At 72.8% G+C, this 56,421-nt stretch carries 51 protein-coding genes (2 of these 51 running past the window's edge); 24 read left to right on the top strand and 27 right to left on the bottom strand.

From position 1 onward, the window contains the following. On the bottom strand, positions 1 to 420 hold the 5' portion of the coding sequence (locus ACZ6AQ_RS07845) for a nucleoside/nucleotide kinase family protein (RefSeq protein ID WP_468758300.1). 225 nt of this gene lie to the left of the window's left edge; the window shows 420 of its 645 coding nt (coding positions 1–420); it begins with the start codon at positions 418 to 420; its stop codon lies beyond the left edge, outside the window. A 66-nt stretch (positions 421 to 486) separates the two neighbouring features. Here ACZ6AQ_RS07845 and ACZ6AQ_RS07840 point away from each other — a divergent pair, with 66 nt between their 5' ends. After that, complete coding sequence (locus tag ACZ6AQ_RS07840; RefSeq protein ID WP_468758299.1) at positions 487 to 903, top strand: VOC family protein; 417 nt, start codon at positions 487 to 489, stop codon at positions 901 to 903. A gap of 50 nt (positions 904 to 953) precedes the next feature. Here the strand turns inward: ACZ6AQ_RS07840 and ACZ6AQ_RS07835 are convergent, their stop codons facing one another. Together ACZ6AQ_RS07835 and ACZ6AQ_RS07830 are read right to left on the bottom strand one after the other, a co-directional pair. After that, a complete protein-coding gene (locus ACZ6AQ_RS07835; RefSeq protein WP_468758297.1) occupies positions 954 to 1,286 on the bottom strand; it encodes a hypothetical protein in 333 nt (110 codons plus the stop codon). Beyond that, positions 1,283 to 1,780 carry a DUF6232 family protein gene (locus ACZ6AQ_RS07830; RefSeq protein WP_468758296.1) on the bottom strand — a complete coding sequence of 166 codons (498 nt, stop codon included), beginning with the start codon at positions 1,778 to 1,780 and terminating at the stop codon, positions 1,283 to 1,285. The genes ACZ6AQ_RS07835 and ACZ6AQ_RS07830 overlap by 4 nt, the downstream gene beginning before the upstream one ends. Before the next feature lie 752 nt (positions 1,781 to 2,532). Between ACZ6AQ_RS07830 and fusA the strand changes: the two genes are divergently transcribed. Continuing rightward, on the top strand, positions 2,533 to 4,554 hold the full coding sequence (gene fusA, locus ACZ6AQ_RS07825; RefSeq protein WP_468758295.1) for an elongation factor G: 2,022 nt from the start codon (positions 2,533 to 2,535) through the stop codon (positions 4,552 to 4,554). Positions 4,555 to 4,621: 67 nt separating this feature from the next. Here the strand turns inward: fusA and ACZ6AQ_RS07820 are convergent, their stop codons facing one another. After that, a complete protein-coding gene (locus ACZ6AQ_RS07820; RefSeq protein WP_468758293.1) occupies positions 4,622 to 5,074 on the bottom strand; it encodes a hypothetical protein in 453 nt (150 codons plus the stop codon). A gap of 36 nt (positions 5,075 to 5,110) precedes the next feature. Next, positions 5,111 to 5,653 carry an ATP-binding protein gene (locus ACZ6AQ_RS07815; protein ID WP_468758291.1) on the bottom strand — a complete coding sequence of 181 codons (543 nt, stop codon included), beginning with the start codon at positions 5,651 to 5,653 and terminating at the stop codon, positions 5,111 to 5,113. A gap of 150 nt (positions 5,654 to 5,803) precedes the next feature. On the opposite strand from ACZ6AQ_RS07815, the gene ACZ6AQ_RS07810 reads away from it, so the two are divergent. The 4 genes from ACZ6AQ_RS07810 to ACZ6AQ_RS07795 all read left to right on the top strand — a co-directional run bounded on the left by ACZ6AQ_RS07810 (position 5,804) and on the right by ACZ6AQ_RS07795 (position 8,243). Beyond that, positions 5,804 to 6,670: a helix-turn-helix domain-containing protein gene (locus ACZ6AQ_RS07810; protein ID WP_468758573.1), complete on the top strand. Its 867-nt coding sequence runs from the start codon at positions 5,804 to 5,806 to the stop codon at positions 6,668 to 6,670. After that, positions 6,667 to 6,906: a DUF397 domain-containing protein gene (locus tag ACZ6AQ_RS07805; RefSeq protein WP_468758290.1), complete on the top strand. Its 240-nt coding sequence runs from the start codon at positions 6,667 to 6,669 to the stop codon at positions 6,904 to 6,906. The genes ACZ6AQ_RS07810 and ACZ6AQ_RS07805 overlap by 4 nt, the downstream gene beginning before the upstream one ends. 29 nt (positions 6,907 to 6,935) lie before the next feature. Then, entirely contained in the window at positions 6,936 to 7,721 is a 786-nt protein-coding gene (locus tag ACZ6AQ_RS07800) for an SDR family NAD(P)-dependent oxidoreductase (RefSeq protein ID WP_468758289.1), read from the top strand. Positions 7,722 to 7,841: 120 nt separating this feature from the next. Then, positions 7,842 to 8,243 (top strand): FKBP-type peptidyl-prolyl cis-trans isomerase, encoded by a 402-nt coding sequence (locus ACZ6AQ_RS07795; protein ID WP_468758287.1) that lies wholly within the window; start codon positions 7,842 to 7,844, stop codon positions 8,241 to 8,243. A 9-nt stretch (positions 8,244 to 8,252) separates the two neighbouring features. On the opposite strand, the gene ACZ6AQ_RS07790 is transcribed toward ACZ6AQ_RS07795, so the two are convergent. From ACZ6AQ_RS07790 to ACZ6AQ_RS07770, 5 genes are all read right to left on the bottom strand, one after another. Further along, positions 8,253 to 8,924: a class I SAM-dependent methyltransferase gene (locus tag ACZ6AQ_RS07790; protein WP_468758286.1), complete on the bottom strand. Its 672-nt coding sequence runs from the start codon at positions 8,922 to 8,924 to the stop codon at positions 8,253 to 8,255. Positions 8,925 to 9,139: 215 nt separating this feature from the next. Next, positions 9,140 to 9,547, bottom strand: a complete 408-nt coding sequence (gene msrB, locus ACZ6AQ_RS07785) for a peptide-methionine (R)-S-oxide reductase MsrB (RefSeq protein ID WP_468758285.1) — start codon at positions 9,545 to 9,547, stop codon at positions 9,140 to 9,142. Positions 9,548 to 9,573: 26 nt separating this feature from the next. Continuing rightward, entirely contained in the window at positions 9,574 to 10,965 is a 1,392-nt protein-coding gene (gene murC / locus ACZ6AQ_RS07780) for a UDP-N-acetylmuramate--L-alanine ligase (RefSeq protein ID WP_468758283.1), read from the bottom strand. A 128-nt stretch (positions 10,966 to 11,093) separates the two neighbouring features. Then, the gene (locus tag ACZ6AQ_RS07775) at positions 11,094 to 11,564 is read right to left on the bottom strand and encodes an indole-3-glycerol phosphate synthase (RefSeq protein WP_468758282.1); all 471 of its coding nucleotides are present in this window, start codon (positions 11,562 to 11,564) and stop codon (positions 11,094 to 11,096) included. 105 nt (positions 11,565 to 11,669) lie between these two features. Then, positions 11,670 to 12,515: a pyrimidine reductase family protein gene (locus ACZ6AQ_RS07770; protein ID WP_468758281.1), complete on the bottom strand. Its 846-nt coding sequence runs from the start codon at positions 12,513 to 12,515 to the stop codon at positions 11,670 to 11,672. 37 nt (positions 12,516 to 12,552) lie between these two features. Between ACZ6AQ_RS07770 and zapE the strand changes: the two genes are divergently transcribed. From zapE to ACZ6AQ_RS07735, 7 genes are all read left to right on the top strand, one after another. Next, positions 12,553 to 13,638, top strand: coding sequence for a cell division protein ZapE (gene zapE, locus ACZ6AQ_RS07765; protein ID WP_468758279.1), 1,086 nt, complete (start codon positions 12,553 to 12,555; stop codon positions 13,636 to 13,638). 34 nt (positions 13,639 to 13,672) lie between these two features. Beyond that, positions 13,673 to 14,098 (top strand): OsmC family protein, encoded by a 426-nt coding sequence (locus tag ACZ6AQ_RS07760; protein ID WP_388696716.1) that lies wholly within the window; start codon positions 13,673 to 13,675, stop codon positions 14,096 to 14,098. Between the two features lie 170 nt (positions 14,099 to 14,268). After that, positions 14,269 to 15,669 (top strand): alkaline phosphatase PhoX, encoded by a 1,401-nt coding sequence (locus ACZ6AQ_RS07755; RefSeq protein ID WP_468758278.1) that lies wholly within the window; start codon positions 14,269 to 14,271, stop codon positions 15,667 to 15,669. A 160-nt stretch (positions 15,670 to 15,829) separates the two neighbouring features. Next, positions 15,830 to 16,771, top strand: coding sequence for a PPK2 family polyphosphate kinase (locus ACZ6AQ_RS07750; RefSeq protein ID WP_468758276.1), 942 nt, complete (start codon positions 15,830 to 15,832; stop codon positions 16,769 to 16,771). A gap of 100 nt (positions 16,772 to 16,871) precedes the next feature. Next, a complete protein-coding gene (locus ACZ6AQ_RS07745) occupies positions 16,872 to 17,786 on the top strand; it encodes a polysaccharide deacetylase family protein (RefSeq protein WP_468758571.1) in 915 nt (304 codons plus the stop codon). A gap of 106 nt (positions 17,787 to 17,892) precedes the next feature. Further along, entirely contained in the window at positions 17,893 to 19,101 is a 1,209-nt protein-coding gene (locus ACZ6AQ_RS07740; protein WP_468758274.1) for a serine hydrolase domain-containing protein, read from the top strand. A gap of 133 nt (positions 19,102 to 19,234) precedes the next feature. Beyond that, a complete protein-coding gene (locus ACZ6AQ_RS07735) occupies positions 19,235 to 19,939 on the top strand; it encodes a TetR/AcrR family transcriptional regulator (protein WP_468758273.1) in 705 nt (234 codons plus the stop codon). A gap of 98 nt (positions 19,940 to 20,037) precedes the next feature. On the opposite strand, the gene ACZ6AQ_RS07730 is transcribed toward ACZ6AQ_RS07735, so the two are convergent. Genes ACZ6AQ_RS07730 through ACZ6AQ_RS07720 form a run of 3 tightly spaced genes read right to left on the bottom strand, consistent with a single transcriptional unit; the run spans position 20,038 to position 22,213 of the window. Then, on the bottom strand, positions 20,038 to 20,688 hold the full coding sequence (locus ACZ6AQ_RS07730; RefSeq protein WP_468758271.1) for an ABC transporter: 651 nt from the start codon (positions 20,686 to 20,688) through the stop codon (positions 20,038 to 20,040). After that, complete coding sequence (locus ACZ6AQ_RS07725) at positions 20,685 to 21,539, bottom strand: ABC transporter ATP-binding protein (protein ID WP_468758269.1); 855 nt, start codon at positions 21,537 to 21,539, stop codon at positions 20,685 to 20,687. The genes ACZ6AQ_RS07730 and ACZ6AQ_RS07725 overlap by 4 nt, the downstream gene beginning before the upstream one ends. Next, positions 21,536 to 22,213 (bottom strand): AIM24 family protein, encoded by a 678-nt coding sequence (locus ACZ6AQ_RS07720; RefSeq protein ID WP_388696693.1) that lies wholly within the window; start codon positions 22,211 to 22,213, stop codon positions 21,536 to 21,538. Before ACZ6AQ_RS07720 ends, ACZ6AQ_RS07725 begins: the two co-directional genes overlap by 4 nt. Before the next feature lie 232 nt (positions 22,214 to 22,445). On the opposite strand from ACZ6AQ_RS07720, the gene ACZ6AQ_RS07715 reads away from it, so the two are divergent. The 3 genes from ACZ6AQ_RS07715 to ACZ6AQ_RS07705 all read left to right on the top strand — a co-directional run bounded on the left by ACZ6AQ_RS07715 (position 22,446) and on the right by ACZ6AQ_RS07705 (position 25,724). Then, positions 22,446 to 23,099: an aminoacyl-tRNA hydrolase gene (locus tag ACZ6AQ_RS07715; protein WP_468758570.1), complete on the top strand. Its 654-nt coding sequence runs from the start codon at positions 22,446 to 22,448 to the stop codon at positions 23,097 to 23,099. An 82-nt stretch (positions 23,100 to 23,181) separates the two neighbouring features. Then, the gene (locus ACZ6AQ_RS07710; protein WP_468758267.1) at positions 23,182 to 24,678 is read left to right on the top strand and encodes an MbnB/TglH/ChrH family RiPP precursor modification enzyme; all 1,497 of its coding nucleotides are present in this window, start codon (positions 23,182 to 23,184) and stop codon (positions 24,676 to 24,678) included. A 2-nt stretch (positions 24,679 to 24,680) separates the two neighbouring features. Next, a complete protein-coding gene (locus ACZ6AQ_RS07705; protein WP_468758266.1) occupies positions 24,681 to 25,724 on the top strand; it encodes a TIGR04222 domain-containing membrane protein in 1,044 nt (347 codons plus the stop codon). Positions 25,725 to 25,933: 209 nt separating this feature from the next. Here the strand turns inward: ACZ6AQ_RS07705 and hemQ are convergent, their stop codons facing one another. Further along, positions 25,934 to 26,647 (bottom strand): hydrogen peroxide-dependent heme synthase, encoded by a 714-nt coding sequence (gene hemQ, locus ACZ6AQ_RS07700; RefSeq protein ID WP_388696685.1) that lies wholly within the window; start codon positions 26,645 to 26,647, stop codon positions 25,934 to 25,936. Between the two features lie 17 nt (positions 26,648 to 26,664). After that, entirely contained in the window at positions 26,665 to 28,152 is a 1,488-nt protein-coding gene (gene hemG, locus ACZ6AQ_RS07695; protein ID WP_468758265.1) for a protoporphyrinogen oxidase, read from the bottom strand. A gap of 137 nt (positions 28,153 to 28,289) precedes the next feature. Between hemG and ACZ6AQ_RS07690 the strand changes: the two genes are divergently transcribed. Together ACZ6AQ_RS07690 and ACZ6AQ_RS07685 are read left to right on the top strand one after the other, a co-directional pair. Next, positions 28,290 to 29,306 carry a DUF4349 domain-containing protein gene (locus tag ACZ6AQ_RS07690; protein ID WP_468758263.1) on the top strand — a complete coding sequence of 339 codons (1,017 nt, stop codon included), beginning with the start codon at positions 28,290 to 28,292 and terminating at the stop codon, positions 29,304 to 29,306. A gap of 9 nt (positions 29,307 to 29,315) precedes the next feature. Further along, positions 29,316 to 30,689, top strand: coding sequence for an FAD-dependent oxidoreductase (locus tag ACZ6AQ_RS07685; protein WP_468758262.1), 1,374 nt, complete (start codon positions 29,316 to 29,318; stop codon positions 30,687 to 30,689). Between the two features lie 89 nt (positions 30,690 to 30,778). Here the strand turns inward: ACZ6AQ_RS07685 and hemE are convergent, their stop codons facing one another. Further along, entirely contained in the window at positions 30,779 to 31,855 is a 1,077-nt protein-coding gene (hemE, locus tag ACZ6AQ_RS07680) for a uroporphyrinogen decarboxylase (protein ID WP_468758260.1), read from the bottom strand. Positions 31,856 to 31,946: 91 nt separating this feature from the next. On the opposite strand from hemE, the gene ACZ6AQ_RS07675 reads away from it, so the two are divergent. From ACZ6AQ_RS07675 to ACZ6AQ_RS07655, 5 genes are all read left to right on the top strand, one after another. Continuing rightward, complete coding sequence (locus ACZ6AQ_RS07675; protein WP_468758259.1) at positions 31,947 to 32,639, top strand: DUF3000 domain-containing protein; 693 nt, start codon at positions 31,947 to 31,949, stop codon at positions 32,637 to 32,639. A gap of 281 nt (positions 32,640 to 32,920) precedes the next feature. Beyond that, a complete protein-coding gene (locus tag ACZ6AQ_RS07670) occupies positions 32,921 to 33,586 on the top strand; it encodes a response regulator transcription factor (protein WP_015037008.1) in 666 nt (221 codons plus the stop codon). Between the two features lie 81 nt (positions 33,587 to 33,667). Continuing rightward, positions 33,668 to 34,951, top strand: coding sequence for an HRDC domain-containing protein (locus ACZ6AQ_RS07665; RefSeq protein WP_468758258.1), 1,284 nt, complete (start codon positions 33,668 to 33,670; stop codon positions 34,949 to 34,951). A gap of 258 nt (positions 34,952 to 35,209) precedes the next feature. After that, the gene (locus ACZ6AQ_RS07660) at positions 35,210 to 36,424 is read left to right on the top strand and encodes a thiolase family protein (protein ID WP_468758257.1); all 1,215 of its coding nucleotides are present in this window, start codon (positions 35,210 to 35,212) and stop codon (positions 36,422 to 36,424) included. Continuing rightward, positions 36,421 to 38,559 (top strand): 3-hydroxyacyl-CoA dehydrogenase NAD-binding domain-containing protein, encoded by a 2,139-nt coding sequence (locus tag ACZ6AQ_RS07655; protein ID WP_468758256.1) that lies wholly within the window; start codon positions 36,421 to 36,423, stop codon positions 38,557 to 38,559. The genes ACZ6AQ_RS07660 and ACZ6AQ_RS07655 overlap by 4 nt, the downstream gene beginning before the upstream one ends. Before the next feature lie 81 nt (positions 38,560 to 38,640). Here the strand turns inward: ACZ6AQ_RS07655 and ACZ6AQ_RS07650 are convergent, their stop codons facing one another. From ACZ6AQ_RS07650 to ngcE, 10 genes are all read right to left on the bottom strand, one after another. Beyond that, a complete protein-coding gene (locus tag ACZ6AQ_RS07650) occupies positions 38,641 to 39,726 on the bottom strand; it encodes a PLL family lectin (RefSeq protein ID WP_468758255.1) in 1,086 nt (361 codons plus the stop codon). 99 nt (positions 39,727 to 39,825) lie between these two features. Then, positions 39,826 to 41,304, bottom strand: coding sequence for an amino acid permease (locus ACZ6AQ_RS07645; protein ID WP_468758253.1), 1,479 nt, complete (start codon positions 41,302 to 41,304; stop codon positions 39,826 to 39,828). 202 nt (positions 41,305 to 41,506) lie between these two features. Next, on the bottom strand, positions 41,507 to 43,426 hold the full coding sequence (gene dxs / locus ACZ6AQ_RS07640) for a 1-deoxy-D-xylulose-5-phosphate synthase (protein WP_468758251.1): 1,920 nt from the start codon (positions 43,424 to 43,426) through the stop codon (positions 41,507 to 41,509). A 237-nt stretch (positions 43,427 to 43,663) separates the two neighbouring features. Continuing rightward, positions 43,664 to 44,983 (bottom strand): sugar ABC transporter permease, encoded by a 1,320-nt coding sequence (locus ACZ6AQ_RS07635; protein WP_468758250.1) that lies wholly within the window; start codon positions 44,981 to 44,983, stop codon positions 43,664 to 43,666. Then, positions 44,980 to 45,759: an ATP-binding cassette domain-containing protein gene (locus tag ACZ6AQ_RS07630; protein WP_388696649.1), complete on the bottom strand. Its 780-nt coding sequence runs from the start codon at positions 45,757 to 45,759 to the stop codon at positions 44,980 to 44,982. The genes ACZ6AQ_RS07635 and ACZ6AQ_RS07630 overlap by 4 nt, the downstream gene beginning before the upstream one ends. A 296-nt stretch (positions 45,760 to 46,055) precedes the next feature. Continuing rightward, on the bottom strand, positions 46,056 to 47,120 hold the full coding sequence (locus ACZ6AQ_RS07625; RefSeq protein ID WP_388696647.1) for a sugar ABC transporter substrate-binding protein: 1,065 nt from the start codon (positions 47,118 to 47,120) through the stop codon (positions 46,056 to 46,058). Between the two features lie 122 nt (positions 47,121 to 47,242). Then, positions 47,243 to 48,454, bottom strand: coding sequence for an ROK family transcriptional regulator (locus tag ACZ6AQ_RS07620; protein ID WP_388696960.1), 1,212 nt, complete (start codon positions 48,452 to 48,454; stop codon positions 47,243 to 47,245). 208 nt (positions 48,455 to 48,662) lie between these two features. Beyond that, positions 48,663 to 49,604 carry a carbohydrate ABC transporter permease gene (locus ACZ6AQ_RS07615; protein WP_468758248.1) on the bottom strand — a complete coding sequence of 314 codons (942 nt, stop codon included), beginning with the start codon at positions 49,602 to 49,604 and terminating at the stop codon, positions 48,663 to 48,665. Then, positions 49,604 to 50,533 (bottom strand): carbohydrate ABC transporter permease, encoded by a 930-nt coding sequence (locus ACZ6AQ_RS07610; protein WP_468758247.1) that lies wholly within the window; start codon positions 50,531 to 50,533, stop codon positions 49,604 to 49,606. The genes ACZ6AQ_RS07615 and ACZ6AQ_RS07610 overlap by 1 nt, the downstream gene beginning before the upstream one ends. Positions 50,534 to 50,634: 101 nt before the next feature. Continuing rightward, positions 50,635 to 52,080, bottom strand: a complete 1,446-nt coding sequence (ngcE, locus tag ACZ6AQ_RS07605; RefSeq protein WP_468758246.1) for an N-acetylglucosamine/diacetylchitobiose ABC transporter substrate-binding protein — start codon at positions 52,078 to 52,080, stop codon at positions 50,635 to 50,637. Positions 52,081 to 52,638: 558 nt separating this feature from the next. On the opposite strand from ngcE, the gene ACZ6AQ_RS07600 reads away from it, so the two are divergent. Beyond that, positions 52,639 to 53,556: an FG-GAP repeat domain-containing protein gene (locus tag ACZ6AQ_RS07600; RefSeq protein WP_468758245.1), complete on the top strand. Its 918-nt coding sequence runs from the start codon at positions 52,639 to 52,641 to the stop codon at positions 53,554 to 53,556. A 115-nt stretch (positions 53,557 to 53,671) separates the two neighbouring features. Here ACZ6AQ_RS07600 and ACZ6AQ_RS07595 read toward each other — a convergent pair whose 3' ends face one another. Further along, a protein-coding gene (locus ACZ6AQ_RS07595; protein WP_468758244.1) for an aconitate hydratase crosses the window boundary here: on the bottom strand, positions 53,672 to 56,421 show its 3' portion. Its footprint extends 46 nt past the window's final position; 2,750 of the gene's 2,796 nt are visible here — the last part of the coding sequence; its start codon lies beyond the right edge, outside the window — the gene reads right to left on this strand; it ends in the stop codon at positions 53,672 to 53,674.

Raw genomic sequence — 56,421 nt, 5'->3', positions numbered from 1 at the left:
GTGCAGGAGGTAGTTGCCCTCGGTGACGACGAGCGGGACGGCGGGGCCGACCGGGACCGATCCGGCGACCGGTTCCTCCAGGGAGCGGTCGAAGGCGGGGGCGTAGACCGTGGTGCCCGGTTCGGGGGCGCGCAGCCGGGCGAGGAGCGCGGCGTACCCGGCGGCGTCGAAGGTGTCGGGGGCTCCCTTCCGGTCCGTCCGGCCGAGGCGTTCCAGTTCGGCCCGCGCCAGGTGGAAGCCGTCCATGGGGACGAGGGCGGCGAGCCCGTCGAGGCGGGCGACGAGCCGGGCGGCGAGCGTGGACTTCCCGGCGCCGGGCGGTCCCGCGATGCCCAGGACCCGGCGACTCGCCCCACCGTCCCCCGCCTCCGCGAGGGACCGCGCGCGGGCGACGAGGTCCTCGAATTGTTGCGTGTGCATGTCGGACATTCTTCCGGCGGGTGTGCCGGTTGACGCGGGTAGATTGATACGTATTACGTTTGGTCCATGCCGTCCATCGCACTCGTCACCCTCGTCGTCCGCGCCTACGACGAGGCCATCGCCTTCTACACCGACGCCCTCGGGTTCGACCTCGTCGAGGACACCGACCGGGGCGACGGCACCCGCTGGGTGGTCGTCCGTCCCCGGGGTGCGGCCGGGGTCGGCGGCCTCGGGAACGCGGGCCTGCTCCTCGCCCGCGCCAAGAACGAGGACGAGGAGGCCGCGATCGGCAACCAGACCGGCGGCCGGGTCGGTTTCTTCCTCCACACCGAGGACTTCGCCCGCGACCACGCCCGCATGACGGCGGCCGGCGTGAAGTTCCTGGAGGAGCCCCGCCACGAGCCGTACGGCTCGGTCGCCGTCTTCGAGGACCTGTACGGCAACCGGTGGGACCTGCTCCAGCCGGCGGACGCGGCCGCGTAGGCCCCGGGCGCCCCGGCCGCGCCCGGTGGGGCCCGGGATCGGACGGGGCCCTACCCCAGCAGCTGGAGGATCCGGGTCACCGCTTCCACGACGGGCTGGCCCAGCGCGCCCACGGCGGCGGCGATCTGGGTCGCGGCGGAGACCAGGACGAGGGCGCGCTCGCGCAGGGCGGCCCGGTCGGCGGTCGGTTCGGGCAGGGCCCTTTCGACCGCCCGCTCCTGGTCCGCGGTGAGGTGCGGGCGCAGCTCCCCCAGGAGCCGGACGAGGTCGGCGACGGCGGCGCGGAGCGCCGCGTCCTCGACGCCCTCGTAGTGGATCCCCGTGTTGTGGTGCCCGCCGTTCATGTTGACCACGTTGCCGTAGTTGTTCGTCGTGTCGCTCACAGGCTGATCCCCCTGTTGTTGCGGCCCCCGTTCATGTTGACCACCGGGCCGTAGTTGTTCGTGTTGCTGAACTGCTGCACGACCGCGGTGAACTCGGCCTCCGGGTGCTCGATCGCGTACACGATCCGTCCGGCGATCTCCCGCAGGTCGTCCATGCTCGGCAGGGTCACGACCGCCGTGGACCCGCCGGCCGACTCCACGGCCAGCGCCGGCTTCGCCTGCTCGAACAGCGCCTTGAGCAGGAAGAAGACCGGCACGATCAGGAGGACGGCGAGCAGAGGCCCGTTGACCGCCTCGTTCCCGGCGTTGATCAGGCCGTGCGCCACGAAGGCGGCGACGCCCCACCCCAGGAAGTGGAAGAAGGCCGAGGCCCGGTTGGGCTTGATCTTGTAGGGCTCGACCCGGGTGATGCTGGACAGCGGAATGGCCGCCGCACCCACCCACAGGATCCGGCGGCTGACCCTGAGGACCAGGTTCCCTTCCCTGGTCGGCACCGGAGGCAGCGTCAGGGGTGCGGGCCGGGAAGCCGGCGGGGGCGGAGGCGGGGGCGTCCGGGGTGCCGACTCGGACGGCGCCGATTCGGGCGGTGCCGACTCGGACGGTGTCGCCTCGGGCGGTGCCGATCCGGACGGTGTCGCCTCGGGCGGTGCCGACTCGGCCCGTACCGACTCGGACGGCGCCGGTTCGGACCGTACCGATGCGGGTGGTGTCGGCTCAGGCGGTGTCGGTTCGGTCGGCGGCTCCGCCGCGACTCCTGTGGAAACCATTCTTCCCCCGTGTTCTCGTCTCTCCCGCCCGCGCACCGCGGGAGCACCATTAAGCGCCCGGGAACACGGGCGAGGCAGTAAAGAAGCAGCCAACTCGCGCGAGTGGCTTGTTCGTTGCTCTTCCCTTCACGCGAGGCGGCCACGCCTCCGGGAGCGGAAAACCGCTGTCGCGCCGCGCGCCCGGCTCCCTACACTCACGTCCCGGCGCACCGCCCGACGCGGTGACCGCCCACCGCCGTCCGTCCGTCCATCCGAGGGGAGAAGACCGTGCGCAGCCATGCCGCCGCCATCGTCGTCGTCTTCTCTTCCTCCCGTGCCCGGTACGACGTGATCCTCGCCTCCCCGGCCGAGCGGTGGCGGCTGCGCGCCCGCCATCGCCGCCCGTGACGACCCCGTACGCCTCCCGCGCCCGGTAGGCGTCCGTCGTCCGGGAATCGCGCTGCCCGTTCCACCACCGCAGCAGCGAAAGGCACGAGACCGTGCGCACTCCCGAGATCACCGCCGTCCGCAACCTCGGCATCCTGGCCCACGTCGACGCGGGCAAGACCACCGTCACCGAGCGGGTCCTGTACCTGACCGGCACCGTCCACCGGCGGGGCGAGGTCCACGACGGCACCACCGTCACCGACTTCGACCCGCAGGAGCGGGACCGGGGCATCACCATTTTCGCGGCGGCCGTGAGCTGCGACTGGGCCGGCCACCGCCTCCATCTGATCGACACGCCCGGCCACGTCGACTTCTCCGACGAGGTCGAGCGTTCGCTGCGCGTCCTCGACGGCGCGGTGGCGGTCTTCGACGCCGTCGCGGGCGTGGAGCCGCAGAGCGAGACGGTGTGGCGGCAGGCGGACCGGCACGGCGTCCCGCGCCTCGCCTTCGTCAACAAGATGGACCGGGCGGGTGCGGACCTCGACGCCGTCGTGGAGTCGATCCGTACGCGCCTCGGCGCCGTACCTCTCCCCGTCCAGCTCCCGGTCGGGCGCGAGGACGGCTTCACGGGCGTCGTGGACCTGGTCCGGATGCGGGCGTACGTGTGGGCCGACGGCACCGACGGGTACGCCGAGCGGCCGGTCCCCGACGGCCTCCGGGAGGAGGTCCTGCGCCGCAGACGGCGCCTGGAGGAGGCGGTGGCGGAGCTGCATCCGGGCGCCCTGGAGGAGTTCTGCGCCCGCGGGGAACTCTCCGGGGGGACGCTGCGGGGCGCGCTCCGCGACCTCACCCTCGGCGGGGAGGCCGTGGTCGTGCTGTGCGGCTCGGCCTACCGCGACCGGGGCGTCGAACCCCTGCTCGACGCCGTCGTCGCGTACCTCCCGGCCCCCTCGGACGTGCCGCCCGTGCGCGGCGAGAGCCCGGCGGACCCGGCGGCGCCGTTCACCGCGCTCGCGTTCAAGGTGAGCGCCACGGCCACCGGCCGCATGACGTACGTCCGCGTCTACGCGGGCACGGTCCGGAAGGGGGACACCGTGCTCGACGCGACCGGCGGGCGCACCGAGCGGATCGGCCGCGTCCTGCGCGTGCGGGCGGACCGGACGACGGAGGTGGAGTCGGCGCGCGCCGGGGACATCGTGGCCCTCGTCGGCCCGAAGTCCGTCCGCGCCGGGGCGACGCTGTGCGACCCGGCCGCGCCGGTCGTCCTCGAACCGCCGGTGAGCGCCGACCCGGTGGTCTCGGTGGCCGTGGAGGCACGCCGGAGCACGGACACCGGCCGCCTGACGGAGGCCCTCGCCCGCCTGGCGGAGGAGGACCCGTCGCTCGTGGTGCGGTCCGACCCGGAGACGGGCCAGACCGTCCTGTCGGGCCTGGGCGAACTGCACCTGGAGGTCGCGGTGGAGAGGCTGCGGCGCGACCGGGGCCTGGAGGTCGCGGCCGGGCGCCCGCAGGTGGCGTACCGGGAGACGGTGGCGAAGGGCGTCACCGGCCTGCTGTACCGGCACGTCAAACAGGACGGCGGCGCGGGCCAGTTCGCCCATGTCGTCATCGACGTCGAACCGCTGGAAGGAGAGGAGGAGTTCGCGTTCCGTTCCACCGTCACGGGCGGTCGCGTGCCGCAGGAGTACGTCCGCGCGGTCGAGGCCGGCTGCCGGGACGCCCTCCTGGAGGGCCCCCTCGGCGGCCACCCGGTGACGGGCGTCCGGGTCACGCTCACGGACGGTGCCACGCATCCGAAGGACTCCTCGGAGATGGCGTTCCGCACGGCGGGCCGCTTCGCGCTCCGCGAGGCGCTGCGGGCGAGCGCGATGACGCTCCTGGAGCCGGTGGCCGACGTGACGGTCACCGTCCCCGCCGAGTCCGTCGGCGCCGTCCTCGGTGACCTCGCGGCCCGCCGGGGCCGGGTCACGGACCAGGCGGCCCGGGGCGGCACGGCGGTGGTGGAGGCGACGGTGCCGCTGGCCGAGCTGTTCGGCTACGCGTCCCGCCTGCGCGGCCGCACCCGGGGCCGGGGCACCTTCACGACCCGCCCGGCGGGGTACGCCCCGGCGCCGGGCCGCACGTCCGGCGGGTAACCGGGGAACGCCCGCGCACCGGCGCGGGCGGTGACGTCCGGGCCACGGTGACCCCGTGGCCCGGACGCTACTCCGCGGACCGCCTCCGCAGCAGGAACGCCGACCAGGCGGCGACGAACGCGAAGAACAGGGCCGCGGCACCCGACAACGCGGCGAGCACCATCGCCCCGCCGCCCCCGGTGTCCTGCGCGCGGGCGACCGTCAGGGGGTCGCCCGCCCGGTACCGGACGTCCACGCCGTCGCCGGCCCGGACCTTGCCGCTGCTCCCCACCGGCAGCTCCGCCACCACGCTCCGCCCCTCGGCCTCGAACCGGACCAGACAGCCGCCCGTCATGCACGGGCCGTTCGTCCGCATCGTCGCCCGGACGGTCGGGCCGTCGTCGAGGGAGCGGAGGTGCTGGGCCGCCGGATACAGCACCAGCCCCGACAGCGCCCCCAGGAGCAGGGCGAGGACCAGCCCGAGCCAGAACCCCGCACGCGGTTCCAGAGTCTTCCCGGCCTCGTTCGACACGGCTGTCATCCGTTCCGCCCCCTTCGGTGGTGTCCTGCCCGGTGATCACGGTAGGGCGCGCGGCCCGGCAGCTTCAGGGGCGGCGTCGGCACTCCGGTCGCGGTCCGGCTGCCGGTCGTCGGCAAGGAAGCTTCGGCGCTCGCAGCCGTGGGACCCGAGGTCCAGCTCGGCCCGTACGGTCTTCCCGACCGGTACGCGGTCGAGCACCGCCCAGCGCGACGCCAGCGCCTCCACCAGGAGCAGGCCGCGCCCGCCCTCCCCGTCCGGGCCCTCCGGGACGGCGAGGGCGGGCCGCCGTTCGCCCCGGGTGTCGGAGACGTCGATCCGGAGCAGCCGGCCGGGGGTGTACGCGAGCACCAGCTCGCAGTCGCGCCCCGGCACCCGGCCGTGCGTCACGGCGTTGGCGGCGAGTTCGGCGACGAGCAGCGCGGCGGTCTCGGAGGTCCCGGAGCCGTACGGGACGCCCCAGTGGTCGAGCTGGAGCACGGCGAGGCGGCGGGCGAGCCTGGCGCCGCGCGGGGTCGAACTGAAACGCTGCGCGAACACACGTACGGTGACGGGCAGTTCGCGGGTCACGGGGGAGGTCATGGGGCCAATGTGGCGTCGCGCGGGGAGGGTTGCCAGCTCAGAAACCCGTACGCTGCGACAGCGTACGGGTTCACCCTCTGGACTGTATTGGTGACTAGCCGTGAGCATGGAAGCGTTCAGTACGAGTGCACGGGTGCGGGAGGTGGCCGGGTGACGGGTGGGTTTCCGGATGACGCGACGGATGGCGTAATCAGGGCTCCGAGGGGGAGTGAACCGGAGGCGTCGGAGAGTCTGAAGGCGTTCGGGGAAGTCCTCAAGGTTCTGCGCAAACGGGCGGGCCTCACGCAGGAGCAGTTCGCGCCGATGGTGGGGTACTCGGTGCCGATGGCCGCCTCGATCGAACAGGGGCGGCGCCTGCCGTCGAAGACGTTCGTGGACCGCTCGGAGGAGGTGTTGGACGCGTTCGGGGTCGTCCGGGCGGCGGCCAAGCACCTGACGCGCAAGGCGGGACTGGCCCGGTGGTTCGAGAAGTGGGCGGAGCTGGAAGCCCTGGCCGTGACCCTGTACACCTTCGAGAGCCGGTTCGTTCCCGGCCTGCTCCAGACGCCTGCGTACGCCCGGACGCTCTTCGAAGAACAGATCCCGGCGATGGGTGACGACCAGATCGAGTCCCATCTGACGGCGCGCATGGAACGGACGAAGATCCTCACAGAGCGTCCCCACACGATCTACAGCTTCATCATCGAGGAGCACGCGCTGCGCCGCCGACTGTGTGCTCCGGAGGCCATGCGCGAGCAGGTCGACCACATCCTTGACCTGTGCGAGCGGCGCAACATCGACATCCAGGTCATGCCGCAATCACGGGGTTACCACGCAGGTCTCGGCGGCCCCCTGTGCCTCCTGGAAACCCCGGAGAACGCGTGGCACGCCTACTCCGAAGGTCAGGAGACCGGCCACATGATCTCGGACCCCAAAGTGGTCAGCACTCTCCAACAGCGATATGCCAGGATGCGGGCACAGGCTCTGTCCGTGGAGGACTCCGTGAGCCTGCTGCGGGAGATCCGAGGAGCACTATGAGCACCACAGACCTGGCCTGGTTCAAGAGCAGCTACAGCAGCGGCAGCGGCGACAACTGCGTCGAAGTAGCCCTCTCCTGGCACAAGTCCAGCTACAGCAGTGGTGGGGACGGCGACTGCGTAGAGGTCGCCTCCTGCCCCTCCACCGTCCACGTCCGCGACTCCAAGAACGTCACCGGTCCGCAGCTCGCCCTCTCCCCCGCCGCCTGGTCCGCCTTCCTGACCCGGCTGGCCTGAACACCGTACGACGCGCGAGGAGCACCACCATGAGCACGACCCCGGCCGACTACCTCTCCGGCCTCTTCTCCCTCGACGGGCGCACCGCCCTCGTCACGGGAGGCAGTTCGGGCATCGGCCGGGCCGTCGCCGGGGCCCTGGCGCGGGCCGGGGCGAAGGTGGTGGTGCTCGCGCGCAAGGAGGCCGAGCTCGTCGCGACCGTGGACGAGCTGACGGCCGACGGCTGCCGGGCGGCCTGGGTGAGCGCGGACCTGAGCACCCGGGAGGGGATCAGGGCCGGGGCCGAGGCGGCGGCGGCCGTGTTCGGGGAGCCGGACGTCCTGGTGAACTCGGCGGGCATCAACCTCCGCCCGCCGCTGGGCGAGCTGGGCGAGGAGGTCTGGGACGCGACGATGACGGTGAACCTGGAGGCGCCGTTCCTCCTTGGCCAGCGGTTCGGGCCCGGGATGGCCGAACGCGGCTTCGGGCGGATCATCCACGTGACCTCCCAGCAGGCGCACCGCGCGTTCGTGCAGAGCGGGGCGTACGGGGTGTCGAAGGGCGCCCTGGAGTCGCTGGCCCGTTCGCAGGCGGAGGCGTGGTCGCCGCACGGGGTCACGGTCAACACCCTGGTCCCGGGGTTCGTGATGACCCCGCTCAACCGGCGCCTCTCCTCCGACCCGGAGAAGGTCGCCGCGCTCGCCGCCCGCACGCTGACCGGCCGCAACGGGCTGCCCGGCGACTTCGCGGGCGCCGCCGTCTTCCTGGCGAGCGCGGCCTCCGCGTACGTCACGGGGCACTCCCTCTTCGTGGACGGCGGTTTCTCCGTCCACTGAGCGGGGCGCGTCCTCGGCCGCCGGCCGCTCTCCCGGCCGGCGCCGGGCACGGACGCTGCCGGTAGCGTGAACGTCTGCCGTACGGGAGGTCCGTGCGGCCGTCCGTGCGAGGGGACCGCGATGAGCGAACCGACGAAGCCCGTGGTCGAGGCCCCGGAGGGCGACCCGCCCACCGAGCTGACCGTCCGGGACCTGGTGGTCGGGGACGGGCCCGAGGCGCGGCCGGGCAGGGTCGTCCGGGTCCACTACGTGGGGGTCGCGTTCGCCTCCGGGAAGGAGTTCGACTCCTCCTGGGAGGAGGACCGGCCGTTCAAGTTCGCCGTGGGCGGCGGCAAGGCCGTCAAGGGCCTGGACCGGGGGGTGAGGGGGATGAGGGTCGGCGGCCGGCGCGAGATCGTCGTTCCCCCGCGCCTCGGTTACGGCAGGCAGTCGCCCTCTCCGCTGATCCCGGCGGGCTCGACGCTGGTCTTCGTCGTGGACCTGCTCACGGTCGTGGGCGGGACCGCCGGAACGGGGTCCTGAGGAGCGGGTTCAGCGCACCGCCCGGCGGGCCAGCAGGACCGAGTCCTCGGCCTCCACCGGGCCGTCGTCCCGCTTGAGCGTGCGGACGCGCTGCTCCACGACGACGGGCTCGAAGTCGTCCGGCAGGCCGGGGAGGAGCTCCGCCGCCAGGAACATTGCCTTGCGGTGGCTCTCGGAGAGGTGCGCGAACGCGGGGGACGGCGTGTGGCCGACGACCAGGAGCAGCCCGCCCGGGGCGACGGCCGCGGCGAGGCGGCGGGTCACCCCGACCATGCCGCCGTCGGGGGCGTGCAGGTAGTGGCTGGTGACCAGGTCGTACGCGCGTCCGTCGGCGTCGAAGGTCCGGGCGTCGGTCCGCCACCAGTCGACGCGGTCGGCCACACCGGCCCGCTCGACGTGGCGGGCGGCCCGGGCGAGGCCCTCGGCCGAGAAGTCGGCGCCGGTCACGCGCCAGCCCCGTCCGGCCAGCCAGACGACGTCGCCGCCCTCCCCGCACCCGACGTCGAGCGCGGTCCCGGGAGCGAGATCATCGGCGACGGCGACGAGTTGCGGGTTGGGCTCGCCGCTCCAGAACCTCTCCTGCCCCGCGTACCGCTCGTCCCAGCCCGCCGGCTCGAACATCGCGGCGACCGCCCGCTCGTCGTGCGTGCCGTTCCGGCCGTGCTCGTGGTGTCCCGCCATCGGACGCCTCCCGTCGCTCGTGGTGCCGTGCCCGCGGTGCCGCACCCCGGGCCGTACGGCCCGCCCCGGTGCGCGGGCCACTGCGACGATGGTGCCCGGAGCCGTGCCGGAAGGGCACGCGAAGTTGCCGGACCGGCAAACGGCGGAGGGGCGGGGACGGGACGGTCTGAACTCGTCCCGCCCCCGCCCCCGCCTCTCCGGGCTCCCGGGCCCGCTCAGCCCTCCGCCGGCTCCAGCCGCAGCGAGATCGAGTTGATGCAGTACCGCTGGTCCGTGGGGGTCGGGTAGCCCTCGCCCTCGAAGACGTGGCCCAGGTGCGAGCCGCAGCGGGCGCAGCGGACCTCGGTGCGGACCATGCCGTGGGACCGGTCCTCGATCAGCTCGACCGCGTCGGAGTCCTTCGGGTCGTAGAAGGACGGCCAGCCGCAGTGCGAGGGGAACTTCTCGTTCGACGTGAACAGCTCCGCGCCGCACGCCCGGCAGGAGTAGACGCCCCTGGTGGTGGTGTCGGTGTACTCACCGCGGAAGGCGGGTTCGGTGCCCGCGCGGCGCAGCACCTGGTACTCCTCCGGGGTCAGCTCCGCGCGCCACTGCTCGTCCGGCTTCTCGACGTCGTACGCCATGAGCTCGCTCCCTCTGCTGCTTCGCGCTACTTCGACAGGTGGTCCAGGATGCGCGGGCCGAGGTCCGTGACGTCGCCCGCGCCCATGGTGAGAACGAGATCGCCGGGGCCCGCCATTCCCTCGACGATCTCCGGCACGGCACCCTTGTTGTGGACGGGCGTCACGTCGGCGCCGGCCTTCCGGGCGGCCTCGACGATCAGCTCGCTGGTGACGCCCGGGATCGGGTCCTCGCGGGCCGGGTAGACGTCGAGGACGACGGAGGCGTCCGCGAGGGCCAGCGCCTGGCCCATCTCCACGCCCAGCTCCTGGGTGCGGGAGAAGAGGTGCGGCTGGAAGACGACGAGCAGGCGGGAGTCCCCGGCCGCGCCGCGCATGGCCTCCAGGTCGGCGGTCATCTCGGTGGGGTGGTGCGCGTACGAGTCGATGACCTGGACGCCCCGGGCCTCGCCCTTGAGCTGGAGGCGGCGGCCGACGCCGGTGTAGGCGGTGAGGGCCTGCGCGAGGCCGGCCGGGTCGATGCCGGCGCGGGCGCCGGCGGCGAGCGCGGCGGCGGCGTTGTGGGCGTAGTGGCGGCCGGGGACGGAGACGGTGAAGGTGTGCTCGGCGCCGTCGAGGGCGACGGTCACCTCGCTCTTCATGCCGTTCGGGGCGATCCGCAGGATGCGGGCGTCGGAGTCCTCGGACTCGCCGACCGTGACGATCTCCAGGCCCTCGCGGTCCGCGACCCGGCGGGCCAGCTCGCGGGCGCCCGCGTGTTCGCCGACGACGAGGGTGCCGCCGGGGCGGATCTTGGCGGCGAACGCCTCGAAGGACTCGTAGATCTCGTCCAGGGAGGCGTAGTTCGCGTGGTGGTCCAGCTCGACGTTGAGGACGATCGCGACCTCGGGGTCGTACTTCTGGAAGCTGCGGTCGCTCTCGTCGGCCTCCGCGACGAAGACCTCGCCGGCGCCGTGCCGGGCGTTGGTGCCGGGGCCCGCCAGGTCGCCGCCGATGGCGTACGAGGGGTCGAGGCCGAGGTGGTCGAGGGCGACGGCCAGCATGGACGTGGTGGTGGTCTTGCCGTGCGTGCCGGCGACCGCGATCGCGCGCAGGCCGTCCATGAGGGAGGCGAGCGCGTCGGAGCGGTGCACGACGGGAATGCCCAGCTCGGCGGCGCGGGCCAGCTCGGGGTTGTCGGCGCGGATGGCGCTGGAGACGACCACGGCGGAGGCGTCGTCGGCCAGGTGCCCGGCGGCGTGGCCGATGTGCACGGTGACGCCGAGGGCGCGCAGGGCCTCGGCGGTCGGGGACTCCCTGGAGTCGCTGCCCGCGACCTTGGCGCCGCGCTGGGCGAGGATCTTCGCGATGCCCGACATCCCGGCACCGCCGATGCCGATGAAGTGCGGCCGTTCCATGGCGGCGGGAATGGCGGGTGCCATGCGGATCTCTCCCCGGGTGGGTGGCGTACGTGGAAGCCTTCAGCCTAGTGGTTCGGGGCGGCCGGGCCCGGCGAGGCACGGGCACGGCCCCGCGCCCCGCACGGAGCGCGGGCCCGGCCCTCCGCCGGCTACTCGCTGTGGGCGAAGAGCTTCAGCACCGGGACGCCGACCTTGTGGCGGGCCCGGGAGGCCCAGTCGCGGTGGAAGAACTCCTCCACGTAGTGCGGGGCGGTGAGGACGATCACCTCGTCCGCCGCCGCCTCCTCGACCACCGCCTTCATCGTGTCGAGCGGGTGGTCCTCGACGACCTGGCCGACCGCCTCGCAGCCGGCGTCCCGCAGCGCCCGGAGCGACAGTTCCAGGGCGTGTTCCGCGGGAGGGCGGGCCTCCTCGCCCTCCGGTTCGTCGCCCTCGCGGGTCGCCTCCTTCAGTTCGCCCAGGGCGACGTCGTCGACGGCGCGCAGCAGTACATCGGCCTGGTCACCGCGCGGCTGCATCAGAACGATGAAGGAGACGACCTCGTCGCCGTGGAGCGTGGTGACGAATTCCACGTCCACGGACGTCAGCGGTTTCTCGATCATCAGAACGCTTGTGAACACCTCGGGAGCCCTTCTGCGGAAACCATCCTTCCCCGTGTTCGCACGGGGTCTGCGACATAAGTGTGCCCAGCGGACGGGAAGCGGAACGGCAAATTCCGCTGATTGTCAGATCCGAAGGTAGCGGGTGAAGAGGAAGCCGTCCCGCTCCAGTACGGAAGCCACCCGGAAGCGTGTCGGGACGGCCACCGAGGGCCCCCCGGCGATCCGTTGGGCGTCGCCCGCCGTCATGGTCGGGGAGATCGTCAGGCACAGCTCGTCCAGGACCCCCGCCGCCACGAACTGGCCGAGCAGCCGGGGCCCGCCCTCGGTGAGCTGGCGCCGGAGCCCGCGTTCCGCGAGCGTGGCGAGCGCGCGGGCCGGCTCCACCCGGGAGCCGTCGCCCGCGAACAGCACCTCCGCCCCCGCCTTCCGGGCCTCCCGCACCCGGTCGGCGGGCGCGCCGGTCCCGGTGAGGACCAGGGTCGGCACCGACGGGGCCGTGAAGAGGGGCAGCGAGAAGTCCAGGTCGAGGGAGGCGCTGACCACGGCGATCACCGGGGCGGGGCCCTGACCGGCGGCGGCCCGGCGGTCCGCGAACGCCTCCCGCGCGCGGGCGGGGCGGTACCCCTCCAGGCGTACCGTTTCCGCACCCACCACGATCACGTCGGCGAGCCCGCGCAGGGTGCCGAAGATCCTCATGTCCGTCTCGGAGGAGAGCGGCTGGGAACGCCCCTCGTGCTGGCCGGCGCCGTCGAGCGAGGAGACCATGTTGGCCCGCAGCCAGGGGGCGTCGCCCTCCGGGTAGGCGTAGGCGTCGGCGAGCGCGTCGAGGGACCAGTCGCCGTCCTCCGCCGCGGTCTCTCGGGCGGGTACGGCCGCCGCGGCCTCCCGGACCGGCGCGGCCGCCGGGTCCGTCGCGGCCCCTCGGGCGGGTCCGGCTGTCGTGTCCGTCACAGGAAACAGGCGTCGCATGTCAGGCAGTCTGACACGGCGCTTACAGTGGGGAACTGTGTCGACCCGTGCCCTCACCGAAGCCGTCTCCTCCGCAGCGGCCCCGCTCTCGCTCTGCTCCCGGGAGCCCCGCGTCCCCGCCGAGCGCCTCGTCGCGGAGATGGTGCCGCCGCCGCGCTTCGACTCCGTGCGCTTCGACACGTACGTCCCGGACCCGAACCAGCCCAGCCAGACGCGGGCCGTCGAGGTCCTGAGCGCCTTCGCGGAGGGGCTGGGCGGAGCGCACGCCTCCGGCGCCGGGAAGCGCCGCTGGTTCGCGCGGAAGCCCACCGCCCCCACCGGGCCGCGCGGGGTCTACCTGGACGGCGGGTACGGCGTCGGCAAGACCCACCTCCTGGCCTCGCTCTGGCACGCCACCCCCGCCGAGCCGGCCCTGAAGGCGTTCGGCACCTTCGTGGAGCTGACCAACCTGGTCGGCGCGCTCGGGTTCCAGCAGACCGTGAAGACCCTGAGCGGGCACCGGCTCCTCTGCATCGACGAGTTCGAGCTGGACGACCCGGGCGACACCGTCCTCGTCTCCAGCCTCCTCGGCAAGCTGGTCGAGGCGGGCGTGGCGCTCGCCGCCACCTCCAACACGCTCCCCGGCAAGCTCGGCGAGGGCCGTTTCGCCGCCGCCGACTTCCTCCGCGAGATCCAGGGGCTCTCCGCCCACTTCCGGCCGCTGCGGATCGACGGCGAGGACTACCGCCACCGGGGCCTGCCCGAGGCCCCGGCGCCGTACTCCGACCAGACCGTCACGGAGACCGCGTACGCCACGCCGGGCGCCTCCCTGGACGACTTCCCGCACCTGCTGGCGCACCTGGCCAGGGTCCACCCGAGCCGGTACGGCGCCCTGACCGACGACCTGACGGCCGTCTGCCTCACCGACGTGCGGCCCGTGCCCGACCAGTCGACCGCACTGCGGCTCGTCGTCCTGGCCGACCGGCTCTACGACCGCGAGATACCCGTCCTCGCCTCCGGCCTCCCGTTCGACCGGCTGTTCAGCGACGAGATGCTGAACGGCGGGTACCGCAAGAAGTACTTCCGGGCGATCTCGCGGCTCACCGCGCTCGCCCGCGACGCGAAGGGGCTCGTCGCGCAGTAGCTTGGGGGCCGTATCCGATCGAAAGGGATCCACCATGGCCACCGTGCGTCACGCCCACACCGTCTGGCAGGGCGACCTCCTCAAGGGCTCCGGCACCGTCACCCTCGACTCCTCCGGCCTCGGCTCGTACGACGTCTCCTGGCCCGCGCGGTCCGAGGAGCCGAACGGGAAGACCAGCCCCGAGGAGCTGATCGCCGCCGCGCACTCCTCCTGCTTCTCGATGGCCTTCTCCAACGGCCTGGCCAAGGCCGGCAACGCGCCGACCCGCCTGGAGACCAAGGCGGACGTCACCTTCCAGCCGGGCGAGGGCATCACCGGCATCCACCTGACCGTGCGCGGCGAGGTCCCGGGCATGAGCGCGGAGGAGTTCCGGTCCGTCGCGGAGGACGCGAAGAAGAACTGCCCGGTCAGCCAGGCGCTCTCGGGCACCACCATCACGCTCACCGCCGAACTGGCCTGATCCCTCCCCGGCCGGGGACGGGTTCCGCGCCGCGCGGGGCCGTCGCGGCCCGCATGGTTCACGCGCCACCACAGTGCGTGATACACACATGCGGGTCGCACGTCACACGAGCACCACGAGGCGTGCGCGGAGCGTCACATCCTGTCCGCCAGCAGGGGAGCTGTTGCCACATGTCCGCAACACGACGTCAGATCCTGTCCCGCACCGGCGCGTCCGTCGCCGGGATCGCCTTCACGGGCGCCCTCTCCGAACTCTTCGCCGCGAGCGCCTCGGCCGCGCCCGGGGGCCACGGCGCCCCGGCCGTGCCCGGCGCTCACCCGCCTCGGGGAGGCTACGGCCCCCTCGTCCCCGACCCCGACGGTCTCCTCGACCTGCCGGCCGGCTTCCGCTACAAGGTCCTCTCCCGGCAGGGCGACCCGCTCCGCTCGGGCGAGGGCCCCGTGCCCAGCAACCACGACGGCATGGCCGCCTTCCCCGGCCGCCGGGGCCGGGTGCACCTGGTCCGCAACCACGAGAACAAGACCACCGGGAAGATCGGCGTCCCGACCGTCCCCGGGCTCACGTACGACCCGGCGGCCAAGGGCGGCTGCACGGCCCTCGAACTCGACGGCCGGAACAACGTCCTCGGCGAACGGGTCGCCATCGCGGGCACGGCCGTCAACTGCGCGGGCGGGCCCACGCCCTGGAACACCTGGCTGACCTGCGAGGAGACCGAGGACCGGGCCGGCACGAAGGGCTACACCAAGGACCACGGCTTCATCTTCGAGGTGGACGGTGCCGACCCGCACCGCACGGGCGCCGTCCCGCTCACCGCCATGGGCCGCTTCCAGCACGAGGCGATCGCCGTCGATCCGCGCAGCGGCATCGTGTACGAGACGGAGGACGCCTTCGACCGCCCCTTCGGGCTCTTCTACCGCTTCCTGCCCCACAAGCCGCTCGGCGGCACGGGCTCGCTGCGCGCGGGCGGCGTCCTGGAGGCGATGCGGGTCCCGGACGTCCCCGACCTCTCCGTGATCCAGGAGACCGGCGCCCGCTTCGAGGGCGTCGAGTGGGTCCCCGTACCGGACCCGCTGGCCTCCGGAACGCCCATCCGGTTCCAGGACTTCGGGCCGAAGGGCATCACGCACGCGCAGAAGCTGGAGGGCTGCTACTGGGGCGGCCGGGCCGTCTACTTCGTGTCGTCCTTCGCGCGGGCCAAGGACGGCTCGGCGGCCACGCACTTCGGCCAGGTGTGGAAGTACGAGCCGCACCGGCGGCGGCTGACCCTGGTCGTGGTCTTCGGCCCCGACACCGACGTCCGGTTGCCGGGCGAGTCGCCGGACAACATCTGCCTGGCGCCGTCCGGGGGCCTGATGGTCTGCGAGGACGGCGGGGGCGCGCAGCACGTCTACGGGGTGAGCGAGCGGGGCGAGGTCTACCCGGTCGCCCGGGGGAGGCAGAACATCGGCACCGCCGAGGAGCCGGAGTGGGGCGAGTTCGCGGGGGTCACCTTCTCCCCGGACCGGAGCACGATGTACGTCAACTGCTACACGCCGGGAACGACGTTCGCGGTGACGGGCCCCTGGCGCTGAATCGTTTCCGCACCGGGTGGGCGTTCCGCGTGCGCGGGGCGCCCGCCCTTCCCGGAGACGGCCCGGCCGCCCCCGGAGCCCGCCCGGACCCCGTTCGCGGGCGGTCCGGTTGCGGCGCAGGATCGGGGGAAGGCGACCGGCGCCACGGAAGGGGAGCCCGATGACGAAGAAGAACGGCGGGAAGGACACCGGGAAGAAGGAGTCCCGGAAGGGGACCACCGGGAAGGAGCGGCCCGGGAAGGAGCGCGCGGGCGGGGAGCGGGAGCCGGTCCTGCGCGAGGTCCTGCGCGTCCCCGGGGGCGAGCGGATCGACCTCTCCTCGTACGACCCCCGCGGCATCCCGGCCGGCCCCGCGCGCAAGGCGGACGGCACGGCGGCCACCGCGGCCCTGGGCCCGCGCCTGGCCGGCCTCCAGGAGCGCCTGTACGCGTCGAGCACCGCCGGGGACCGGCGCCGCGTGCTCCTGGTCCTGCAGGGCATGGACACCAGCGGCAAGGGCGGCACGGTCAAGCACGTGATCGGCTTCCTCAACCCGTCCGGCTGCCGGGTCCGCGCCTTCAAGGCCCCGACGCCGGAGGAGAGGGCGCACCCCTTCCTCTGGCGGATCGAGAAGGCCCTCCCCGGGCCGGGCGAGATCGGCATCTTCGACCGCTCGCACTACGAGGACGTTCTCGTACCGCGCGTGCACGACCTGGCGACCCGCTCCGAGATCAAGCGGCGCTACGGCCTGATCAACCGCTTCGAGGAGTCCCTCGCGGACGACGGGGTCACGGTGGTGAAGGTCTTCCTGCACCTCTCGTACGAGGAGCAGCGCGCCCGTCTCCTCGAACGGCTCGACGACCCCGACAAGCACTGGAAGTTCAGCACGGGCGACATCGAGGAGAGGGCCCTGTGGCCCGCGTACCGCAGGGCCTACGAGCTGGCGCTGGAACGCTGCTCGACGGACACGGCCCCCTGGTACGTCGTCCCGGCGGACCGCAAGTGGTACCGGAACTGGGCCGTCAGCAAGCTGCTCCTCGAACACCTGGAGGAGCTGGACCCGAAGTATCCGCCGGGGGACTTCGACGCGGAGGAGAGCCGGAGGCGCCTGCTGGCCTCGTGAGCGGCGCCGTCCGGCCGACGCCCCCCTCCGCCTCCCGGTGGACCGGGGCGTTCTCGCTGTCGCGTCGCAGGCATTTATTACTTTGATCGGATAACTTCCGATCGTGAACACTCCTGTACGAAAAGCGGCGATCCTCGGCCTCCTCGGGGTCGTTCTCGTCGGCTGCGGGGAGGGCGTCTCCCCGAAGGCTCCGACCACCCCGGCGGCGGCCGGGGCCCCCTCCTCCGCGAGCGCCACCGCCGGACCCAAGCCGGGTCCCGGGGCGGCGACGGGGCCGGGGCCGGAGGCCGCCCGCCGCGCGGCCCCGCCCACCATGGCACCCGGCCCCGGCGGGCGCGCCCCCGTCTACGCGCGCCGGGCCGCGCACTCCCCCAGGAGCGCCGAGAAGGTCGTGGCGCTCACCTTCGACGCCGACATGACGGCCGATCAGGGTCCCCGGGCGGCGCGCGGCGAGCGGTTCGACAACCCGGAGCTGATCGCCACCCTGCGCCGCCTGAAGGTGGACGCGACCGTCTTCATGACGGGCCGCTGGGCGGAGGAGTACCCGGACCAGGCCAGGTCGATCGGCGGCGACCCCCGCTTCGAGATCGCCAACCACTCGTACAGCCACCACGCCTTCTCGTCCCCCTGCTACGGCCTGCCCACCGTCCCCGGACCCGCCATGGCGGCCGACGTGCGGCGCGCGTTCGACGCCTTCCGGAAGGCCGGGGCCGTCCACGTCGTCCCGTACTTCCGCTTCCCCGGCGGCTGCTACGACGACGCGGCCCTGCGCGCCCTGGGACCCGTCGGGGTCACGGCGGTCCAGTGGGACGTGGTCAGCGGCGACGCCTTCGCCGAGGACGCGGACGCCGTGGCCGCGCAGGTGCTCGACGGGGTGCGGCCCGGTTCGCTCGTGGTCATGCACTGCACGCGCAGCGCCGCCCCCGCCACCGAGCGGGCCGTCCGCCGGATCGTCCCGGAGCTGCGCGCCCGCGGCTACCGCTTCGTGAAGGTGTCGGACCTGATGAGGGGATGATCCGGGCGGGCACCGGCCCCCCGCGTTGCCTTTATGAACCAGTGGTGACACCATCGCTGTCACCACTGGTTCATAAAAGAGGGACCACGAGAAGACGGAGGCGGACATGGCACTCGGGGCGCGAGGACTCACCGGCGCGGCGGTCGCGGGCGCGGGCCTGGCCGCCGGGGCGGCCTGGCTGTGGCGCAACCAGGGGACCGTGGCGACGAGCCGGCCCGTCAACGAGTGGACGTTCACGCACATGTCGGCGCTGATGCCCGTCGACACCGTGCCGCGCTCCGCCCGCCCCCGGCCCCTCGCCCGGCGGGAAAGGGCCCTGGAGGGGTTCGGCTACGCGTTCGGCGGACGGTGGCGGACCCTGGACGAGCTGCACCGCCGCACGCACACGACCGGGTTCGCGGTGGTCCACCGCGGCGCCCTGGTCCACGAGGCGTACCCGGGGCTCTTCGCCTCGCCGGACACGCGGTTCCAGCTGTTCTCCCTGACGAAGTCGGTGACGTCGGTCCTGGTGGGCATCGCGCGGGAGGAGGGCGCGCTCGACCTGGACGACCAGGTGGCCTCCCGCCTCCCCGCGCTGGCCGGTTCCGCCTACGACGGAACGACGGTCGGCCACCTCCTCGACATGTGCAGCGGCGTCGGCGGCGTCGAGGACTACACCGACCCCGACGCGCCGATCAACCGCTTCGAGCGGGCGGTGACCGGGGGCGGGTCGGTCCTGGACGTCATCCGCTCGCTGCCGCGCGCCGCCACGCCGGGGACCGCGTTCAACTACTCCACGCTCGACACCCAGGTCCTGGGCCAGGTGCTCGAAGCGGCGACGGGCGAGCCGCTGGCCCGTTACGCGGCCCGGCGCCTGTGGGACCCGGCCGGGGCGGAGAACGACGCCTACTACTTCCTGACCCGGGGGCGTCCGCGCGTCGCGCTCGGCGGCGGGTCGTTCAACGCGACGGTCCGGGACCTGGCACGGCTCGGACTGCTGCTGGCCCGCGGCGGAGAGCGGGACGGGCGGCAGGTCGTCCCGGCGGCGTGGGTCGAACGCGGCCGGGGGACGGGGCTGCCGCACCTGGAGGTCGGAGCGCTGGGCGACGGCCTCCCCGCCCACTACGGGTACGCGAACCAGTGGTGGACGCTGGGCGGCGAGCACCGCGCCTTCACGGGGCTGGGCATCCACGGACAGTTCCTCTGGATCGACCCCGTGGCGGACGCGGTGGTGGTGAAGACCAGCGCCTGGCCCACCGCCGACGACCTGGAGCGGGACGCCGAGACCGTGGCCGCCCTCACCGCGCTCGTCTCCTGGCTGGACGCGCGCGGCTGAACGGCCCGGCGCGGGGCCCCGCGGGCGGGCTCGACGTCGCGGGCCTCCGCGGGCGAACGGCCCGGCGCGCGGGCCCCCTCGCCGCCCCGCGCGCGCCGGGGAAGCCCGGGTGACGGCCGATAGGATGGCGTTCATGACGGAATCCGCAGGTCAGGGCGAGCCCCGGGAGAAAGCCCGCCGTGGCCGCCCGCCGTCCACCACCCTGAACCGGAAGCTCATCCTGGACGGCGCGCTCGCCCTGGTGGAGCGCGAGGGGGCCGACGCCCTGACGCTGCGCCGGCTCGGGAACGAACTGGGGGCGAACCACACCTCCGTGCTCCGGCACTTCACCGGCAAGGACGAGATCCTGCTCGGGCTCGCCGAGCGGCTGATCGAGGAGGCCCTGGACGGCTTCGCGCCCGCCGGAGACTGGCGGCGGACGCTGGAGTCGCTGGCGCGGCGCGTGCGCGCGGCCTGCCTCGCCCATCCCCAGGTCGCCCTGTCCGCCGCCACCCGGGTCTCCCGGCGCTCGGCGGAGTTCCGGGGCGCGGACGTGGTCATCGGCGCGCTCCGCGAGGCGGGCTTCGGCGAGCGGGACGCGGCCCGCTACTACCGCTCGCTCGTCGACACGGCCCTGGCGCTCTCCTCCCACGAGGCCGCCGTCGCCGCGCTCGACAGCCGGTCCCGTGAGGGGGACCGCATGGCCTGGCGGCGGGAGTACCTGGCCGTCTCTCCGGCCCTCTACCCCCACCTGGCCGCGGTCGCCCCGTATCTGGCCGAGGCCGACGAGGACGACCGGTTCGAGACGACCCTCGGCCTGATCCTCGACGCGGTCGCCGCCCGCGCGGACACGGCCTGACCCCCGACGCGGTCACCCCTCGCCCGGACGCCGCCCGGTCCTCGGCGCGACCGCCGTCCGCGCGGACACGACGGGTCCGTCCCCGTTCCCCGGCGCCCTCACTCCAGGCGCGCCGTGGCCCGGCAGGAGAGGGCCGCCGTCGCCGCCGCCAGGACCAGGGCGCCCGCGCAGGCGGGCCAGGGCGGATCGGCGCTCGCCGTGCGGGCGCCCGTGACCAGGGCCGTCATGGCGTGCTTCGCCGGGGACCCGGTGACCACGAAGGCGAGGAGCGAGCCGAGGAGCAGGGCCGAGAGGGACCAGCCGGCGGCCGGCAGGAAGGGGCGGGAGGCCAGCGTGCCCACGGCGGCGCCCGTGAGGGCGCAGGTCAGCGCCGCGAGGAGCCCGGTGGTGACGACGGCGGGAAGGGCGAGGCGGCCCCTGTCGCCCGCGCCCGCCACGCCCAGGACGGCGAGCACCCCGTAAAGGACCGGCCAGGCGGTCCCGGTGAGGACCGCCGCCAGGTGCGCGCGGTTCCGGCCGGCGGCCGCCGCGACCACGCTCCGCGCGGCGGGCGGCTCCTGGGTGAGGCAGGTCCGCACCGTCCAGGCGGTCACGGGGAGCAGGGCGGCGGCGGTGAAGCCGAGCGCGTCGAGCACGGGCTCGCCCGCCCGGACGCCGGCGCCGACGAAGGCCGCGTACAGGAGGAACGGCCCGAGCCACCGCTGGGAGCGGAACAGCAGACCCGTCTGGTACCGCAGCAGCGCCGTCATGCCCGGACCCCTCCCCCGGACGTCTCCGCGCCCGCCCCGGCGTCCAGCCTGTGGATGTGCCAGGAGGCGGCGAGGAGCGCGCCGAGCAGCGCGTCGGAGTGGGCCGCCCCCACGGTGAGGACGGTGGTGCCGTCCGGTCCGGCCGCGACGGCCGGGCCGCCCGGGAGGCCGCCGGGGAGCGTCCGCCCGCCGGAGGCGGTGACGCGCACCAGGTCCTCCGGGTCCTCCCGTACGGGCTCCCGGCCCGGCTCCACCCGGCCCGCCGCCACCCCGTACACCACGTCCGCCTCGCCCCGCAGGCGGCGCGGGTCGTGGTCGACGAAGACGACCGTCGCGCCCGCCGCGCGGCGTTCGCGGACGGCGGCGTCGAGCGCACCGCGCGCCCCGGTGTCAAGGCCGGTCCACGCCTCGTCGAGGACGAGGAGGGCGGGGCCGGCGAGGAACGCCTGGGCGACGGCGACCTTCTGGGCGGTCCCCTTCGACAGCGCCGCGAGTCCGGTACGGGCGTGCTCGCCCGCCCCGAACCGCTCCAGCCACTCCCCCGCCCGGGTCCGCGCCTCCGCCGGGCCGAGGCCCTGGACGCGGCCGAGGCGGACGAGGTAGTCGAGGGCCGTGAACGGCAGCGCGGCCGGGAACCGTTCGGGGACGTACGAGGTACGGGCCGGACGGCCGGTGACGCGTCCCTCGGTGGGCGCGTCGACGCCGGCGAGCAGGCGCAGGAGCGTGGACTTCCCGGTGCCGTTGGCGCCGGTGACCCGGACGAGGGCGGCGGCGGGCAGGGCGAGGTCGACCCCGCGCAGCACCCACGGCCCCCGCGGGCCGTGCCGGCGCCCGGCCCCCTCCAGCCTCAACCGGCCGTGGGCTTCTGCGGGGTGGCCTCGCTGGGCCGGACGACGACGAAGCCCTGGCCTTCCAGCTTGAGCTGCACGGCCTCGCCCGAACCGCCGCGGATCATCGAGCCGATGGACTGCGAACGGTGCAGCGAGGTGTGCAGCTGCTCGCTCCAGCCGACGACGGCGTCCGTGTCCACGTACACCGGGGCCTGCGGCGAGACGGGGATGACGATCGGGCTGCCCTCGCAGATCAGGGCGATCTTGCCGTAACCGGAGAAGACCGAGTTGAAGAGGCCGCCGCCGGTCATGCCGGCGCCCTTCACGGTCTTGATCTCGTACTGGAGGGTGGCGTCGAAGCAGAGGACGTTGCGGCCGTTGACCGTGAACGCCTCCCCCTGCTCGATCTCGACGACGAAGCAGTTCTGCGCCTCGTGGGCGAACCACGCCTCGCCCTGGCCGCGCACGGCCATCAGCGGCAGCCCCTCACCGGTGACGGCCCGCTTGAGCAGGCCGCCTATGCCCTGGCCCTTGCGCTCGAACTGGAGGTTGCCCCGGAAGGCGATCATGGAGCCCTGGCGGGCGAGCATCTCGCCGTTCACGGCGTACTTGACCGACTTGGCGTTCTGCAGGGTCATCCCGGGAAAGGTGGCCGCCTCGGCGAGGTGCTCGCCGGAGAAAAGATCGCTCTTCATGAGGGGCATCCTGGCCCCGGAGTGCCGCTCCCCACAAGGAAGGCCGTCACACCGGTGGCAGACTTGCCGGGTGAGCAGCGACGAAACCGATCTCCGCACCGATTCCGGTACCGGTTCCGGTACCGACACCGACGTCCGGACCGATGCCGGTGCCGACACCGACACCGATGTCCGGACCGATGCCGGTGACGGTGCCGGCCTCCGCGACGAGAAGCCCCAGTTCGTCCTCCCCCTGGTCGTCCGGATCGAGCGCGACGCGCCCCCGGCCCGCACCGACGCCCTGGAGACGGCGGCACGGGCCGTCCTGGAGATCCTGACCGACGACCGCTCCCTCGGCGGGGGCGCGTGGGCGCGGGCCATGACCGACTGGCAGGACGCCCGGATCCGCAAGGTGGTGCGCCGGGCGCGCGGGGCGGAGTGGCGCCGGGCGTGCGCGCTCCCCGGGATCACGGTCACCGGCGCGGAGGCGGAGGTACGGGTCTTCCCGCCGGTCCCGCTCGACGGCTGGCCCAAGGACCTGGCCCGCCTCCAGGTCTCGGGCACCGACCTCGACGACCCGGCCGCCCCCGGCCCCGTACCGGAGGGGGCGGCGGTGCTGTGGTTCAACCCGGACCTCGGCATGTCGGCCGGCAAGTCGATGGCGCAGGCCGGGCACGGTGCCCAGCTCCTCTGGTGGGCCATGGCGGACGCCGAGCGCGAGGCGTGGCGGAGGGCGGGCTTCCCGCTCGCCGTGCGGACCGCCCCGCCGGAGAAGTGGGCCGCCCTCACGGCGAGCGGCCTCCCGGTGGTCCGCGACGCGGGCTTCACGGAGATCGCGCCGGGGTCGGCGACCGTGGTGTCGGCGTTCCCCGGCCCGGAGGTCCGGGAACCTCAAGGGAACCTCTGAACGTGTCCCCCCGGGGGTTCGGACGTTCCCGCGTGGGCCATCACCGGAGAACTGAGGACCGAAGGAAGGGGACACGGGGGCCATGGGGGACATGACGGAACTCGGCATCGGCATCGGCTGGCGTCCCGAGATCGCGGAGGCGGTGGAGGGACTGCCCGGTCTCGACTGGGTGGAGGTCGTCGCGGAGAACATCTGCGCCGGCCACCTGCCCGACTCCCTGGTCCGGCTGCGGCGGCGGGGCGTCACGGTCGTGCCGCACGGCGTCTCGCTCGGGCTCGGGGGTGCGGACCGGCCCGACCCGGCACGGCTCGCGGCGCTCGGGGAGAAGGCGCTGGCCCTGGGGGCGCCGCTGGTCACGGAGCACATCGCGTTCGTACGGGCCGGGGGGCCGCTCACCGCGACCCCGGCGCTCGAAGCGGGCCACCTGCTGCCCGTGCCCCGCACGTGGGACGCGCTCGACGTGCTCTGCGAGAACGTGCGCGCCGCGCAGGACGCGCTGCCCGTGCCCCTCGCCCTGGAGAACATCGCCGCCCTGCTGTCCTGGCCCGGGGAGGAACTGACGGAGGGGCAGTTCCTCGCGGAGCTGGTGGAGCGCACGGGGGTACGGCTCCTCGTCGACGTCGCCAACCTGCACACCAACCGCGTCAACCGGGGCGAGGACCCGGCGCGGGCCCTGTCCGGACTGCCCGTCGAGGCCATCGCGTACGTCCACGTGGCGGGCGGCGTCGAACGGGACGGCGTGTGGCACGACACCCACGCCCATCCCGTGCCGCGCCCGGTCCTCGACGTGCTCGCCGACCTCGTGTCCCGGGTCTCGCCGCCGGGAGTGCTCCTGGAGCGGGACGACGACTTCCCGCCGGCCGGGGAACTGGCCGGAGAGCTGGCGGTGGTCCGCCGGACGGTGGCCGAGGCGGCCGCCCGCCGGGAGGCGGGCGCCGGAAGGCCCCCGGCGACCGCGCGGCCCCTGCTCGTCGGAGCCGGCGCGCGCCTCTCCGGCGGGCCGATGCCGGGAGCCGCCCCGGCGGCCCCTCCGGTGTCCGTGCCGGCGCCCGTGCCCGTTCCCCTGCCCCGGACCGCGTCCGCCTCCGTACCCGCGTCCGCCTCCGCCTCCGCTTCCGCTTCCGCTTCCGCGCGGGAGGCCGTCCCCGCGCGGGAGGCCGTCCCCGGCGCGAACGCCCGTCAGCGGGTCGGTCTCGCCCAGGCGTCCCTGCTCTCGGCGCTGGTCGCCGGGACGCCCGCGCCCGAGGGGTTCGACAGCCGGCGGCTCGGAGTGCAGAGCCGGGCACTCGCGGCCAAGCGGGCCGGGGTGGTCGCGAAGGTCGCGCCGGAGCTGCCGGAGATCCTGGGCGACGGGTTCCGGCCCGCGTTCCTGGCGTACGCCAGGTCCCGCCCGATGACCGGGAACTACCGCAGGGACGCGCTCGGCTTCGCCGAGCACCTGCTGGCCGCCGGCCGGCCGGAGGACCCCGTGGCGCGGCAGCGGCTCACCGCATGGTGGCAGGACCGTTCCGGCAGCCGCCGGCCCGGTCCCGTCGCACGGCTCGTCCGGACCGTCCGCCACGTCCTCGCGGGGAGATGAGCATGGGCTTCCTGATCGCCCTCCACTACCTCGGGGGCGTCGCCGGCATCGTCCTGGTCGTCACCCGGGTCGTCCGGACCCGCCGGGGCCCCGGCGGTCCCGTCCACGACCGGTACGAGGCCGCGTTCCTCAACGGCGGTCCCGCCAGGGTCGTCGACAGCGCCCTCGCCGCCCTCCGGGCGGACGGCCGGCTCGCGGTCGGCGGGCCCGGCGTCGTGTCCGTCGTCCGTCCCGTCGCGCACGACCCGGTGGAGCGCGCGGTGCTCCAGGAGTACGCCGCCGCTCCGCACGGGGCCCTCCACCACCTGCGGCTCGCCGCGATGCGGCACCCGGCGGTGCAGGAGATCGGCGACGGCCTCGCGGCGCGCGGGCTGCTCGTGGACCCGGGGACGCGGCGCACCACGGGGCGGTGGTGCCTCGCGCTCGGCCTCACGACCCTCCTGCTCGTCCCGGTCTCGGCGTTCCTCACGGTCGTCGACCTCGCCGCCGGTCCGGGACCCGCCGTGCCGTTCGTCGTCACGGTGCTGCCGGTGCTGTTCGCCGCCGGGATCGCCGCCGCCGTCTGCGGGGCGGTCTCCGCCGGGCGGGTCACCCCGGCCGGCCGGGAGGCGTGCTCCTCGTACGGGCGCGCGCACGGGCACTCGGCGGACGCCGGTCTCCTCGTGGCCCTGCACGGACCGCGGGCCCTGCCGGACGCGGTGCTCAGGGAGCAGCTCCTCGCCGCCGCCCGTCTCGGCGGGCCCCGGCGGGGAGGGCGTCCGGGGCCGGGGCAGCGGCACCCTGCGTCTTCTGCGTCCTCGGCCTCCTCGGAGCCGGACGCGCTCGCCGTGGCCGCCGTGTGGTGCGCGGGCGCCGACTCCTGCGGAGGGGGCGGTTCCGGCGGTTGCGGAGGGGGTTCCGGCGGCTGCGGCGGCGGTTCCGGCTCGTGTTCGAGCTCCGGCTCGTGTTCGAGCTCCGGAACCAGCTCGTGCTCCAGCTCCAGCTCGTGTTCGAGTTCCAGTTCGTGCTCCAGCTCCAGCTCCAGCTCGTGTTCGAGCTCCAGCTGATCGCCGGTGCGTCCCGCGCCGCTCCCACGGCCGGGAAGGAGCCCCGAAATGACGCCGGTGCGGCGCGCTCGAAGCGCGCCGCACCCGGTGCCGGACCCGGTGTCGCTGGAGCGGCGGGCGGATGGGTTCCGCCGGCCGTCTGATCTTCCGGGTCGAGGGGTGGCGCACCCGGCCGGGAGCCGGGCCGCCACCAGGTTTTCGTACGGCCGTCAGGCCAGGCCCGCCACCAGGTCGGCGACGCTCTTGCGCCGGCCGGTGAAGAACGGGACCTCCTCGCGGACGTGCATCCGCGCCTCGGAGGCGCGCAGGTGGCGCATGAGGTCCACGATGCGGTGCAGCTCGTCGGCCTCGAAGGCGAGGAGCCACTCGTAGTCGCCGAGCGAGAAGGAGGCGACCGTGTTGGCGCGGACGTCGGGGTAGCCGCGGGCCATCCTGCCGTGGTCGGCGAGCATGCGGCGGCGGTCCTCGTCCGGCAGCAGGTACCAGTCGTAGGAGCGCACGAAGGGGTAGACCGAGACGTAGTCGCGCGGGTTCTCGTCGGCCAGGAAGGCCGGGATGTGCGACTTGTTGAACTCGGCGGGGCGGTGCAGCGCCATGTTCGACCAGACCGGCTCCAGGGCGCGGCCCAGGCGGGTGCGGCGGAAGAGGTTGTACGCCTCCTGGAGCTCGTCGCTCGTCTCGGCGTGCCACCAGATCATGACGTCGGCGTCGGCGCGCAGACCGGACAGGTCGTACGTGCCACGGATCGTGACGTCCTCGGCCGCGAGCCGGTCGAACAGCTCCTGGACCTCGTCGGCGTAGCCGCTCCGGTCCTCGGGCAGGACGTCGCGCAGCTTGAAGACGGACCACAGGGTGTAGCGGATGACCTCGTTGAGGTCCTTCGCCTTCTTACCGGCGTTCGGGATCTTTTCGGGCGCACTCATGGGTCCATTCTCGCCCTTCACGAGGAGTGCCCCGTACCCGGGTCGGCCGTTTCCCGCGTGGCGGTGCTCTCGTCCCCGGCTCCGGCCCCCAACCCGTCGGTGATCTCGTCGGCCGCGCGCAGGGCCGAGGCGACGCAGGCGGGGACGCCGACGCCGTCGTACGCGGCCCCCGCGACCCGCAGGCCGGGGAGGGCGGCGACGGCCGCGCGGACGCGGGCGACGCGGTCGAGGTGGCCGACCGGGTACTGGGGCAGGCCGCCGAGCCAGCGGGTGACCGTGGCGGCGACGGGGCGGGCGCCGAGGCCGGTGGCGGCGGCCAGGTCCCCGAGGGAGGCGTCCACCAGGTCGGCGTCCTCGCGGTGGACCTGCTCCGCCTCGCCGTGGCGGCCGACCGAGGTGCGCAGCACGAACAGGTCGGGGGCCGCGTCGGCGACCCAGCCCCACTTCCGGGAGGAGAACGTGGACGCCTTGATCGTGTGGCCGTCGACGGGCGGTACGAGGAAGCCGGAGCCCTCCGGGCCGGGCACGTCGGAACGGCGGAACGCGAGGGTGACCAGGGCCATGGAGGCGTACTCGATCGCGTTCAGCTCGTTCGCGGCGGCGGGGGCGTGTGCGGCCAGGAGCGCGGCGGCGGGCCCGGCGGGGGTGGCCAGGACGACGGCGTCGGCGGCGAGGACCCGGTCGCCGCCGACCACCTGCCAGCCGGTGGTCCCGGTCCGGCGCAGTTCCGTGACGGGGGCGTTCAGGAGGATCTCGCCGCCCGCGGCGCGGACCGCGTCGGCGACCGCGCCGGGCAGGGTGCCGACGCCGCCCTCGATGCCGGCGAAGACGGAACCGCCCAGACCGGTGGCGGCGCCCGCCGCGTCGGCCGGGACGGCGGCGCCGGCCCGCTGGACGGCGCGGACGGCGGCGGTGAGCGTGGGACGGGAGCGGGCGGCCTCGAAGAGCGCGGGGACGGCGGCCCTCATGGAGATGCGGTAGGCGTTCCCGGCGTACACCCCGCCGAGGAGGGGTTCGACGAGCCGGTCCACGACCTCGTGGCCCATGCGGGCGGCGACGTACTCCCCGAGGGCGACGTCCTCGCCGATCTCCGTGGGCGGCAGGCCGAGGTCGCCGGCGATCCGGCGCACGCCCTCCTCGGAGAGGAGGCCCCGGACCGCGTCGGCGTCGCCGGGGACGCCCATGACGTGCCCCTTCGGCATGGGGACCAGCCCGCCCCGGGACCAGACGGACGCGGTGGTGGTGGCGGGCGGCCGGAGCCGGTCGCCGAGGCCGACCGCGCGGGCCAGGGCGACGGCCTCGGGGCGGCGGGCGAGCAGCGACTCGGCGCCGAGGTCCACGGGGGCGCCCGCGATCTCCCCGGCGAGGAGCTTGCCGCCGAGCCGGCCGTCCGCTTCGAGGAGGGTCACCCGGTGGCCGGCGAGGGCCAGCCGGTGGGCGGCCGCGAGGCCGGTGATCCCGCCTCCGGCGACGACGACGTGGGGGGCCGTGGTGTCCGCGTTCATGGGACCACTCTCTCAAATCGCCCCCGCGCTCCCGTTCCGAGGCCGGACCGTGACCGCATCGCTACCGCCGTACGGCAACCCCCGCCACCGGCCCGTACGTCCAAAGGGCATCACTCATCACCATCCTGGGGGTCTCCATGCGGAGAGCGAGTACGACGGCCACCGTCCTGCTGACGGCGTCACTGGTCCTGACGGGCTGCGGAGCGGGCGGGACGGACGCGGGCGGCAGGGCGGCGGACGCGCGGGCGGCGCGGCCCGCCGAACGGGCCCCGGGCGGCGCGGCCGAGGGCGCGGCGGACGCCTCCCCCGGCGCCGCTCCCGGGAAGGCCGCGCCGAAGGCGCCGGCCGGGCAGCACGTCATCCGTACCGCCACGCTCTCCGTGGAGGTCGCGGACGCGGCGAAGGCGCTGGCCGCGGCCCGCCGGGTGACGGCGGAAGCGGGCGGCCGGGTGGAGAACGAGTCCACGGAGCGGGTCGACGACGCGTACCTCGCCTCGCACATCGTGCTGCGGGTGCCGCAGGAACGGTACGACTCCGTCCTCACCGAGCTGGCGGGCGCGGGGAGGCTGCTGAGCCGCAAGGCGGACGCCAAGGACGTCACCGACCAGGTGGTGGACGTGCAGAGCCGGATCGCCAGCCAGCGGGCGAGCGTGGCGCGGGTGCGGGCGCTGATGGACCGGGCCGAGCGGTTGTCCGACGTGGTGACCCTGGAGGCCGAGCTGGGCCGGCGGCAGGCCGACCTGGAGTCGCTGCTCGCCCAGCAGTCCTCGCTGGCGGACCGGACCTCGCTGGCCACCATCACCCTCCAGCTCTCCGAGAAGAAGAAGGCGAAGAAGGCGGAGGAGAAGCCGCCGCCCCCGGAGGAGGGCCGTCCCGGCGTCCTGGACGCCCTGAACGGCGGCTGGAGCGCCCTGGTCGGCGTGGCGTCCTGGATCGTGGTCGTGCTCGCCGCCCTGGCCCCGTGGCTGGCGGTCGCCCTGGCCGTCTTCGTCCTCTGGCGCCGCCTGGTCCGCCCCCGCATTGCGGCCCGCCGTCCCCTCCGGGTCCCCGCGCCGCGCCCCGGACGGCCCCGGGCCGGGCGGAACGCCGCCGGCGTGTCCACGGCACCGGAGCCGCCGGAGTCCCCGGAGCCGCCGGAGGCGCCCGCGAAGTAGCGTCTCCCCATGAGCGAACGACTGGTGGTCATCGGTGGGGACGCGGCGGGCATGGCCGCCGCGTCACAGGCGCGCAGGCTCAGGTCCCCCGGGGAGCTGGAGATCGTCGCCTTCGAGCGCGGGCAGTTCTCCTCGTACTCGGCCTGCGGCATCCCGTACTGGGTCGGCGGGGACGTCGGGTCGCGCGACGACCTGATCGCCCGCTCCCCCGAGGAGCACCGGGCCCGTGACATCGACCTGCGGACGCGGACCGAGGTGACGGAGATCGACGTCGAGGGGCAGCGGGTCCGCTCCCGGGACCTGGAGACGGGGACGGAGGAGTGGACCGGCTTCGACAAGCTGGTGATCGCGACGGGCGCCACGCCGCTGCGTCCGCCGGTGCCGGGGATCGACGCGCCCGGGGTGCACGGGGTGCAGAACCTGGGCGACGGGCAGGCGCTGCTCGACACGCTCTCCGGCACGGAGGGCCGGCGGGCGGTCGTGGTCGGCGCCGGGTACATCGGGGTGGAGATGGCCGAGGCCCTGCTGAAGCGGGGCCACGAGGTGACCGTCCTCAACCGGAGCGAGCAGCCGATGGCGACCCTGGACCCGGACATGGGCCGTCTCGTGCACGAGGCGATGGACGGGCTCGGGATCAGGACGGTCAACTCGGCGGCGGTCACGAAGGTGCTGACCGGGGCGGACGGCCGGGTCCGCGCGGTGGCGACGGACGACGAGGAGTACCCGGCGGACGTGGTGGTCCTGGGCACGGGCGTGGCGCCGGAGACCTCGCTCGCCCGCGCGGCGGGGCTGCCGCTGGGGGCGTACGGCGGGCTGCTCACCGACCTGGCGATGCGGGTCCGGGGCCACGAGAACATCTGGGCGGGCGGTGACTGCGTGGAGGTCCTGGACCTGGTGTCGGGCCGGGAGCGGCACGTCGCCCTGGGGACGCACGCCAACAAGCAGGGCCAGGTCATCGGCTCGAACGCCGGCGGCGGCTACGCGACCTTCCCGGGCGTGGTGGGCACGGCGGTGTCGAAGGTGTGCGACCTGGAGATCGCGCGGACGGGCCTGCGGGAGAAGGAGGCCCTGGAGGTGGGGCTGCGGTTCGTGACGGTGACGGTCGGGTCGACCAGCCGCGCGGGCTACTACCCCGGGGCCGCCCCGATGACGGTGAAGATGCTGGCCGAGCGGCGGACCGGGCGGCTGCTCGGGACGCAGATCGTGGGCCGGGAGGGCGCGGCGAAGCGGGTGGACGTCGCGGCGGTGGCGCTCACGGCGGGGATGACGGTGGAGCGGATGACGGCCCTGGACCTGGGGTACGCGCCGCCGTTCTCGCCGGTGTGGGACCCGGTGCTGATCGCGGCCCGCAAGGCGACCGTGGCGGTCCGCGAGGCGGGCTGAGGGCCCGGGGCGGGCCGGACGGCGGCGGCCCGCCGGGGAGGATGTCCCGGCGGGCGCCGCCGTCGTGCGCGGGCGCGGTGCCCGCGGGATCAGACGGCCGTGCGGGTGTGGACGTACTCCACGAGGCGGGAGAGCGCGTCCGGGTCGGTGGTGGGCAGCACGCCGTGGCCCAGGTTGAAGACGTGCCCCTCCAGGCCCTTCGCGGCGGCCAGGACCTCGTCCGTCCTGGCCTCGACGGCCTCGCGGGTGGAGAAGAGGACGGCGGGGTCCAGGTTGCCCTGGAGCGCCTTGCCGGGGCCGACGCGGCGGGCGGCCTCGTCCAGCGGGACGCGCCAGTCGACGCCGACGACGTCCGCGCCGGCCTCGCCCATGAGGCCGAGCAGTTCGCCCGTGCCGACGCCGAAGTGGATGCGCGGGACGCCGTACCCGGCGACCGCGTCGAACACCTTCACGGAGGCGGGCATCACGGAGCGGCGGTAGTCGGCCGGGGAGAGGGCGCCGACCCAGGAGTCGAAGAGCTGCACGGCGGAGGCGCCGGCCTCGATCTGGACCTCGAGGAAGGCCGAGGTGATCCCGGCGAGGCGGTCGAGGAGGTCGGCCCAGAGCTGCGGGTCGCCGTACATGAGCGCCTTGGTGTGCTCGTGGTTGCGCGACGGACCGCCCTCGACGAGGTAGCTCGCGAGGGTGAAGGGCGCGCCGGCGAAGCCGATGAGCGGGATGTCGCCCAGCTCCTCGGTGAGCATCCCCATGGCCTCGGTGACGTAGTGGACGTCCTCGGGGGTCAGGTCGCGCAGCCGGTCCAGGTCGGCGCGGGTGCGGATCGGGTCGGCGACGACCGGGCCGACGCCGGGCTTGATGTCGAGGTCGATGCCGATGGCCTTGAGGGGGACGACGATGTCGCTGAAGTAGATGGCGGCGTCCACCTTGTGGCGCCTCACGGGCTGGAGCGTGATCTCGGTGACCAGCTCGGGCCGCATGCACGACTCCAGCATGGGGATGCCCTCGCGGACCTTCAGGTACTCGGGGAGGGAGCGCCCGGCCTGCCGCATGAACCAGACGGGGGTGTGTGGCACCGGCTCGCGCCGGCACGCCTTGAGGAACGCGGAGTCGTACGTCCGCGACTGGTGCTTCGTCTGCTGGCCCTGCGGGCGATCGTTGGCACTCACGCCCAGAATCTTCGCATGTGGCGGGAAGCCGCTCGTCCGGGCAGGGTGTCCCTCCCTGCGCGGAGGGTCCGTTCCGCCTACTCTTCCCCGCATGGCTGCGGCTCAGGGACATTTTTCCGATCATTCCGACGGCGATCGAGGGACGGACGAAACGGCGGACAGCACGGAGACGAACCCGGCGCCATCCTCGTTCCGGCGGGCGGTGGACGCCTTGCGCGGGGCGCGGTTGCGGCCCGAGGTCGAGGTCGAACCGACCAGGCCGCCGCAGCGGCTGGCCCCGTACGCGTACGCGGTGGAGGCGGCCGTCGTGGACGGCGAGGACGACCTGGCGGACGGGCGGCTCGTCCTGCTGCACGACCCGGACGGGCACGACGCCTGGAAGGGAACGTTCCGTCTGGTGACGCTGATCCGGGCGGAGCTGGAGCCGGAGATGGCGTCGGACCCGCTGCTGCCGGAGGTGTGCTGGTCCTGGCTGACCGGGGCCCTGGAGGCGCGGGGGCTGGCGTACGGGGAGGCGGGCGGGACCGTCACGATGGCGGGCTCGCACTACTTCGGCGGGCTCGCGGACCGGCGGCCGGCGACCCAGATCGAGATCCGGGCGTCCTGGACGCCGCGCGAGGGCCCGGCCGGGGTGCCGGACACGGGGGCGCACCTGGCGGCCTGGTGCGACCTGCTCGGCCAGGTCGCGGGGCTCCCGCCGGCGCCGCTCGATCCGGGGGCGGGCACGACCACGGGCGCGGGGGTCGTCTCGCTGCCCCAGCGGCGGGGGCCGCAACAGGTCTGATGGGCGGTCCCCCGGGCGCTCCGGGAGGCCCCCGGCGCCCTCCGGGGCGTTCGGAAAGGTGCGCCGGGGCTCCCTCGTGAGGGTGAAGCCAAGGGGGTTACTCGTAGGATGATCGATCAGGCGTCCGAATTGCCCTAATTGTTACTCACCAAATCGTGATCTTTCCCTAAAGGCGGGCGGCCCCGGTGCCGAAGGAGTCAATGACCCCTTCACAGCACGGGTCCGCCCCCGGCTTCTTCCCCGAGCCGGCTCCGTCCCCCACCTTCCCCCCAGGAGGCCTGGTGTCCGTTCTCCTCGAGCAGCCCGCAAGCCTGGTCGCCTACCGGCCGAACAAGCCGACGGCCATGGTCGTCGTGGCCGACCCTCGCGTCCGTTCCACCGTGACCCGACACCTGTGGGCCCTCGGAGTACGTGACGTGATCGAGGCGTCGTCCATCGCGGAGGCCCGTCCCCGCGTCGGCAACCCGCGCGACATCTGCGTTGCCGACGTCCACCTGCCCGACGGCAGCGGCCTGACGCTGCTGTCCGAAACCCGCGCGGCTGGCTGGCCCAACGGCCTCGCCCTCTCGGCCGCCGACGACATCGGCGCCGTGCGCAACGCCCTGGCCGGAGGGGTGAAGGGCTACGTCGTCACCGGCACCCGGACCAACATCGGTCACCCCACCCGCCCCGGCGCCGCCCCCATCGGCGCCGCGGCGGCCCGTCTGGGCCACCGCCGCCCCCCGGGTGCCCCGAGCCACCCGGGCGGCTACCGCGAGCTCTCCGGCCGTGAGGTCGAGGTGCTGCGGCTCGTCGCGGAGGGCCAGTCGAACAAGGCGATCGGCGTCTCCATGGGCCTGTCCGCCCTGACCGTGAAGAGCCACCTCGCCCGCATCGCCCGCAAGCTGGGCACCGGCGACCGCGCCGGAATGGTCGCGGTGGCCCTGCGGACGGGGATCATCCACTGACGGGCGGTGGACAACCGGCGGGCGCCTGTCGAGGGAACGTTCCGTCGACAGGCGCCCGCCGTTCACCGATACCCTTGACGGGTGACCGACGCCCGAGAGACCGCAGCAGACACAGCACTGCGCACCACCGGGGGCGGCCCCCCGGACGACGACGTCCCTGCGCACGGGCTTCCGACCCCGTTGCTGGCGCCCCGTGAAGGGGTGCCGCCCGTCGTCGAGACCGAGGAGGCCCTCGCCGGGGTGATCGCCGCCTTCGCGGCCGGCACCGGCCCCGTGGCCGTGGACGCCGAGCGCGCCTCCGGCTACCGCTACGGGCAGCGCGCCTACCTCGTCCAGCTCCGGCGCGAGGGAGCGGGCACCGCGCTGATCGACCCGGTGGGCTGCCCCGACCTCTCGGGGCTCGGCGAGGCACTGACCGGCACCGAATGGATTCTGCACGCGGCCACCCAGGACCTTCCCTGTCTGCGTGACATAGGCATGGTCCCCACCTCGCTCTTCGACACCGAGCTGGCCGGCCGGCTCGCGGGCTTCCCGCGCGTCGGCCTCGGCGCGATGGTCGAGTCCGTCCTCGGCTACGCGCTGGAGAAGGGCCACTCCGCCGTGGACTGGTCGACCCGGCCGCTCCCCGAGCCCTGGCTGCGGTACGCGGCGCTCGACGTGGAACTCCTCGTGGACCTGCGGGACGCCCTGGAGGAGGAGCTCGACCACCAGGGGAAGCTGGAGTGGGCGCGCCAGGAGTTCGACGCGATCGCCTCGGCCCCGCCCGCCCCGCCGCGCAAGGACCCGTGGCGGCGGACCTCCGGCATGCACAAGGTGCGCCGCCGGCGCCAGATGGCGGTCGTGCGGGAACTGTGGACGGCCCGCGACCGGGTGGCCCAGCGGCGCGACGTCTCCCCCGGCAAGGTGCTGAGCGACGCGGCGATCGTGGAGGCGGCGCTCGCGGTGCCGGTGAACCTGGCCGCGCTCACGGCCCTGCCCGGTTTCGGCCACCGGATGGGCCGCCGTCAGCTGGAGCAGTGGCAGGCCGCGGTGGACCGGGCCAGGGCGCTGCCGGAGAGCGAGCTGCCCCAGCCGGGCCAGCAGGTCGCGGGGCCGCCCCCGCCGCGCGCCTGGGCCGACAAGGACCCGGTCGCGGCGGCCCGCCTGTCGGCCGCGCGCGCGGCGGTCTCGGCGCTCGCCGAGGAGCTGAACCTGCCGCAGGAGAACCTGATCACCCCGGACACCGTGCGCCGGGTCTGCTGGGAGCCGCCGTCCCGGGCGGACGCGGAGGGCGTCGCCGCCGCGCTGACGGCCCACGGCGCGCGCGCCTGGCAGGTCGAGCTGGTGACGCCGCTGCTGGTGAAGGCGCTGGCGGCGAGCGCGTAACGCCGTCCGGCGGCCCCGCCCGCGGAGCCCCGGCGGCGTTCGCGGTCCCGCCCGCGGAGCCCCCGCCACCCGGAAGGGTGACGGGGGCTCCGTCGTGCCCGGCCGTTTCCCGGCGTGTCCGGCAGAGTTCCCGGTGTGACCTTCGCCGCTTGGCCCCCAGGGGGTGGGCAGCGTGGTTACCCACAAGTAGCATGGGGAACCAAGCGCGCGCTCAGGCGCGTCGCAGCAGGCCGTTCCGCACCCTGGAGGAGAGCCATCGTGCCTCGTACCGTCAGGGACGTCGTCTTCGTCGACGGCGTCCGCACCCCGTTCGGCAAGGCGGGCCCGAAGGGCATCTACCACGAGACCCGCGCCGACGACCTCGTCGTCAAGGCCATCCGGGAGCTGCTGCGTCGCAACCCGGGCCTCGACCCCCAGAAGATCGACGAGGTCGCCATCGCCGCGACCACGCAGATCGGCGACCAGGGTCTGACGCTCGGCCGCACGGCGGGCATCCTCGCCGGGCTGCCGCAGTCGGTGCCGGGCTACTCCATCGACCGCATGTGCGCCGGCGCCCTCACGGCCGTGACGAGCGTCGCCGGTTCGATCGCCTTCGGCGCCTACGACGCCGTCATCGCCGGCGGTGTCGAGCACATGGGCCGCCACCCCATGGGCGAGGGCGTCGACCCGAACCCGCGCTTCGTGTCGGAGAAGCTCGTCGACGAGTCCGCCCTCTTCATGGGCATGACCGCCGAGAACCTGCACGACCGCTACCCGAGCATCACCAAGCGGCGCGCCGACGAGTACGCCGTGCGCTCGCAGGAGAAGGCCGCCAAGGCGTACGCCGACGGCAAGATCCAGCAGGACCTGGTGCCGATCTCGGTCCGCCGCACCGACCCCTCCACCGGCGAGACCGGCTGGGGCCTGGTCACCGCCGACGAGCCGATGCGTCCGGGCACCACCCTGGAGTCGCTGGCCGGCCTGAAGACCCCGTTCCGCGTCCACGGCAACGTGACGGCGGGCAACGCGGCCGGTCTGAACGACGGCGCCACCGCCTCGGTCATCGCCTCCGAGGACTTCGCCCGCGAGAACGGCCTCCCGGTCAAGATGCGCCTGGTCTCGTACGCCTTCGCCGGCGTCGAGCCCGAGGTCATGGGCTACGGCCCGATCCCGGCCACCGAGAAGGCCCTCGCCAAGGCGGGCCTCTCGATCGGGGACATCGGCCTCTTCGAGATCAACGAGGCGTTCGCGGTCCAGGTCCTCGCCTTCCTGGAGCACTACGGCATCGCCGACGACGACGCCCGCGTCAACCAGTACGGCGGCGCGATCGCCTACGGTCACCCGCTCGCCTCCTCCGGCGTCCGTCTGATGACGCAGCTGGCCCGCCAGTTCGAGGAGCACCCGGAGGTCCGCTACGGCCTCAACACGATGTGCGTCGGCTTCGGCATGGGCGCCACGGTCATCTGGGAAAACCCCCACTGGGAGGGCAAGTGAGCACCACCGCCGAGCTTCTGAAGGGCGCCGCCGAGCTCTTCCCGGACGAGGTCGTGACCTCGGCCCACGTACGGCACTTCGAACTCCCGGCGAACGCCGGCCGGTTCGCGCTGATCACCCTGGACAACGGCTTCGACCACACCAAGCCGACCACCTTCGGACCTCAGTCCCTCGCCAACCTGAACACGGCGATCGACCAGGTCGAGGCCGAGGCAGCGAACGGTGAGATCGTCGGCGTCGGCGTCACCGGCAAGCCGTTCATCTTCGCCGTCGGCGCCGACCTCAAGGGCGTCGAGCTGCTGAAGAAGCACGACGAGGCCCTCGCCATCGGCAAGGGCGGCCACGACGTCTTCAAGCGTCTGTCCTCCCTCGCCGTGCCGACCTTCGCGTACTACAACGGCGCGGCCATGGGCGGCGGCGTCGAGGTCGGTCTGCACTGCACCTACCGCACCGTGTCGAAGGCCCTGCCGGCCTTCTCGCTGCCCGAGGTGTTCCTCGGCCTGGTGCCCGGCTGGGGCGGCTGCGTCCTCCTGCCGAACCTGATCGGCGCCGAGAAGGCCGTCTCGGTCATCATCGAGAACTCGCTGAACCAGAACCGCCAGCTCAAGGGCGCGCAGGTCTTCGAACTCGGCATCGCCGACGCGCTCTTCGAGGGCGCCGACTTCCTGGAGCAGTCGCTCGTCTGGACCGCCGGCGTGCTGAACGGCTCCGTGACCGTCGAGCGTCCCGAGGTGGACCGCGGCGAGGCGTGGGACCAGGCCGTCGCCAAGGGCCGCCTGGTCGCCGACTCCAAGGTGCACGGCGCCGCCCCGGCCGCCTACCGCGCCCTCGACATCATCGGGGCCGCCAAGGACGGGGACCTGCAGAAGGGCTTCGACGCCGAGGACCTGGCCCTCGCGGACCTGATCATGGGCGGCGAGCTGCGTTCCGGCATCTACGCCTTCAACCTGGTGCAGAAGCGCGGCAAGCGCCCCGCCGGCGCCCCGGACAAGTCGCTGGCGCGCCCGGTCACCAAGGTCGGCGTCGTCGGCGCCGGTCTGATGGCCTCCCAGCTCGCCCTGCTCTTCCTGCGCCGCCTGGAGGTGCCGGTCGTCCTGACCGACATCGACCAGGAGCGCGTCGACAAGGGCGTGGGCTACGTCCACGCCGAGATCGAGAAGCTGCTCGGCAAGGGCCGCATCAACCAGGACAAGGCCAACCGTCTCAAGGGCCTGGTCTCCGGCGTCCTCGACAAGGCCGAGGGCTTCGCGGACGCGGACTTCGTCATCGAGGCCGTGTTCGAGGAGATGGGCGTCAAGCAGAAGGTGTTCGCGGAGGTCGAGGCGGTCGCCCCGGCGCACGCGATCCTCGCCACCAACACCTCCTCGCTGTCCGTCTCGGAGATGGCCTCCAAGCTCAAGCACCCCGAGCGCGTGGTCGGCTTCCACTTCTTCAACCCGGTCGCGATCCTCCCGCTCCTGGAGATCGTCCGCGGCGAGAAGACGGACGACGCCTCCCTCGCCACCGCCTTCGGCGTGGCGAAGAAGCTGAAGAAGACCGCGGTCCTCACCAAGGACGCCCCGGCGTTCGTCGTGAACCGCATCCTGACCCGCTTCATGGGCGAGATCCAGAACGTCATCGACGAGGGCACCCCGGTCGAGACGGCCGAGAAGGCCATCGAGCCGCTCGGCCTGCCGATGTCCCCGCTGGTGCTCCTGGAGCTCGTCGGCCCGGCCATCGGCCTGCACGTCTCCGAGACCCTCAACCGCTCCTTCCCCGAGCGCTTCAAGGTCTCCCCCAACCTGAAGGCGGTCGTCGAGGCCGGCAAGCGCGGCTTCTACGTCTACAACGCCGAGAACGGCTTCAAGCCGGAGCTCGACCCGGAGGTCGCCGCCCTCCTCGAGCAGGGCGACACCGTCCTGACCGAGGAGCAGGTCCGCGACCGCGTCCTGGACGCGGTGGCGCAGGAGATCGGTCTGATGCTGGAGGAGGGTGTCGTCGCCGAGGCGCAGGACATCGACCTCTGCCTGATCACGGGCGCGGGCTGGCCCTTCCACCTGGGCGGCATCACGCCGTACCTGGACCGCGAGGGCGTCTCCGAGCGCGTCAACGGCAAGCGTTTCCTGGCGCAGGGCGTGGCGAGCGTCCCGGCGTAACGCACCGGGCCCCGTACGCGGACGGCCCCGGCACCCCTTCCCGGGTGCCGGGGCCGTCCGCGTTCTCCGGAGGAGGTGTCGTCACCGCACCGTTTGCCAGTTCCCCAGGACGAAGCCGTCCGCCCCGGGCCGCTGACGGGTGGTACGCAGCGACGACCTGTCGGCCAGGGCCATCGCGACCAGGCGCCCTTCCAGGTCCCGGGCGAGGGCGGTGACCAGCTCGTCGTGGCCCTCCCCCGTCCACGACCGGTGGACTCCCGCATCCTCCTGCTCGCTCGGGTGGACGGCGAGGGCGAGCCGGCCGTCCTCGGCCCGCTGCGCCAGGACCGTGCAGTCGAAGCCGTCGACGAGGCAGCGGGCGACGGACAGCGGTCCGGTGCCCGCCGCCTCGGTGAGGGGCGTGGGCTTCAGGGACCGTTCGGGCGACCAGACGCACACCTGGCCCTCCCGGTCGACGTAGAAGGCCGTGACGTGCCCGGAGGGTCCCGCCAGGGCCGCCAGGGTCCCCATGGTCACCGGGGCCGGCAGCACGTCCTCGCGGACCGGCTTCGCCCCCGGCTCACGCTGCGTGTAGCGGAGGAGGCCCGTCTCGTGGAGGGTGTACAGCTCGACGAGGCCCGAACCGTTGGTGACGGCGGCCGACACGGCGTCGGTCCTGGAACCGGCCAGGTCCCACCAGGGGTGCCAGCCGCCCGCGTCCTTCTGGGCCCGCACGCTGACGCCACCGCCGCCGTTGCGGGAGAAGACGTAGGTGCGACCGACGCCGTCCACGGCCACGCTGGGGACGCCGGTCCAGAGGTACGAGGGCCCGTTCGGGTGGGCGAGCGAGCGCCATTCCACGACCGGACGGCCCGTCTGGTACTGGGTGGTGTGCACCAGTTCGACGCGGTCCGGATGATCACCGGCGGGCCGCACCCCGACGAGGTGCACGTATCCGTCGCTCCCCTGTCCCACCGACAGACTCGGCAGCAGCCCGCCGCCGCCGAGCGGCACGGGCCCGCTCCAGCCGCCGTCGGCGTCCTCGGTCCAGCGCACCACTTCGCCGTCTCGGGGCAGGTAGACGCTGAATCTGCCCTCCTTCCCCCGGGCCAGCCAGGAACCCCGCAGGCACGGGGCGTCGGGGGAGCCGTGGGGGCGGGCGGAGGGGGCCTCGGATCGATTCGCCATGGGGGGTGCAGCGCTCCGGTCATCGGGATGCGGATCGGGTACGAGCCGACTGTAGCGGCCCCTTCCGGCTCGTTTTCCCGTACCTCCGACGTCACCCGTTCAGCGCCGGACGGCCCCGTTCTCCCGTGCGAGCCGGCTGTGACTCCGCCCGTACAGGAAGTACACGGCGAAGCCGATCAGCATCCAGACGGCGAACCGGAACCAGGTCTCGCCCGGCAGGTTGAGCATCAGCCAGAACGAGGCGGCGATGGAGAGGATCGGCAGCGCGGGCACCCAGGGGGTGCGGAAGGCGCGCGGCAGGTCGGGCCGGCTGCGGCGGAGCACGATCACACCGGCCGCGACCACCACGAAGGCGAAGAGGGTGCCGATGTTCACCAGGGTCGCCAGCTCGTTGATGCTGGTGAAGCCGGCGACGACCGCGATGATCACGCCGAGCAGGATCGTCGGCCGGTACGGGGTCCTGAAGCGGGGGTGGGTGACGGAGAAGAAGCGCGGCAGCAGGCCGTCGCGGCTCATCGCGAAGAAGACGCGGGTCTGGCCCAGCAGCAGGATCAGACAGACCGTGATGAGGCCGATGGCGGCGCCGAAGCTGATCACGCCCGCGTAGAAGGGGTGTCCGGCGGCCTTGAAGGCGTCGGCGAGCGGGGCGCTCACCGACAGCTCCTTGTAGTTCTGCATGCCGGTGACGACGAGCGAGACGGCCACGTAGAGCACGGTGCAGATGAGGAGCGAGCCGAGGATGCCCCGGGGCATGTCCCGCTGCGGCAGCTTGGTCTCCTCGGCGGCGGTGGCCACCACGTCGAAGCCGATGAAGGCGAAGAAGACGACGGAGGCGGCGGTGAAGATGCCCATGACGCCGAAGTTCGTCGGTTCGTAGCCGAAGAGCAGCTGGACCAGCGGGGAGCTCCAGTTGGAGCCGCCGCCCTCCGGGGTGACGGCGGGCGGGACGAAGGGCTTGTAGTTGTCGCCGACGACGAAGAACAGGCCGGCGACGATCACGATCATCACCACGGCCACCTTGATCGCCACGACGACCGAGGTGATCCGGGCGGAGAGCTTCATCCCGAGGACGAGGACGACGGTGAGGACCAGGACGAGCACGAACGCCAGGACGTCGAAGGTCCCGCCCGCCACGTCCGGGCCTTCGAGCGAGGCCGGCAGGTGCCAGCCGATGTTGTCCATGAGCGAACGGACGTAGCCCGACCAGCCGACGGCCACCACCGCCGTGCCGAGGGCGAACTCCAGGACGAGGTCCCAGCCGATGATCCAGGCGGGCAGCTCGCCGATGGAGGCGTACGCGAAGGTGTACGCCGAACCCGCCACCGGCACCGTCGAGGCGAACTCGGCGTAGCAGAGGGCGGCGAGGGCGCAGACGATGCCGGCGGCGACGAAGGCGAGGGCCGTCGCCGGACCGGCGTTCTCCTTGGCGACCTTGCCCGTGAGGACGAAGATGCCGGTGCCGATGATGACGCCGACGCCGAAGACCGTGAGGTCCCACGCGGAGAGGGACTTCCGGAGGGCGTGCTCCGGCTCCTCCGTGTCGCGGATCGACTGCTCGACCGACTTGGTCCGGAACACGCCGGAAGTGGCCCGTGGCCGCTGGTCCGTACTCACCGTGGTACCTCCGCGCTCTGCCCGACGTCGGTCTCGGCGCCCCCGCGGACCGGGGGCTGGGATACGTCTCCCCGAACAGAGCCAGAATGCACGCGAATGGGCCGGTCGGCACCCGGGAGGGTGAACCGACCGGCCCAAAGGACGGTCTCCGGAGCGTGCCGGGGCGTCAGTCGCGGACGGGCTCCGCGGTCTTGGCGCTGTCGTCGTAGCGGCCGTCGAACCGCGAGACGAGGCCGGTGACCTGCCGGGCGATGTCCGGGGCGGTCAGGCCGATCTCCGCCAGGATCTCGCCGCGCGAGGCGTGGTCGAGGAAGCGGGGCGGGATGCCGAAGTCGCGCAGCGGCACGTCCACCCCGGCGTCGCGGAGCGCCTGGGCCACGGCCGAGCCGACGCCGCCGACGCGGCTGTTGTCCTCGACGGTGACGACGACCCGGTGGCGCTCGGCGAGCGGGGCGAGGGCCTCGTCGACGGGCTTGACCCAGCGGGGGTCGATCACGGTGGTGGAGATGCCCTGCCGGTCGAGGAGGTCGGCGATCTCCAGGCACATGGGCGCGAGGGCGCCCACGGAGACCAGGAGCACGTCGGGCCGGTCGGTGCCGGGCTCGCGGAGGACGTCCATGCCGCCGACGCGGCGCAGCGCGGGGACGGCCGGGCCGACCGCGCCCTTGGAGAAGCGGACCACGGTCGGGGCGTCGGTGACCTCGACGGCCTCGCGGAGCTGGGCGCGGACCTGGTCGGCGTCGCGCGGGGCGGCGAGCCGCAGGCCGGGCACGACCTGGAGGATCGACATGTCCCACATGCCGTTGTGGGAGGCGCCGTCGGTGCCGGTGACGCCGGCCCGGTCGAGGACGAAGGTGACGCCGCACTTGTGCAGGGCCACGTCCATCAGGACCTGGTCGAAGGCGCGGTTGAGGAAGGTGGCGTAGACCGCGAAGACCGGGTGGAGGCCGCCGGTGGCGAGGCCGGCCGCGGAGACCGCGGCGTGCTGCTCGGCGATGCCGACGTCGAAGACCCGTTCGGGGAACGCCTTGGCGAACTTGTCGAGGCCGACGGGCTGGAGCATGGCCGCGGTGATGGCGACGATGTCCTCGCGCTCCTTGCCGAGGGCGACCATCTCGTCGGCGAAGACGCCGGTCCAGTCGGCGCCGGAGGTGGCGATCGGGAGACCGGTGTCGGGGTGGATCTTCCCGACGGCGTGGAAGCGGTCGGCCTCGTCCTGGAGGGCGGGCTGGTAGCCGCGGCCCTTCTCGGTGAGGCAGTGGACGATGACGGGGCCGCCGAAGCGCTTGGCGCGCGTCAGGGCGGACTCCAGGGCCTCGATGTCGTGGCCGTCGATGGGGCCGACGTACTTGAGGCCGAGGTCCTCGAACATGCCCTGGGGGGCGATGAAGTCCTTGAGGCCCTTCTTCGCGCCGTGCAGCGTCTCGTAGAGCGGCTTCCCGACGACCGGGGTGCGCTCCAGGATGTCCTTGCCGCGGGCGAGGAAGCGCTCGTAGCCGTCGGTGGTGCGCAGGGTCGCCAGGTGGTTGGCGAGGCCGCCGATGGTCGGGGCGTAGGAGCGCTCGTTGTCGTTGACGACGATGACCAGCGGGCGGTCCTTGGCGGCGGCGATGTTGTTCAGCGCCTCCCAGGCCATGCCGCCGGTGAGGGCGCCGTCGCCGATGACGGCCACGACGTGGTCGTCCTTCTTCAGGACCTCGTTCGCCTTGGCCAGGCCGTCGGCCCAGCCGAGGACCGTGGAGGCGTGCGAGTTCTCGATGACGTCGTGCTCGGACTCGGCCTGCGAGGGATAGCCGGAGAGGCCGCCCTTCATCTTGAGCTTCGAGAAGTCCTGACGCCCGGTGAGGAGCTTGTGGACGTAGCTCTGGTGGCCGGTGTCCCAGAGGACCTTGTCCTTCGGGGAGTCGAACACCCGGTGCAGGGCGATGGTCAGCTCGACCACGCCGAGGTTGGGCCCGAGGTGGCCGCCGGTCTTGGAGACGGCGTCCACGAGGAACGTCCGGATCTCGTCGGCCAGCTGGTCCAGCTGCTCCGGGGAGAGCCGGTCCAGGTCTCGCGGTCCCCTGATACGGGTCAGCAGAGCCACCCGTTCCTCCTTGCGTTTGAGCTGGTCGAGCTTGCCGATTCGTCGAGTCTAATGTTCCGTCCCGGATCGCGGGCATCCGGCCGGGCGGCGGGGCGTCGTCCGCCGGGCCGGAACCCGGCCGTCCGTACCGCCCGGGGCGGGACACCGCGTACTGCTCCGGACGCCGCACCGCCCGGCGCCGGTTTCACGGCGTCGGGCGGTGTGGCGAGCGTTACGCGCGCGCGTGGCTTCCGGGCGTCAGGCCCGTCCCGCCGTCTTCTGCGTGCGGCGGGAGACCGAGTCGATGATCACGGCGATGAGCAGGACCGCGCCGGTGATCATGTACTGGATCGCGTTGGAGGACAGGTTCAGCTGGTTGAGGCCCTGGACGATCGACTGGATGACCAGGATGCCCAGGAGCGCCGACCAGACCTTGCCGCGTCCGCCGAACAGGGACGTGCCGCCGATGACCGCGGCGGCGATGCACATCATGAGCTGGTTGCCGCCGCCGAGGGAGCGGTCCGCGCCGCCGGTCGCGGAGGCGAGGAAGAGGCCGCCGACGGCGCCCAGGGTGCCGGAGATCATGAAGACCGAGACGCGGATCCACGCCACGTTGATGCCGGCCCGGCGGGCCGCCTCGATGCCGCCGCCGACGGCGAAGACCTGGCGGCCGTAGGTGGTGCGGCGGAGCACGAAGTCGGTGACGAGCAGGATGACCAGGAAGATCACCAGGGAGAGCGGCAGGCCCTGCTGCTGGTTGAAGCCGTACGCGGCGACGAGGACCAGGACCGCGAGGACGGCGGTGCGCAGGGCGATCTCGCTCTGCGGGCGGTGCGGGAGGCCGGCGGCCCCGCGGCGGCGCGCGTCGCGGAACTGGGCCAGGTAGAAGGCGGCGATCACGACGGCGGCGAGGCCGTAGGCGGCGGCGACGTCGGAGAAGTAGTACTTGGTGAGGTCGCCGACGAAGCTGCCGATCGGGGTGGAGATGGTGGAGCGCTCCCCCATCACCCAGGTCTGGAGGCCGGCCCAGCCGAGGAAGCCGGCGAGGGTGACGACGAAGGCGGGCACGCCGATCTTGGCGAACACGATGCCGTGGAAGGCGCCGATCAGGGTGCCGGACAGGATGCCGAGGAGGATGGCGAGCCCGTCGGGCATGTCGGTGCCGAGGACGCCCCAGACGGAGCCGGCGAGACCGGCCACGGAGCCGACGGCGAGGTCGATCTCGCCGAGCAGCAGGACGAAGACGATGCCGACGGCCATGATGCCGGGGCCGACCGCGTACAGCGTGATCTGGTCGAGGTTGTACGGGGTGATGAAGTTGCCGGTGAGGGCCTGGAAGACGACGCCGATGACGATGAGGCCGACGACGACGGGCAGCGAGCCGATCTCGCCGGAGCGGATCTTGCGCCGGAACTCGTCGACGTATCCCTTGAAGCCCTGCTCGCGGACGAGGAGGCGCGGGTCGACGGCGGGGACCGCGGCGGCGGCCGGGGTCTCGGTGACCGGCGCGTCGCCCTCGGGGGCGCGGGGGTCGGGCACCGCGGCCGGGCCGCTCGCGGGCTGCGGGGACGTGCTCACTTCGCTACCTCCGCGTTGCGGGCCTGGCGACGGGTCACGGCGTTGTCCGTGGCACCGGTGATCGCGGCGATGATCTCTTCGTGGGTGGTGGTGGCGACCGGGAAGGTGCCGTTGTTGCGGCCCAGGCGCAGGACGGCCACGGTGTCCGCGACGGCCTTCACGTCGGCCATGTTGTGGCTGATGAGGATGACGCCGAGGCCCTGCTCGCGCAGCCGCTCGACCAGGTCGAGGACCTGGGCGGTCTGCTCGACGCCGAGGGCGGCGGTCGGCTCGTCGAGGATCACGATCTTGGGGTCGCCGACCAGGGCGCGGGCGATGGCGACCACCTGCCGCTGGCCGCCGGAGAGGGCGGCGACGGGGATGCGGACGCTGGGGATGCGGATGGAGAGGGTGGAGAGGAGGTCCTTCGCGCGCTTCTCCATGGCGACCTCGTCGAGGACGCCGCCCTTCTTGATCTCGCGGCCGAGGAACAGGTTGGCGACGACGTCGAGGTTGTCGCAGAGCGCGAGGTCCTGGTAGACGGTCGCGACGCCGAGGCTCTGGGAGTCCTGCGGGCGGGAGATCTCGACCTGACGGCCCTCCCACTCGATGACGCCCTCGTCGATGGGGTGCACCCCGGCGATCGTCTTGACCAGCGTGGACTTTCCCGCTCCGTTGTCGCCGACGAGCGCGACGACCTCACCTGCGTGGACTTCGAGATCGACACCGGAGAGGACCTGAACCGCTCCGAACCGCTTGAAGATCCCGCGCAACGCCAGCACGGGCGTCTGGGACACGTGAACCAACTCCTTCGCCGCCCGCGGGCGGCGGCATGTCGCGCCGCCGGTGCAGCGCCAAAGTATCGGGAGGGGGTGAGCCCGTCCGGTCCCGGGCCGACAGCGGGGTCTGGGTCGGCCGGGGACCGGGCGGGCCGGAAGGGGACGGACGCGGACGGGCGCGCCGGCCGGTCGTACGCGGGCTTCACCCTCTGTACGCGGCCGGCGGGCGGTCCGGCGCCCCCCGTGCGGGAGGGGCGGCCGGGTCCGGAGTCCGTGACGCCGGGCCCCCGGGCCCGGCGGATGCGTGCCGGGGTCTACTTGACGCCCAGCTCGGCGCACTTCGCGGCGAGGTCCGCGGTGCAGAGGTCGGCGGCCTTGTAGATGCCGTCCTTGACGACCGTGGACTGGATGTTGGACTTGTCCACCACGACCGGCGGGAAGAGCGTGGACGGCACGCCGTCGGTCGCGCCCTGGGCGCCGAGGTCCTTGCCCTTGAGCAGGTTCACCGCGAACTTGGCGGCCTCGGGCGCGAGCTGGAGCGGCGACTTGTAGATGGTGAAGGTCTGCGAGCCGGCGATGATGCGCTGGACGCCCGCGACCTCGGCGTCCTGGCCGCCGACCGGGACGCCCTTGACGCCGGCGTTCTCCAGGGAGGTGATGATGCCGCCGGCCATGCCGTCGTTGGCGGAGTAGACGGCGCCGATCTTGTCCTTGCCGACCGAGGAGATCGCGGCGGACATCTTCTCGCCCGCGATCTTCGGGTCCCACTCGCCGGACGCCTCGTAGGCGATCTTGCCGACCTTGCCGTCGAGGGCGGTGTGCGCGCCCTTCTTGAACAGGGCGGCGTTCGGGTCCTTCTCGTCGCCGTTGATCATCACGACGTTGGCGGTGGCGGCCTTCGCGCCGAGCGCGGTGAGGAGGGCCTGGCCCTGGAGCTCGCCGACCTTGTTGTTGTCGTGGCTGACGTAGGCGTCGGCGCCCGGGATCGCGCGGTCGTACGCGACGACCTTGACGCCCTTGGCCTTCGCGTCCTTGACCCATCCCTCGGCCTTGGCGGCGTCCACCGGGTCCAGGGCGATGACCTTGATGCCGTCGGCGATGAACTGGTCGAACTGCTGCTTCTGCTTGACGACGTCGGAGACCGCGTTGTTGTAGACGACCTCGCAGTCGTCGCACGCCGCCTTGACGGCCTTCTCGAACTGGGGCTTGTCCAGGGCCTCGTAGCGCGAGGTCTTGTTCTCGGGAAGGAGCAGGCCGATCTTGGTCGTGCTGCCCTTGTCTCCGCTGTCGCCGCCACCGGCCTGCCCGCAGGCGGCGAGCGAGAGGGCCATCGAGACCGCGGCCGTGGCTATGACGGCGCGACGCGTCACTGCGTTCATGTGGGGTTGCCTCCCTGACGAGGCCGCGACGTTGCGGCCGAGGTTGCACGAAGTCAACTCGGCCGCAACGTTGACGTCAAGAAGTAAATTCTTAACGAGATGACAACGGTGGTGTTCGTTATCTAAGTGAAGGCAAGGCGGGAGGCCGGGGCCGTCGCGGGCAGCGTGCTCTCCAACAGGGTCGAATCGCCCATCTCGCTCAGGACGAGGGCGAGTGCGCCGAGCACCTCGGCACGCCCTCCGAGCGCGCCCTGGGCCAGCGAGAGCTGGCGGGCCGCGCTGGGGATCGCGTAGCGCGAGACGGAGTCCCTGATGGGCGCGAGGACCAGCTCGCCCGCCTCGGCGAGGTCGCCGCCGAGCACCACCCGGCTGGGGTTGAGGAGGTTGCAGAGGTTGGCGATGCCGCTGCCGATGTGGCGCCCGACGTCCGCGATCACCCGGCGGCAGCCGGGGTCGCCCTCCCGGGCGAGCCGGACGACCCGCTCCATCGTCAGGTCGGGCCCGTGGCTCGGCCGGAGCAGCGGCAGGACGTAGCGGGCGGCCGTGAAGGTCTCCAGGCAGCCGCGGTTGCCGCAGCGGCAGACCGGCCCCGACTCGTCCAGGGTGATGTGCCCGATCTCGCCGGCGGTGCCGCCCGGTCCCCGGTAGACCCGGCCGTCTATCACGAGGCCCGCGCCGACGCCGCTGGCCACCTTGATGTACGCCAGGTCCTTGACGCCCCGCCCGCCGCCCCAGACCAGCTCGCCGAGGGCGCCGAGGTTGGCGTCGTTGTCGACGTGCACGGGCACGCCGAGACGGCCGGAGAGCTCCTCGGCGGGGTTGATGCCGCTCCACCCCGGCAGGATCGAGGTCGAGCCGAGGGTCCCGGAGGAGACGTCGATGGGGCCCGGCACGCCGAGGCCGACGCCGATCACCTTGTCCGTGCCGATCCCGGTGGCCCCGATGAGCCGTTTGACCAGCTGCTCCGCCCGGTCGAAGCCCTCGGCGGCGGAGGCGTCGACGTCGAGCGGCTCGGCCTCCTCGGCGAGCACCTGGTGGGCCAGGTTGCCGACGGCGACCCGGAGGTGGGTGTGGCCGAAGTCGACCCCTATCACGATGCCGGCGTCACCGGAGAGCGAGACGCTGCGGGCCCGGCGGCCCCCCGCGGAGGTGGGCGTGACCTCGACGGTGCCGCCGTCCTTCAGCTCCCGCACGATGTTGGAGACCGTGGCGGCGGAGAGGCCCGTCGCCCGGGCGATCTCCGCCTGGGTGAGCGAGCCGGCCATGCGCACCGCCCGGACGACCCGTTCGAGATTGGCCCTGTGCAGAGATGTCTGCGACCCCGGAGTCTCCATCGACTCACTCACTCCCACCGTTTTCTCCAACATGTGAACTCTAAGGGGACGCTTTCGGCTCGCCCCCCGTCAAGACCTTGAGTCTCGGAGGTGTGGTTCGCGCCGTCCTGCCGGCCGGTTTCCCCGCGCGCCGCACGGCGGGAGGGGCCCCCGGCGGCGTGCCGGGGGCCCCTCGGAAGGCGCTGTCGGGGCCGCGAGGGCCCCCGGGTCACTTCACGGCGCCGGCGGTCAGACCGGCCACCACCTGTCGCTGGAAGACGATGTAGGCGGCGAGGACCGGGAGCATCGCCATCACCAGGCCGGCGAAGAGGCCGGACCAGTCGCCCTTGTAGCCCTGGCTGACCGCGAGCTGCACCAGGCCCTGCGAGAGCACCTTCTGTTCCGGCTCCGTGTTGAGCACGGTGGGCAGCAGGTACTGGTTCCACTGCCCGAGGAAGTTGAAGATGCCGACGCTGATGAGGCCCGGCCGGGCCATCGGCAGCATCACCTGGAAGAAGGTGCGGGTGTGCGAGGCGCCGTCCACGAACGCCGCCTCCGCCACCGAGGTGGGCAGGGTGCGGAAGAAGGCGGTGAGGAAGAAGACGGTGAAGGGCAGCGAGTACGCGATGTAGACGAGGATGAGGCCGTGCAGCGTGTTGAGCAGGGCCATGTTCTGCATCACGTAGAACAGCGGCACGAGCGCCAGGATGATCGGGAAGCTCATTCCTCCGATGAAGAGGAAGTAGATGAAGCGGTTGCCCGGGAATTCGAAGCGGGCCAGGACGTAGGCCGCCATCGAACCGAGGAGGAGCGTGCCGATGAGCGAACCGCCGACCACCAGCAGGGTGTTCAGGAAGTAGTCGCTCATGTGCGCCTCGGTCCAGGCGCGCGACCAGTTCTCGAAGTGCAGCCCGTCGGGCAGCGACCAGGGCGAGGTGAAGATCGCCTTGTCGGTCTTGAAGGAGGTCATGACCGCCCAGAGCAGCGGCATGACGACCATGATCGCCCAGATGATCAGGACGCCGTGCGAGAAGACGTTGAGCACCCCGCCCTCGCCCCGGGACTTCGCCCGGGGACCACTGGCGGTGGTCTTGGTGACGGTGGTCCCGGAGCCCGCCGGGGGGCCGGGGGCCCGGTCGGGGCCGGTGGTGGCAGTGTCGGTCGTCTTCATCAGAACTCCAGCCGCTCGCGCCGGCCCAGCTTCATCACGACGGCCGCGAAGGCCAGCGTGACGACGAGGAGGGCGACGCCGATGGTCGTGGCGTAGGCGGCCTGACCGTCCCGGAACGCCTTCTGGTACACGTACAACGGAAGGACGATGGTCGAGTAGTCGGGACCGCCGCCGCTGGGGCCGACCGTCATGATCTGGACGACGGCGAAGGACTCCGCGCCGAGCGCCAGGATGCCCATGTAGATCCACCCGGACTGCACGGTGTCCCAGAGCAGCGGCAGGGTGATCCTGAAGAAGGTGGTGAAGCGGTTCGCGCCGTCGAGCAGCGCCGCCTCGTAGAAGTCCCTCGGGATGGACGCCATGCCGGCCGAGAAGAGGACGACGAAGAATCCGACGGTGGACCAGACGAGGACGACCATCACGCAGACGAGGGCGAGGTCCGGGTCGCCGAGCCAGTCGGGCTGGACGCTTCCGAGCCCGATGCCCTTCAGGAAGGAGTTGATGGCTCCGCTGTTCGGGTTGTACGCGAACTGGAAGAGCAGCGCGACGATCGCGATCGACAGCACCTGCGGGAAGAAATAGACGATCTTGTAGAAGGAGGAGCCGCGCACACCCGCGATGGCCGCGCCCTTGCGGCGCCGACCGCCGACATTGAGCATGAACGCGAAGAACAGCGCGAGACCGACCGTCACCAGCGGCAGCACCACCGCGAAGGTCAGGCTGTGCTGGAGCGATTTCCAGAAGACCTCGTCGTCCAGCATCCTGCTGTAGTTCCCGAAACCGATCATTCCGAATTCGGGGCTCAGTCCGGTCCAGTCCGTGAAGGAGTAATAGATGGACTGGATGAACGGCCAGACGACGAACAGCGCGTAGAGCGCGAGGGGGGCCGCCAGGAACCCCACGATGAAACGGTACTTGCCGTGTTGCATTTCCTACCGACCCCGATCTTCCCGCGGAAGCGCGCCGCTGTTGTGGCACGCGAAGGGCCCGGGGCCCGCTCCCGGTCGGCGGGAAGGGGCCCCGGCAGTGGTCACTGGTGCTTGTAGTGCTTGATGCTCGAGTCCTTGGCCGCCTCGTCGGCGAACTTCTGGATCTTCTTGATCGTCTCGGCGGGGGTGGCGCGCCCGGCCATCATCTCGCCGATGCCGGCGACGCCGATCTTCTCCTTCTGGAGGGCGACGTACCAGTCCTGGAGGCGCGGGTTGACGACGTTCTGGCCCGCCTTCTCCAGGGCGGCGACGCCGGACTTGAGGCCCGGGGTCAGCTCGATGCCGTCGGTGCCGCCGTTGAAGGCCGACAGGGACTTCACCGACTGGGTGAAGTTCTTGGAGGACGCCTCGCTGAGCATGATGCGCAGCTGCTCCATGCCGCCCTCGGCGTTCTTCGCCTTGGCCGGGACGACGAAGGGCTCGCCGCCGGACGCCCAGATGGTGCCGAAGGGCATCTTGTCGGAGGCGTCGAGGCCGGTCGGGGCGGAGACGGCCAGGTTGAAGTCGGCCGGCATGGTCTTGGCGGCCTCGTTCTCGACCCAGGAGCCGTTCGGGATGAACAGCGCCTTGCCCTCGGTCCAGGCGGTCTGCGACTGGATGTGGTCGAGGCCGGGGGTGCCCTTGAGGATGTAGCCCTTCCGGACCAGCTCGTAGTACGCCTCGAAGCACGCCTTGACGGCGGGGTGCTCCCACGCCTTCGGCTCCAGGTTGTCGATGGCGTCCAGGACCTCGCGGCCGCCGACCTTGCCGATCATCGGGTAGAGCGAGAAGGGCACGTAGTACGGGTGCTTGCCCGCGTACGTCCAGCCGGCGATGCCCTTCTTCTTGGCCTTCTCGCAGACGTCCAGCATCTCGTCCCAGGTCTCCGGGTACTTGGCGTCGAGCGAGTCGAGCAGCTTCTGCGAGTACCAGACGCCGTAGACCGTGTAGGCGTAGTACAGGATCCACACCTGCTCGCCGTCGAACCGGCCCATCTCGACGATGCCGGGCCGCAGGGTGTCGCGGACCTTCTTCTTCGGGTCGTCGACGGAGGGCGCGTCGAGGAGCGGGGTGAGGTCCGCGAGCTGCTTCTGGCCGACGAGGACGCCCATGTCCATCTGCTCGGCGCCGGAGTTGTCGATGAGGTCCGGCGGGGTGCCGCCGTTGAAGCGCGGCTGCAGGGTGGTGGTGATCTTCTGGGTCGGGGTGAACTTGACCTTCGCCTTGGGGTAGTTGGTCTCGTAGACCTTGATCGCGTCCTTGGCGTACTGCTGCCCGAAACCGCCGTCGAAGAGGACGAAGTCGAGCGGGGCCGAGTCGTTCACGCCGAGGGGGTTCTTGTCGGACTTCGTCCCCTTCTCGACCTTTCCGTTGCCGCCGCCGTCACTGCTCGCACAGGCGGAGAGGAACCCCATGGTCGGTACGGAGATCAGACCGACAGCGACGGAACGCTTGATCAGATCGCGACGGCCAAGGCCCTCATTGGTCTGTGCGGAGGTGGATCCCATGCTCAAGTCCTCGCCTTCATTCAGGACTCAGGCGGTGTACCGGTCGCCCGTTCTCACTCGCCTCAGGCGAAGGGCCCCGCCACCGCGGTCATTTGCAGCCGGGTCGTGCACGCGTCGGGCCGTCGTCGGTGAATACGACGGGCTGGACGCGACAGGTATAGTCCACTTCCCTTCACCTGAGCAAGATCGAAAGCAGGTTTCGGCAGCCATCTTTCCCGAGTTGAGACCTGCGGGATGACCAGGCCGGATCTGCGGCGTTTCGTCCAATCACTCGTCGGCGGACACTCTTGACACCGCACCACTTCCGCCCGTACTGGAGGCCGTACGCGAAACCGGCGGCGCCGGGACGCACCACGTCCGGACATAACGGGACGACCACCCGAACGGCCAAAAGGACGAACGGGATATATGGCCGGGACGGAAACAGCTGTGTCACAAACCTGTGGACCGGTGAAGATCTCGTGAGGAAGATACGAGATCATAGGGGTCCCGCCCGCTCCTCCTCGTGACGGACGCGCGGCGGGGACCGTCTTTTTCCACTCGGATCTGGAGTACTACGTGGCCAACTTTTCTGGCCTGAACCGTGCGGGCGCGCTGTCCCGCATCACGGTCGCGGCGATAACCGCCGCTCTCGTCGGCACCACCACGGCCGCGGTCGCGGCCGACGCCCCGCAGCCCGCCCGTTCGGCCTCGGCCGCCCAGAAGGCGGCGCCGAAGGCGAGCACGTTCGCCGCGTCCAGCGCCTCCGCCGTCGCCGACGGCGAGCTGCGCGGCGTGGACAAGTCGGGCACCATGTACTCCTACATGCCGAACGGCACCGGCGGCTTCGGCGAGCGCCAGTACGGCGGCTACGGCTGGGAGTACACGCAGCACCTCACGATGGCCGACCAGGACGGCGACGGCGATTCCGACGGCGCCTGGGGCGTCACGGGCGGCCGTCTGCACTACACCCCGTGGGGCGAGTCGACCATCGACCTCGGTGGCGGCTGGGGCGTCTTCGACAAGGTCGTCTCCGTGGGCACCCTCGGCGGTGCGGCCGCGGCCGACCTGCTCGCCCGGGACGCCTCCGGCAACCTGTACCTGTACCTCGGGTACGGCAACGGCAAGTTCGCCCCGCGCGTCAAGGTCGGCACCGGCTGGGGCGGCATGAACCAGATCACCGGCAAGGGCGATCTGAACAACGACGGCAAGAACGACGTGGTCGCTCGCGACAAGTCGGGCAACCTGTGGGTGTACCCGGGCACGGGCAACTACGCGAAGCCGTTCGGCAACCGTTACCAGGCCGGCAGCGGCTGGAACGGCCTGCCCACCTTCGTCTCCAGCGGCGACGTCGACTTCGACGGGGTCACCGACCTGGTCGCCCGCGACTCCGCGGGCGTGCTGTGGCTGTACCCGGGCACGGGCGTCAAGTCGCCCGCGTTCAAGCCCCGCAAGAAGGTCGGCTCCGGCTGGAACACCTACCGTCTGATCTTCTGACGGTTCCGGCGCCCTCGACGCCCCGCGCCTCCGCGGCACGGTCGTGAGGGAACCGAAAGGGCCCCGCTCCTCCTCCGAGGAGCGGGGCCCGCTTCGTACCGCCGGGTTCCGGGCGTCAGCCGCGGATCAGGTTGCGCAGCACGTACTGCATGATGCCGCCGTTGCGGTAGTAGTCCGCCTCGCCGGGCGTGTCGATGCGGACGACCGCGTCGAACTCGACACCGGTGTCGGTGGTGACCTTGACCGTGCGCGGCGTGGTGCCGTCGTTCAGCTCCTCGACGCCGGTGAAGGAGAAGGTCTCCTCGCCGGTCAGGCCGAGGCTCTCGGCGGACCGGCCCTCCGGGAACTGGAGCGGCAGGACGCCCATGCCGATGAGGTTCGAGCGGTGGATGCGCTCGTACGACTCGGCGATGACGACCTTGACGCCCAGGAGCGCGGTGCCCTTGGCGGCCCAGTCGCGGGACGAGCCGGAGCCGTACTCCTTGCCCGCGAGGATCGTGAGCGGGATGCCCTGCTCGATGTAGTTGCGGGAGGCGTCGTAGATGAACGACACCGGTCCGCCGTCCCGGGTGAAGTCGCGGGTGTAGCCGCCCTCGGTGCCCGGCGCGATCTGGTTGCGCAGGCGGATGTTGGCGAAGGTGCCGCGGATCATGACCTCGTGGTTGCCCCGGCGCGAGCCGTAGGAGTTGAAGTCACGACGCTCCACACCGTGCTCGGTGAGGTACTGGCCGGCCGGGGTGTCGGCCTTGATGGCGCCGGCCGGGGAGATGTGGTCGGTGGTGACCGAGTCGCCGAGCTTCGCGAGCACGCGGGCGCCCGTGATGTCGGTGACCGGGGTGGTCTCCATCGTCATGCCCTCGAAGTACGGGGGCTTGCGGACGTAGGTGGACTCGGCGTCCCACTCGAAGGTGTCGCCGGTCGGGATCGGCAGCGCCTGCCACTGGGCGTCGCCCGCGAAGACGTCCTGGTAGGACTTGTTGAACATGTCCTCGCCGATGGCGTTGGCGACGACGTCGTTGACCTCGGCCTCGGACGGCCAGATGTCCTTGAGGAAGACCGGGTTGCCCTCGGTGTCGGTACCGAGCGCGTCCTTGGTGATGTCCACCTTCATGGAGCCCGCGATGGCGTACGCGACGACCAGCGGCGGGGAGGCCAGGTAGTTCATCTTGACGTCGGGGTTGATGCGGCCCTCGAAGTTCCGGTTGCCGGAGAGGACCGAGGTGACCGCGAGGTCGTGCTCGTTGACGGCCTTGGAGACCTCCTCCGGCAGCGGGCCGGAGTTGCCGATGCAGGTGGTGCAGCCGTAGCCGACGAGGTTGAAGCCGACCTTGTCGAGGTACGGGGTGAGGCCCGCCTTGTCGAAGTAGTCGGTGACGACCTTCGAGCCCGGGGCGAGGGTGGTCTTGACCCACGGCTTGCGGGTCAGGCCCTTCTCCACGGCCTTCTTCGCCACGAGGGCGGCGGCGACCATGACGTACGGGTTCGAGGTGTTGGTGCAGGAGGTGATCGCGGCGACGGTGACGGCGCCGTGGTCGATCTCGTAGGTGCTGCCGTCGGGGGCGGTGACGGTGACCGGGCGGGACGGGACCTCGGCGCCGGTGCCCTCGGCGTGCTGCGGGGCGCCCGCGCCGTTCTCCTGGCTGCCGTAGGCCGGGGCGTCGGAGGCCGGGAAGGACTCGACGCTCGCCTCGTCCACCGGGGAGGCGGCGGTGCCGGCCTGGGCGGCGGGGACCTCGACGTAGTTGAGGAGGTCCTTGGCGAACTGCTCGGCGGCGTTCGCGAGGACGATGCGGTCCTGCGGGCGCTTCGGACCGGCGATGGAGGGGACGACCGTGGAGAGGTCGAGCTCCAGCTTCTCGGAGAAGTCGGGCTCGGCGGCCGGGTCGAGCCAGAGGCCCTGCTCCTTGGCGTACGCCTCGACGAGCGCGACCTGCTGCTCGTCACGGCCGGTGAGGCGCAGGTACTTCAGCGTCTCGTCGTCGATCGGGAAGATCGCGGCGGTGGAGCCGAACTCCGGCGACATGTTGCCGATGGTGGCGCGGTTCGCGAGGGAGGTGGCGGCGACGCCCTCGCCGTAGAACTCGACGAACTTGCCGACGACGCCGTGCTTGCGCAGCATCTCGGTGATCGTGAGGACCAGGTCGGTGGCGGTGGTGCCGGCCGGCAGCTCGCCGGTCAGCTTGAAGCCGACGACGCGCGGGATGAGCATGGAGACCGGCTGGCCGAGCATCGCGGCCTCGGCCTCGATGCCGCCGACGCCCCAGCCGAGCACGCCGAGGCCGTTGACCATGGTGGTGTGCGAGTCGGTGCCGACGAGGGTGTCGGGGTACGCCTGGCCGTTGCGGACCATGACCGTGCGGGCCAGGTGCTCGATGTTCACCTGGTGGACGATGCCGGTGCCGGGCGGGACGACCTTGAAGTCGTCGAAGGCGGTCTGGCCCCAGCGCAGGAACTGGTAGCGCTCCTTGTTGCGGCCGTACTCCAGCTCGACGTTCTGGCCGAACGCCTCCTTGGTGCCGAACTTGTCGGCGATGACCGAGTGGTCGATGACCAGCTCGGCCGGGGAGAGCGGGTTGACCTTCGCCGGGTCGCCGCCGAGCTCCTTGACGGCCTCGCGCATGGTGGCGAGGTCGACGACGCAGGGCACACCGGTGAAGTCCTGCATGATCACGCGGGCCGGCGTGAACTGGATCTCCTGGCTCGGCTGAGCCTGCGAGTCCCAGCCGCCGAGGGCCCGGATGTGGTCGGCGGTGATGTTCGCGCCGTCCTCGGTGCGGAGCAGGTTCTCCAGGAGGACCTTCAGGCTGTAAGGGAGGCGCGCGGAGCCCTCGACCTTGTCCAGCTTGAAGATCTCGTACGACTCGT

This window comes from Streptomyces sp. NPDC041191 (genome assembly GCF_055591945.1).
The sequence above is the reverse complement of the archived record's forward strand: the minus strand, read 5'-3'. Positions and strand labels throughout refer to the sequence as shown.

Bases quoted from the DNA above. Each gene is read 5' to 3' on its own strand.
- ACZ6AQ_RS07840 (WP_468758299.1), top strand. From the start codon at position 487: ATGCCGTCCATCGCACTCGTCACCCTCGTCGTCCGCGCCTACGACGAG.
- ACZ6AQ_RS07820 (WP_468758293.1), bottom strand. From the start codon at position 5,074: ATGACAGCCGTGTCGAACGAGGCCGGGAAGACTCTGGAACCGCGTGCG.
- ACZ6AQ_RS07815 (WP_468758291.1), bottom strand. From the start codon at position 5,653: ATGACCTCCCCCGTGACCCGCGAACTGCCCGTCACCGTACGTGTGTTC.
- ACZ6AQ_RS07805 (WP_468758290.1), top strand. From the start codon at position 6,667: ATGAGCACCACAGACCTGGCCTGGTTCAAGAGCAGCTACAGCAGCGGC.
- ACZ6AQ_RS07800 (WP_468758289.1), top strand. From the start codon at position 6,936: ATGAGCACGACCCCGGCCGACTACCTCTCCGGCCTCTTCTCCCTCGAC.
- ACZ6AQ_RS07795 (WP_468758287.1), top strand. From the start codon at position 7,842: ATGAGCGAACCGACGAAGCCCGTGGTCGAGGCCCCGGAGGGCGACCCG.
- ACZ6AQ_RS07790 (WP_468758286.1), bottom strand. From the start codon at position 8,924: ATGGCGGGACACCACGAGCACGGCCGGAACGGCACGCACGACGAGCGG.
- msrB (WP_468758285.1), bottom strand. From the start codon at position 9,547: ATGGCGTACGACGTCGAGAAGCCGGACGAGCAGTGGCGCGCGGAGCTG.
- murC (WP_468758283.1), bottom strand. From the start codon at position 10,965: ATGGCACCCGCCATTCCCGCCGCCATGGAACGGCCGCACTTCATCGGC.
- ACZ6AQ_RS07770 (WP_468758281.1), bottom strand. From the start codon at position 12,515: ATGCGACGCCTGTTTCCTGTGACGGACACGACAGCCGGACCCGCCCGA.
- ACZ6AQ_RS07760 (WP_388696716.1), top strand. From the start codon at position 13,673: ATGGCCACCGTGCGTCACGCCCACACCGTCTGGCAGGGCGACCTCCTC.
- ACZ6AQ_RS07755 (WP_468758278.1), top strand. From the start codon at position 14,269: ATGTCCGCAACACGACGTCAGATCCTGTCCCGCACCGGCGCGTCCGTC.
- ACZ6AQ_RS07750 (WP_468758276.1), top strand. From the start codon at position 15,830: ATGACGAAGAAGAACGGCGGGAAGGACACCGGGAAGAAGGAGTCCCGG.
- ACZ6AQ_RS07740 (WP_468758274.1), top strand. From the start codon at position 17,893: ATGGCACTCGGGGCGCGAGGACTCACCGGCGCGGCGGTCGCGGGCGCG.
- ACZ6AQ_RS07735 (WP_468758273.1), top strand. From the start codon at position 19,235: ATGACGGAATCCGCAGGTCAGGGCGAGCCCCGGGAGAAAGCCCGCCGT.
- ACZ6AQ_RS07730 (WP_468758271.1), bottom strand. From the start codon at position 20,688: ATGACGGCGCTGCTGCGGTACCAGACGGGTCTGCTGTTCCGCTCCCAG.
- ACZ6AQ_RS07720 (WP_388696693.1), bottom strand. From the start codon at position 22,213: ATGAAGAGCGATCTTTTCTCCGGCGAGCACCTCGCCGAGGCGGCCACC.
- ACZ6AQ_RS07710 (WP_468758267.1), top strand. From the start codon at position 23,182: ATGGGGGACATGACGGAACTCGGCATCGGCATCGGCTGGCGTCCCGAG.
- ACZ6AQ_RS07705 (WP_468758266.1), top strand. From the start codon at position 24,681: ATGGGCTTCCTGATCGCCCTCCACTACCTCGGGGGCGTCGCCGGCATC.
- hemQ (WP_388696685.1), bottom strand. From the start codon at position 26,647: ATGAGTGCGCCCGAAAAGATCCCGAACGCCGGTAAGAAGGCGAAGGAC.
- hemG (WP_468758265.1), bottom strand. From the start codon at position 28,152: ATGAACGCGGACACCACGGCCCCCCACGTCGTCGTCGCCGGAGGCGGG.
- ACZ6AQ_RS07690 (WP_468758263.1), top strand. From the start codon at position 28,290: ATGCGGAGAGCGAGTACGACGGCCACCGTCCTGCTGACGGCGTCACTG.
- ACZ6AQ_RS07685 (WP_468758262.1), top strand. From the start codon at position 29,316: ATGAGCGAACGACTGGTGGTCATCGGTGGGGACGCGGCGGGCATGGCC.
- ACZ6AQ_RS07675 (WP_468758259.1), top strand. From the start codon at position 31,947: ATGGCTGCGGCTCAGGGACATTTTTCCGATCATTCCGACGGCGATCGA.
- ACZ6AQ_RS07650 (WP_468758255.1), bottom strand. From the start codon at position 39,726: ATGGCGAATCGATCCGAGGCCCCCTCCGCCCGCCCCCACGGCTCCCCC.
- ACZ6AQ_RS07625 (WP_388696647.1), bottom strand. From the start codon at position 47,120: ATGAACGCAGTGACGCGTCGCGCCGTCATAGCCACGGCCGCGGTCTCG.
- ACZ6AQ_RS07620 (WP_388696960.1), bottom strand. From the start codon at position 48,454: ATGGAGACTCCGGGGTCGCAGACATCTCTGCACAGGGCCAATCTCGAA.
- ACZ6AQ_RS07615 (WP_468758248.1), bottom strand. From the start codon at position 49,604: ATGAAGACGACCGACACTGCCACCACCGGCCCCGACCGGGCCCCCGGC.
- ACZ6AQ_RS07610 (WP_468758247.1), bottom strand. From the start codon at position 50,533: ATGCAACACGGCAAGTACCGTTTCATCGTGGGGTTCCTGGCGGCCCCC.
- ngcE (WP_468758246.1), bottom strand. From the start codon at position 52,080: ATGGGATCCACCTCCGCACAGACCAATGAGGGCCTTGGCCGTCGCGAT.